Origin of the sequence: Haloglycomyces albus DSM 45210 (assembly GCF_000527155.1) — a bacterium.
Taxonomy (GTDB): Bacteria; Actinomycetota; Actinomycetes; order Mycobacteriales; family Micromonosporaceae; genus Haloglycomyces; species Haloglycomyces albus.
Genome location: NZ_AZUQ01000001.1, coordinates 571,761 through 629,431 on the forward strand (window position 1 = coordinate 571,761; position 57,671 = coordinate 629,431).

Annotated in this window: 48 protein-coding genes and 1 pseudogene (1 of these 49 only partly in view); 14 read left to right on the forward strand and 35 right to left on the reverse strand. The window is 61.5% G+C overall.

Going from position 1 to position 57,671, the window contains the following annotated elements:
- Nucleotides 1–59: 59 nt before the first annotated feature.
- Nucleotides 60–359, reverse strand: a complete 300-nt coding sequence (gene groES / locus HALAL_RS0102825) for a co-chaperone GroES (protein WP_029767274.1) — start codon at nt 357–359, stop codon at nt 60–62.
- A gap of 233 nt (nt 360–592) precedes the next feature.
- On the opposite strand from groES, the gene HALAL_RS0102830 reads away from it, so the two are divergent.
- The 6 genes from HALAL_RS0102830 to HALAL_RS0102865 all read left to right on the forward strand — a co-directional run bounded on the left by HALAL_RS0102830 (nt 593) and on the right by HALAL_RS0102865 (nt 7,378).
- The gene (locus tag HALAL_RS0102830; RefSeq protein WP_156937571.1) at nt 593–1,813 is read left to right on the forward strand and encodes a class I SAM-dependent methyltransferase; all 1,221 of its coding nucleotides are present in this window, start codon (nt 593–595) and stop codon (nt 1,811–1,813) included.
- Nucleotides 1,814–2,185: 372 nt separating this feature from the next.
- Nucleotides 2,186–2,725, forward strand: coding sequence for an RNA polymerase sigma factor (locus tag HALAL_RS0102840; protein ID WP_025272553.1), 540 nt, complete (start codon nt 2,186–2,188; stop codon nt 2,723–2,725).
- Complete coding sequence (locus tag HALAL_RS0102845; protein ID WP_025272554.1) at nt 2,722–3,546, forward strand: hypothetical protein; 825 nt, start codon at nt 2,722–2,724, stop codon at nt 3,544–3,546. The genes HALAL_RS0102840 and HALAL_RS0102845 overlap by 4 nt, the downstream gene beginning before the upstream one ends.
- A 253-nt stretch (nt 3,547–3,799) precedes the next feature.
- Nucleotides 3,800–5,656: a 2-oxoacid:acceptor oxidoreductase subunit alpha gene (locus tag HALAL_RS0102855; protein ID WP_035534325.1), complete on the forward strand. Its 1,857-nt coding sequence runs from the start codon at nt 3,800–3,802 to the stop codon at nt 5,654–5,656.
- Entirely contained in the window at nt 5,649–6,674 is a 1,026-nt protein-coding gene (locus HALAL_RS0102860; protein WP_025272556.1) for a 2-oxoacid:ferredoxin oxidoreductase subunit beta, read from the forward strand. Before HALAL_RS0102855 ends, HALAL_RS0102860 begins: the two co-directional genes overlap by 8 nt.
- A gap of 314 nt (nt 6,675–6,988) precedes the next feature.
- Complete coding sequence (locus tag HALAL_RS0102865; protein ID WP_025272557.1) at nt 6,989–7,378, forward strand: phage holin family protein; 390 nt, start codon at nt 6,989–6,991, stop codon at nt 7,376–7,378.
- A 123-nt stretch (nt 7,379–7,501) separates the two neighbouring features.
- Here the strand turns inward: HALAL_RS0102865 and HALAL_RS0102870 are convergent, their stop codons facing one another.
- Nucleotides 7,502–8,284, reverse strand: coding sequence for an IclR family transcriptional regulator (locus HALAL_RS0102870; protein WP_025272558.1), 783 nt, complete (start codon nt 8,282–8,284; stop codon nt 7,502–7,504).
- Between the two features lie 763 nt (nt 8,285–9,047).
- Between HALAL_RS0102870 and HALAL_RS0102875 the strand changes: the two genes are divergently transcribed.
- The 3 genes from HALAL_RS0102875 (at nt 9,048) to HALAL_RS0102885 (ending at nt 13,597) form a co-directional block, all read left to right on the forward strand.
- Nucleotides 9,048–10,043: a polyprenyl synthetase family protein gene (locus HALAL_RS0102875; protein ID WP_025272559.1), complete on the forward strand. Its 996-nt coding sequence runs from the start codon at nt 9,048–9,050 to the stop codon at nt 10,041–10,043.
- 102 nt (nt 10,044–10,145) lie between these two features.
- Complete coding sequence (locus HALAL_RS0102880) at nt 10,146–10,610, forward strand: hypothetical protein (RefSeq protein WP_025272560.1); 465 nt, start codon at nt 10,146–10,148, stop codon at nt 10,608–10,610.
- Nucleotides 10,611–10,657: 47 nt separating this feature from the next.
- Nucleotides 10,658–13,597, forward strand: coding sequence for a tetratricopeptide repeat protein (locus tag HALAL_RS0102885; RefSeq protein ID WP_025272561.1), 2,940 nt, complete (start codon nt 10,658–10,660; stop codon nt 13,595–13,597).
- A 50-nt stretch (nt 13,598–13,647) separates the two neighbouring features.
- Here the strand turns inward: HALAL_RS0102885 and nuoN are convergent, their stop codons facing one another.
- From nuoN to HALAL_RS0102960, 15 genes and pseudogenes are all read right to left on the reverse strand, one after another.
- Nucleotides 13,648–15,234 (reverse strand): NADH-quinone oxidoreductase subunit NuoN, encoded by a 1,587-nt coding sequence (gene nuoN, locus HALAL_RS0102890; RefSeq protein ID WP_025272562.1) that lies wholly within the window; start codon nt 15,232–15,234, stop codon nt 13,648–13,650.
- Nucleotides 15,235–15,246: 12 nt separating this feature from the next.
- Nucleotides 15,247–16,800: an NADH-quinone oxidoreductase subunit M gene (locus tag HALAL_RS0102895; protein ID WP_025272563.1), complete on the reverse strand. Its 1,554-nt coding sequence runs from the start codon at nt 16,798–16,800 to the stop codon at nt 15,247–15,249.
- Nucleotides 16,797–18,701: an NADH-quinone oxidoreductase subunit L gene (gene nuoL, locus HALAL_RS0102900; protein WP_025272564.1), complete on the reverse strand. Its 1,905-nt coding sequence runs from the start codon at nt 18,699–18,701 to the stop codon at nt 16,797–16,799. The genes HALAL_RS0102895 and nuoL overlap by 4 nt, the downstream gene beginning before the upstream one ends.
- A 14-nt stretch (nt 18,702–18,715) precedes the next feature.
- Nucleotides 18,716–19,015, reverse strand: a complete 300-nt coding sequence (gene nuoK / locus HALAL_RS0102905) for an NADH-quinone oxidoreductase subunit NuoK (protein ID WP_025272565.1) — start codon at nt 19,013–19,015, stop codon at nt 18,716–18,718.
- Nucleotides 19,012–19,797: an NADH-quinone oxidoreductase subunit J gene (locus tag HALAL_RS0102910; RefSeq protein WP_029767279.1), complete on the reverse strand. Its 786-nt coding sequence runs from the start codon at nt 19,795–19,797 to the stop codon at nt 19,012–19,014. Before HALAL_RS0102910 ends, nuoK begins: the two co-directional genes overlap by 4 nt.
- Entirely contained in the window at nt 19,790–20,404 is a 615-nt protein-coding gene (gene nuoI, locus HALAL_RS0102915) for an NADH-quinone oxidoreductase subunit NuoI (RefSeq protein ID WP_025272567.1), read from the reverse strand. Before nuoI ends, HALAL_RS0102910 begins: the two co-directional genes overlap by 8 nt.
- 1 nt (nt 20,405) lies before the next feature.
- Nucleotides 20,406–21,719, reverse strand: coding sequence for an NADH-quinone oxidoreductase subunit NuoH (nuoH, locus tag HALAL_RS0102920; protein WP_025272568.1), 1,314 nt, complete (start codon nt 21,717–21,719; stop codon nt 20,406–20,408).
- Nucleotides 21,716–24,163: an NADH-quinone oxidoreductase subunit G gene (locus tag HALAL_RS0102925; protein ID WP_025272569.1), complete on the reverse strand. Its 2,448-nt coding sequence runs from the start codon at nt 24,161–24,163 to the stop codon at nt 21,716–21,718. Before HALAL_RS0102925 ends, nuoH begins: the two co-directional genes overlap by 4 nt.
- Nucleotide 24,164: 1 nt before the next feature.
- Nucleotides 24,165–25,499, reverse strand: a complete 1,335-nt coding sequence (nuoF, locus tag HALAL_RS0102930; protein ID WP_245598017.1) for an NADH-quinone oxidoreductase subunit NuoF — start codon at nt 25,497–25,499, stop codon at nt 24,165–24,167.
- Nucleotides 25,500–25,509: 10 nt separating this feature from the next.
- Nucleotides 25,510–26,223: pseudogene (nuoE, locus tag HALAL_RS0102935) on the reverse strand (NADH-quinone oxidoreductase subunit NuoE); the annotation flags it as partial.
- The gene (locus HALAL_RS0102940; protein ID WP_025272572.1) at nt 26,223–27,542 is read right to left on the reverse strand and encodes an NADH-quinone oxidoreductase subunit D; all 1,320 of its coding nucleotides are present in this window, start codon (nt 27,540–27,542) and stop codon (nt 26,223–26,225) included. The pseudogene nuoE and the gene HALAL_RS0102940, both read right to left, overlap by 1 nt.
- The gene (locus HALAL_RS0102945; RefSeq protein ID WP_025272573.1) at nt 27,539–28,177 is read right to left on the reverse strand and encodes an NADH-quinone oxidoreductase subunit C; all 639 of its coding nucleotides are present in this window, start codon (nt 28,175–28,177) and stop codon (nt 27,539–27,541) included. The genes HALAL_RS0102940 and HALAL_RS0102945 overlap by 4 nt, the downstream gene beginning before the upstream one ends.
- Nucleotides 28,174–28,809 carry an NADH-quinone oxidoreductase subunit NuoB gene (locus HALAL_RS0102950; protein WP_025272574.1) on the reverse strand — a complete coding sequence of 212 codons (636 nt, stop codon included), beginning with the start codon at nt 28,807–28,809 and terminating at the stop codon, nt 28,174–28,176. Before HALAL_RS0102950 ends, HALAL_RS0102945 begins: the two co-directional genes overlap by 4 nt.
- A gap of 3 nt (nt 28,810–28,812) precedes the next feature.
- Nucleotides 28,813–29,178 carry an NADH-quinone oxidoreductase subunit A gene (locus HALAL_RS0102955; RefSeq protein WP_025272575.1) on the reverse strand — a complete coding sequence of 122 codons (366 nt, stop codon included), beginning with the start codon at nt 29,176–29,178 and terminating at the stop codon, nt 28,813–28,815.
- Nucleotides 29,179–30,465: a geranylgeranyl reductase family protein gene (locus tag HALAL_RS0102960; RefSeq protein ID WP_025272576.1), complete on the reverse strand. Its 1,287-nt coding sequence runs from the start codon at nt 30,463–30,465 to the stop codon at nt 29,179–29,181.
- Between the two features lie 343 nt (nt 30,466–30,808).
- Here HALAL_RS0102960 and HALAL_RS0102965 point away from each other — a divergent pair, with 343 nt between their 5' ends.
- The gene (locus HALAL_RS0102965) at nt 30,809–31,666 is read left to right on the forward strand and encodes a potassium channel family protein (RefSeq protein WP_025272577.1); all 858 of its coding nucleotides are present in this window, start codon (nt 30,809–30,811) and stop codon (nt 31,664–31,666) included.
- Between the two features lie 56 nt (nt 31,667–31,722).
- On the opposite strand, the gene HALAL_RS0102970 is transcribed toward HALAL_RS0102965, so the two are convergent.
- The 4 genes from HALAL_RS0102970 to HALAL_RS0102990 form a co-directional block, all read right to left on the reverse strand.
- Complete coding sequence (locus HALAL_RS0102970) at nt 31,723–32,700, reverse strand: ABC transporter permease (protein ID WP_245598019.1); 978 nt, start codon at nt 32,698–32,700, stop codon at nt 31,723–31,725.
- Entirely contained in the window at nt 32,687–33,739 is a 1,053-nt protein-coding gene (locus tag HALAL_RS0102975) for an iron-containing alcohol dehydrogenase family protein (RefSeq protein ID WP_025272579.1), read from the reverse strand. Before HALAL_RS0102975 ends, HALAL_RS0102970 begins: the two co-directional genes overlap by 14 nt.
- Entirely contained in the window at nt 33,727–34,458 is a 732-nt protein-coding gene (locus HALAL_RS0102980; RefSeq protein ID WP_025272580.1) for a phosphocholine cytidylyltransferase family protein, read from the reverse strand. Before HALAL_RS0102980 ends, HALAL_RS0102975 begins: the two co-directional genes overlap by 13 nt.
- A 498-nt stretch (nt 34,459–34,956) precedes the next feature.
- Complete coding sequence (locus HALAL_RS0102990; protein ID WP_025272581.1) at nt 34,957–36,180, reverse strand: NADP-dependent isocitrate dehydrogenase; 1,224 nt, start codon at nt 36,178–36,180, stop codon at nt 34,957–34,959.
- 196 nt (nt 36,181–36,376) lie between these two features.
- On the opposite strand from HALAL_RS0102990, the gene HALAL_RS0102995 reads away from it, so the two are divergent.
- Entirely contained in the window at nt 36,377–38,152 is a 1,776-nt protein-coding gene (locus HALAL_RS0102995) for an ABC transporter substrate-binding protein (protein ID WP_025272582.1), read from the forward strand.
- Between the two features lie 88 nt (nt 38,153–38,240).
- Here the strand turns inward: HALAL_RS0102995 and pruA are convergent, their stop codons facing one another.
- Complete coding sequence (pruA, locus tag HALAL_RS0103000) at nt 38,241–39,869, reverse strand: L-glutamate gamma-semialdehyde dehydrogenase (RefSeq protein ID WP_025272583.1); 1,629 nt, start codon at nt 39,867–39,869, stop codon at nt 38,241–38,243.
- A gap of 253 nt (nt 39,870–40,122) precedes the next feature.
- Here pruA and HALAL_RS0103005 point away from each other — a divergent pair, with 253 nt between their 5' ends.
- Nucleotides 40,123–41,025, forward strand: a complete 903-nt coding sequence (locus HALAL_RS0103005; RefSeq protein ID WP_025272584.1) for a hypothetical protein — start codon at nt 40,123–40,125, stop codon at nt 41,023–41,025.
- Here HALAL_RS0103005 and HALAL_RS0103010 read toward each other — a convergent pair.
- From HALAL_RS0103010 to HALAL_RS0103055, 9 genes are all read right to left on the reverse strand, one after another.
- Nucleotides 40,968–41,438, reverse strand: coding sequence for a DUF6912 family protein (locus HALAL_RS0103010; RefSeq protein WP_156937572.1), 471 nt, complete (start codon nt 41,436–41,438; stop codon nt 40,968–40,970). The genes HALAL_RS0103005 and HALAL_RS0103010 overlap by 58 nt on opposite strands.
- Nucleotides 41,439–41,519: 81 nt before the next feature.
- Entirely contained in the window at nt 41,520–42,899 is a 1,380-nt protein-coding gene (locus HALAL_RS0103015; RefSeq protein WP_035534327.1) for a solute carrier family 23 protein, read from the reverse strand.
- Nucleotides 42,900–43,406: 507 nt separating this feature from the next.
- The gene (locus tag HALAL_RS0103020; RefSeq protein ID WP_025272587.1) at nt 43,407–43,940 is read right to left on the reverse strand and encodes a hypothetical protein; all 534 of its coding nucleotides are present in this window, start codon (nt 43,938–43,940) and stop codon (nt 43,407–43,409) included.
- Between the two features lie 123 nt (nt 43,941–44,063).
- Nucleotides 44,064–44,516 (reverse strand): hypothetical protein, encoded by a 453-nt coding sequence (locus tag HALAL_RS0103025; RefSeq protein WP_025272588.1) that lies wholly within the window; start codon nt 44,514–44,516, stop codon nt 44,064–44,066.
- Nucleotides 44,517–44,541: 25 nt separating this feature from the next.
- Complete coding sequence (locus HALAL_RS0103030; protein WP_025272589.1) at nt 44,542–44,910, reverse strand: hypothetical protein; 369 nt, start codon at nt 44,908–44,910, stop codon at nt 44,542–44,544.
- 1,265 nt (nt 44,911–46,175) lie between these two features.
- Nucleotides 46,176–47,447 carry a trypsin-like serine peptidase gene (locus HALAL_RS0103040; RefSeq protein ID WP_169732396.1) on the reverse strand — a complete coding sequence of 424 codons (1,272 nt, stop codon included), beginning with the start codon at nt 47,445–47,447 and terminating at the stop codon, nt 46,176–46,178.
- A 168-nt stretch (nt 47,448–47,615) separates the two neighbouring features.
- Nucleotides 47,616–48,497: a sugar ABC transporter permease gene (locus HALAL_RS0103045; RefSeq protein ID WP_025272591.1), complete on the reverse strand. Its 882-nt coding sequence runs from the start codon at nt 48,495–48,497 to the stop codon at nt 47,616–47,618.
- Nucleotides 48,494–50,038 carry an ABC transporter permease subunit gene (locus HALAL_RS0103050; RefSeq protein ID WP_245598022.1) on the reverse strand — a complete coding sequence of 515 codons (1,545 nt, stop codon included), beginning with the start codon at nt 50,036–50,038 and terminating at the stop codon, nt 48,494–48,496. Before HALAL_RS0103050 ends, HALAL_RS0103045 begins: the two co-directional genes overlap by 4 nt.
- A gap of 44 nt (nt 50,039–50,082) precedes the next feature.
- Nucleotides 50,083–51,369: a sugar ABC transporter substrate-binding protein gene (locus HALAL_RS0103055; RefSeq protein WP_025272593.1), complete on the reverse strand. Its 1,287-nt coding sequence runs from the start codon at nt 51,367–51,369 to the stop codon at nt 50,083–50,085.
- A gap of 208 nt (nt 51,370–51,577) precedes the next feature.
- Between HALAL_RS0103055 and HALAL_RS0103060 the strand changes: the two genes are divergently transcribed.
- Entirely contained in the window at nt 51,578–52,573 is a 996-nt protein-coding gene (locus tag HALAL_RS0103060) for a LacI family DNA-binding transcriptional regulator (RefSeq protein ID WP_025272594.1), read from the forward strand.
- A 22-nt stretch (nt 52,574–52,595) separates the two neighbouring features.
- Nucleotides 52,596–54,161, forward strand: a complete 1,566-nt coding sequence (locus tag HALAL_RS0103065; protein ID WP_025272595.1) for a glycoside hydrolase family 13 protein — start codon at nt 52,596–52,598, stop codon at nt 54,159–54,161.
- Between the two features lie 61 nt (nt 54,162–54,222).
- Here HALAL_RS0103065 and HALAL_RS0103070 read toward each other — a convergent pair whose 3' ends face one another.
- The 4 genes from HALAL_RS0103070 to HALAL_RS0103085 all read right to left on the reverse strand — a co-directional run.
- A complete protein-coding gene (locus tag HALAL_RS0103070; RefSeq protein WP_025272596.1) occupies nt 54,223–54,774 on the reverse strand; it encodes a hypothetical protein in 552 nt (183 codons plus the stop codon).
- Nucleotides 54,775–54,907: 133 nt separating this feature from the next.
- Entirely contained in the window at nt 54,908–56,146 is a 1,239-nt protein-coding gene (locus tag HALAL_RS0103075) for a hypothetical protein (RefSeq protein WP_025272597.1), read from the reverse strand.
- Between the two features lie 75 nt (nt 56,147–56,221).
- On the reverse strand, nt 56,222–57,301 hold the full coding sequence (locus tag HALAL_RS0103080) for a coiled-coil domain-containing protein (RefSeq protein WP_025272598.1): 1,080 nt from the start codon (nt 57,299–57,301) through the stop codon (nt 56,222–56,224).
- 71 nt (nt 57,302–57,372) lie between these two features.
- A protein-coding gene (locus HALAL_RS0103085; protein WP_245598024.1) for a ubiquinone/menaquinone biosynthesis methyltransferase crosses the window boundary here: on the reverse strand, nt 57,373–57,671 show its 3' portion. 412 nt of this gene lie beyond the right edge of the window; 299 of the gene's 711 nt are visible here — the last part of the coding sequence; its start codon lies beyond the right edge, outside the window; the stop codon is at nt 57,373–57,375.

Below are 57,671 nucleotides of genomic sequence, written 5' to 3' on the forward strand. Positions count from 1 at the left end.
GAAACCTCAGCCGGTTCGGTTCCGTGCGGTGGTTTCGTTACACGGCCTTGTCCTTCGACTTACTTCTCGACGACGGCGAGAACGTCACGCGAGGAGAGGATCAGGTACTCGTCACCGGCGTACTTGACTTCGGTGCCTCCGTACTTGGAGTAGATGACGACGTCACCGACGTTGACGTCGACGGGGACGCGGTTGCCCTTTTCGTCGATGTTGCCGGGCCCCACGGCGAGGACGGTGCCCTCCTGCGGCTTCTCTTTGGCGGTGTCGGGGATGACGATGCCGGAAGCCGTCGTGGTTTCCGCTTCGTTGGTCTGGACGACAATGCGGTCACCCAGCGGCTTGATAGCAGCCTCACTCATTTGGATCTCCAAACTTGACAGGTCTATATTGTATGCCGCCACGTTCGCGGGTCTTGTCGTCGCGGGAGCAAGACCACGGTGGCAATGTAGAGGTGGATTTCCGTACCGGAAAACCTCTCTTAGCACTCTAACATCGAGAGTGCCAAACCGGAAAGTCCGGTTGGCAATCTCGTGGCACGAGTGCTAATCGTAAAATTATTATCGCAGTTCAATGCGCTTTGTTGCGAGTTTTTGTGGCGAAGAAATCATTTCTGGAGTGGGGCATGTCGGAGGCAGTGGAACGTTGGGAGGCCGTGGCGGCCGATTCACAACTGCAGGAGCGGGCGGAGCGCGCCTGGCGGGAGTTCGGTCATAACGCGACGGTGAAGTTGCGTCGCCACTACTCCGATCCCGGTGTGGTGGCCGCGGCCGTCGGGCTCGCACAGCTGCGCGAACGCGCCCGGTCGAAATTCGGAGCGGACGCCGCATCCATGTTCTTCACCCGTGCGACCTTGGAGCAGGCGACACGTCCCGCCGTCGCACGGCGACGAGCCGAACGACTGGCGGCCTACGGCGGTGACCGTTCGGCCGTCAGTGATCTGTGCGCGGGACTGGGCACGGAATCTCTCGCTCTGGCCCGAGCGGGACTGCGGGTGAGGGCCGTGGAGTGGGATCCGGAGACGGCGTGGTTGACGCGCGCCAATGCCGCCGCGCTGGGATGGAGTCACTCCATCTCGGTCGAGCGGGCCGATGCTTTGGAGGTGCCGCTCGACGACATCGCCGTCGCCGACCCGGCCCGCCGCGACGGGGTGGGCCGACGCTTCGACCCGGCTCACTATTCCCCCGCCTTGGACGAACTGTTGCGCCGTCTCACCCCGTTGCGCGCCTCCGCGGTCAAGGTCGGCCCGGGCATCGATCACGCCTGGATCGACTCGGTCCACGCCGAGGGGGAGTGGGTCTCGTACGACGGCACGGTGGTGGAGGCGTGTCTCTGGGTGGGGGACGCGGCCGCCGCACCGCGGAGGGCGTCGGTGTGGGACGGCACGTCCTGGCACGAGCTGTCCGGCACGGGAGGAGAAACCGCCCCCACGTCCACTCGCGCGGGAGACTTCCTGATCGAGCCCGACGGAGCGGTGATTCGTTCCGGTCTCGTGTCCGATCTGGCGCGTTCCTGCGACGCGTGGACCGGGCATCCTTCGATCGCCTACCTGTACGCCGACCGCCCCGCTGTGACTCCGCTGGCACGCTGTTGGAGGATCGCCGAGCGACTGCCCTTCAAAACCAAGTCTCTGGCACGGGCGCTGCGTGAACGCCGAATCGGCGCCTTGACGATCAAACAGCGGGGAACCGGAATCGACCCGCAGAAGTTGCGTCGCGAGCTACGCCTCCAGGGAGACCGGTCGGCAACCGTTGCCTTGACGCGAGTGGGCGACGAGCACGTAACGTGGCTTCTCGAATACCCGACGTCGGCCTAGTCACCCGACCGAGGGAGGCCGTCCGAATCGCCCGTTTCCCAGTGCAACCGAGCGTGTCGGTGAGGTGTTTAGCTAACGAAGGCAATGTTCGACTTCCACACTGCCGCGCCTGCGACGACCGAACTCCGAAAGCACCGTGTCATGTCCACGACCCTGATGGCCGACCCCGTTCGGCAGAACGATACGACGCGCTCGGCGCACCGCCGACGACACCGAGGAGGCCCGCTTGAACCGCATTTTCCACCGAGGCGGCAAGTGGGAGAGACCGCAATCGACACCCCAGATGTGAAGGACTTTTCAACACCAGTGACAATGGGGACTACGACTCAGCCGTCGATGTTCGTCGCGTCCCCAAGAGCCCGTGGAGTGTCCGTGCGCACCGAATCCGACTTTATTGACCTTTACGAGGATCACTATTCGGATCTGGCCGGTCAAGTATCCGCGTATTTGGGCGATGCCAGTGAAGCGCAGGACATGGTGCAGGAGGCGTTCCTCCGCGCGTGGCAGCGATGGGACCGGATCGGGGTTTACGACCAGCCCTTGGCGTGGGTTCGCCGCGTGGCCTGGAACCTCGCCACCAACCGCCACCGCCGCAATCAGGTGGCCCGTCGATTTCTCTTGAAACAACGTGATCCCGAAGGCGTTCCGGCCGTCAATCCCGATCACATCGCCCTTCACGAAGCTCTCCAGAAGGTCGGTGCCCGGCAACGGAAAGCCATCGTCATGCATTACATGGGCGACATGTCGGTCGCCGATATAGCCGAGGTGTGCGGCGTCAGAGCCGGAACGGTGAAGTCATGGCTGCATCGGGGACGAAAAGAACTGGCGGGACTCCTAGGCGACGATCCGAGACCACCGGCCGATAAAACACCGACAAGACAACGGACGTTTGAAGGGGGGAACCACTCATGAACGAAAATGAAGTCCACGACGACCGGATCCGTGAGGCGTTCCAGTCGTATCGTGACGAGACTGCGAGGTTCTTCCCCACCCCCGATGTCAACGACATCCTCTATGCCGCTCCCAATCAGCGCCGACGCCGCATCGTGTCCATCAGTGCCGCGCTCGGTACGGCCGGGTTGGTGACCGCGGGCAGTTTCGCCGTCGCCCAGACGGTGGGAGAACCGGAGGAGGTCGCCGACACCCCACCGGTGGTCGAAAACTCTGAAACCACCACTCCCAGCGAAGAGCCCCTGTGGCCGCCGGACAACGAAGAGCCCAACGCCGAGATGACCGAGGAGCCGGGCACCGAACCCACTACCGACGTCGATACCGACGTCCTCACTCTGAACGGCTGGCCGCAACCCGGATGCGAGGGCGGCGAACTGCCGTTCGACGCGGAGAACGGTGCCATCGCCGCCGAATCCGAGGCGAACTGGGCGGTACGGGAGTCCACCTACCTCGATGTCACCGGCGACGGCAACGCCGATCGCCTTATGACACTGTCGTGTAACGGGCAGCAGGCGGTCGGCCTGTTCAGCAACGGTTCCTCCCCCCAACAACGGGCGTGGGCGTGGCAGGGAGCCGAGGGAACCGCGGTCGAAGACGTCGCCGTCGACGACGCACACCTCACCATCGACGTCCGTAACGGTGATGATCTCCACACTGTGACTCTGGCGTGGGACGGTTCGGCCTTTCAACCGGTGGAACCCGGCGATGAAGAGGACGACGACCCCTCCACCGACGAACCGAGCGACGATCCGTCCTCCACACCCGACGAACCGGACGAGTAAGTTCCCTGATCACGCCAGAGATGCGGCCATGACCAGAGCATTCCCACGGAACGGAATTCAGCGTCCCACAATGAAGGAATGCCCTATGTGTTCACTGGGTCACACCTTCACGCCGGTTATTCTTGGTGAATTGCGTGCCAATCGCAACGCCGGTACTGGGCAGGACGTCCACGACGACGTAGCATCGCAATAACGTAATAATCATGTTGTAAAAATCGGCGTCACTGTGGCGCTTTACCCGCTTAAGGAGCCTTTGGTGAATACCGTCCGGCAGCTCGACCGGGTCGTCATCCGCTTTGCAGGGGACTCTGGTGACGGGATGCAGTTGACAGGCGATCGCTTCACTGCCGAAACCGCCAAACTAGGCAACGACCTTTCCACCCTCCCTAACTATCCTGCCGAAATCCGGGCTCCAGCCGGAACCCTTCCCGGCGTGTCGAGTTTCCAAATCCACTTCGCCGACACCGACATTCTCACGCCCGGCGACACCCCCGAAGTCCTCGTCGCCATGAACCCCGCGGCCCTCAAGGCCAACCTGGGCGACCTCAAACCCGGCGGCATCATCGTCGTCAATTCCGATGAGTTCGGACGCCGGAACCTCACCAAGGTCGGCTACGAATCCAACCCCCTCGAGGATGGCAGCCTCGAGTCCTATCAACTCCATGAGGTTCCCCTAACCTCACTCACCATCGCCGCGCTCGACGAATTCGAGATCGGTAAAAAGGACGCCGCTCGCTCCAAGAACATGTTCGCTCTCGGTCTGGTTTCGTGGATGTACTCCCGTTCCACCGAGGTGACGGAAGAATTCCTCCGTAAGAAGTTCTCCGCCAAGCCCGACATCGCCGAAGCCAACATCGCGGCCCTGCGGTCGGGATGGAATTACGGGGAGACGGCCGAAGCCTTCGCCGTACGCTACGAAGTGCCGCCGGCAACGCTGCGACCGGGGACCTACCGCAACATCACGGGTAACACCGCGTTGGCGTGGGGCGTCGTCGCCTCGGGCATAGCGACCGACCTACCGGTGTTCCTGGGGGCCTATCCCATCACTCCCGCTTCGGACGTGCTTCACGAGCTGTCCAAGCACAAACGCTTCGGGGTCACCACCGCGCAGATGGAAGACGAGATCGCCGCCGCCGGAGCCGCACTGGGCGCTTCCTGGGGCGGGGCGCTCGGAATGACGACCTCCTCGGGCCCCGGGGTGGCGTTGAAATCCGAGACGGTCTCGCTGGCGGTGTCATTGGAGCTGCCCTTGGTGGTCATCGACGTGCAGCGCGCCGGCCCCAGCACGGGAATGCCGACCAAGACCGAACAGGCCGACCTGCTGATGGCCTTCAACGGCCGCCACGGCGAGGCCCCGGTCGCCATCGTCGCTCCGCAATCGCCCTCGGACTGCTACAACGCGGCCTTGGAGGCGACTCGGATCGCCGTCACCTACCGCACTCCGGTCATGCTTCTGTCGGACGGCTACCTGGCCAACGGTTCCGAACCGTGGAACCTCCCCGACCTGAACGACCTCCCCGACCTCACCGTCGCCTTCGCCGACGAGCCCAACGCCGTCGACGACAAGGGCGAACCGGTCTTCCTTCCCTTCCAACGGGACCCCGAGACCCTCGCCCGCCCCTGGGCCATTCCGGGTACCAAGGGTCTGGAACACCGCGTCGGGGGAATCGAAAAGGCCGACGGCACCGGAAACATATCCTACGACCCGGCCAACCACGACCACATGGTCCGCACCCGGGCGGCCAAGATCGCCGGAATCGACGTCCCCGACCTCGAGGTCGACGATCCCGACAACGCCGACGTTCTCGTGCTCGGGTGGGGATCGACCTGGGGACCGATCGGAGCGGCCGTACGCAGCCTGCGCAATGACGGTCTCCCGATCGCTCGCGCCCACCTGAGGTACCTCAATCCCATGCCCGCCAATACCGAGAAGGTCCTCCGCGGTTACCGCAAGGTCATCGTTCCCGAAATGAACCTCGGTCAGCTGTCGTTCCTCCTGCGGGGAATGTTCAGCGATGTGGACGTTGTCGGATACAACCAGGTGCGCGGACTTCCGTTCACCTCGACCGAACTGGTAGATGCGTTTAAAGAGGTAATCAGCAATGACTGAACCGGTAAGCCTGACGACCAAACCTCAATTGAAGGCCAAAGACTTCAAATCCGATCAGGAAGTCCGTTGGTGCCCCGGTTGTGGTGACTACGCCATCCTCGCCGCCATGCAGTCGTTCCTTCCCGAACTGGGCATCCCGCGAGAGGACATCGCCTTCATCTCGGGTATCGGCTGCTCGTCGCGGTTCCCCTACTACCTCAACACGTATGGGATGCACTCCATCCACGGGCGAGCGCCGTCGATCGCGACGGGCTTGGCCGCCAGCCGACCCGACCTCTCCACCTGGGTGATCACCGGAGACGGTGACGCGCTGTCGATCGGTGGCAATCACCTGATTCACGCCCTGCGGCGCAATGTGAACTTCAAGATCCTGCTGTTCAACAACCGCATCTACGGTTTGACGAAGGGCCAGTACTCCCCGACGTCGGAATCGGGCAAGCTCACCAAGTCGTCTCCCGTCGGTTCCGTGGACGCGCCGTTCAACCCGCTCTCACTGGCGCTGGGGGCGGAAGCCACGTTTGTGGCCCGGACCTTGGATTCCGACCGGGCACACATGAAGTCGGTACTGAAAGCGGCGGCAGAGCACGAAGGCAGCGCTTTCGTCGAGATCTATCAGAACTGCCCGATCTTCAACGACGGCGCCTTCGAGACTCTCAAAAACCCGCAGACGCGCGACGAGTCGCTGATCCGCCTCGACGACGGCAAGCCGATTGTTTTCGGCGACAAGGCCGTAGCGCGGGCAGGATACGGTCTCGAGGTCGTGAACTATTCCGACGTCTCCGAGGACGACATCGTAGTCCACCGCGAAGACATTCCCGACTCCGCCTATGCCTATTCGCTGTCGCGGCTGTCGGGGTCCTCGCTCGACCACACGCCCATCGGGGTATTCCGCAGTGTGGAGCGCCCCACTTACGATCAGCTGGTGCGTCAGCAGGTCGATGAGGCCTCGGCGGACGTCGATAAGCGTGCCGCTCTCGACCAGCTGATGCATTCGGGCGACACCTGGACGGTTCTTTAAGCGGTCCGACCGTTGCCGTCGTTTTCCCGGGCACGGCGACACTACGATCCGGCATCGTCGAGTGGGAACCACGGTCAACGACCGCCCACCCGGCGATGCCGGAGTCATTGACGTTCACCTGCGCCGAGTTACGGGGCTCCGCGAACTTCGCCTGCCGTCACGGAGATGGAGTGGGCGCCGGAAGGTCCGGAGAACGTGGCACGGGAAGCCGTTCAGCGCGTTTTCGCGATGATTATCGGCCGCCATCGCGCAATGGAAGCTTACGACGTGTCCCGGTTTCATTTACGCAGCCTTGCTTTGGCACTATTACAGTCATGAAGATTCTCTCCAAAATAGCGGTCACCGCCATCGCGGTCGCCATTGTGGCCTGGTTGTTGCCGGGAATCGATCTGGAACTCACCGACGCCTCGCTCGTGGAAAAGATCCTCACCGTCGCCGTCATCGGTGCGATATTCGGGGTCGTCAACTCGGTTCTGAAGCCGCTGATCAAAATCGTGGGCTGTGGTTTCTACGTGTTGACCCTCGGGTTGATCTCGCTTCTGGTCAACGGTCTTCTCCTCATGTTGACCGCCTGGATAGCGGGCGAACTGAATCTGCCCTTCGAGGTGGACGGTATCGGGTCGGGGATCCTCGGCGCTCTCCTGATCGGCGTCATCTCCTGGGTCATCAACCTTCTGCTCCCCGACTCCGTCTCCGGAGATTAACGAGGCTTGCGAAGGCGAGTGGAGGTGCGGCCGGGCACCTACGTTCCGGGGCATCAGGTCGTTCTCCGCGGCTCTCGTGCCGTCCGGTCACCGGACTGGGGCGCGGGGGCCGCGGTCGATCGGTCAGCGGCCCACGAAAACCGACATTTCCCGTGCCGCTCGCGTCAGTCGCTTGGTGATCAGCGGTTTCCATCGGCTCATGTGTTCGGTGGGGACGGCGGTCGCGATCGAAATCGGGTTGCGCTGCTGATACAGCGAGGGAACCAAGACCGCCGCACAGGAGATATCGGGCCGGTACTGTTCCATTTCGAGGTACACGCCGCGATTGCTCGACACCCGTAGGTCGTAGTCAAGATGCGGGTAATCGGTCACGGTGTTTCGGGTGAACGGACGCATGCCGTATTCGCCGACGTAGTTGAGTCGTTTTTCCTCCGGCAAGGTGGCCAGTAGGGCTTTGCCGAATGCGGTCGCGTGTGCGCCCTCGTCAAAGCCGACCACCAAATCCTCCACATGTGGACTGCGTTTACCTTCGATGACGTCAACCAGCGTGACCTTTTCATCGATCATCGAAGCGAGGAAGACCGAGTATCCGGTTTCCGAGACCAAGCGATTGACCAGGCCGTTAATGTCACCCGGCCCCGACAGCGATCGGGTCAAATCGGAATACCGCTGAGTCACTTGGGTGCCCAGCATGAAACGACCGTCTTCGCCGTGCATGACGTATCGTTCCTTCACCATCGTGCGGAGCAGGTTGTAGGCGGTGGCTCTCCCCAGCTTGAACTCATGCGCCACTCGTTGTGCTGAAACTCCGTTCGGGTGGCGTCCGATGAATTCCATGATGCGCAGAGCGCGCTGTACGCTTTGAATGGTTCCGCCGGCACCACCTGGTTTCTTACTGTCCCCCATGTAAGTACACGTCCTTTTAGCCTTATAGGTTGCGCGCCGTTGGCAATGGTCGGCTGCCCCACCGCAGCTGGAAACTCGTTCTACGGCGTCTAACTATATAAACAACTCCGGTTTGTGTTGTCCGTGAGACGGGTGCACCATAGATATCAGTGAACGCGTGACTGCAATTCAATCACGTTCACACCGATCAACTCAACTCACATGGTTCGACCTCCCACCTGGTCGTTCCTCCAAGGGAGTTGGTTTCCGTTTCTGCGAGTGTCGGTTCAGCAGAGGCGGAAACCAACTTTTCCCATAGAGCTGTGGTGGTGGCTCCGAGTCCCCACCCATATCGCATTCCACCACCACAGCTCATCTCCCGCATTCGCGGGATCTCTCCCTTTGCCGGGGAAAGTCCAATTTCAGCCGCGGTCGTCCACGGTACGGGTCGAAGGGGCACGTTCCCCAATCACCGGTCACTACACGACAACAGTCAATGTGGTTAAGAGGACACTATACAGGAACGAATCCCCGTAAACCAGCCCTGAGCGGCCTCCTCCCCCCATGTCCACAGACATTGGTCCACGGTGCCCGGCTCCCGACCGACCTTGATCCGGCCGCTTGCGGATAACGGGAGTTTCCACAGCGCTCGGGCACCTCGCACCCACCGGTACATGTCTTGATGCGAATTTCCCTCTGTTGGCTGAACCGGGGCCTTATCACCGACCTCCCTGAATCGCTGATGCGTTACGACATGCGCGCGAACACAGGTTAAGGTAGGGGGGTGGCAACCACGGAGCAAGCCCAGAACACACCCATGTTCACCGACCCCGAGTTCGCGCAATCGGTGAGCGCCGCGCTGAGCGACATCGAAGACGGCCTTCTACGCGCGGTGGACACCGAACATCCGCTACTCCGCGAGACCGGTGCGCACCTCATCAACGCGGGTGGTAAGCGATTCCGCCCCCTTCTGACCCTGACCGCCGCGCAGCTGGGAGACCCGGAGGCCCCCGGCGTTCACGACGCCGCCGTCGCCCTCGAACTCACTCACCTCGCCACGCTTTACCACGATGACGTCATGGACGAGGCCAGCAAACGACGCGGGGGTCCAAGCGCCAATCAACGTTGGACGAATTCCGTGGCGATCCTGACCGGCGACCACCTGTTCAGCTTGGCCGCACAGATCATGGCCACGTTGGGGCCACGCGCGGTGCGCTACCAAGCCGAAACCTTTGCCCGACTGGTTCGTGGCCAGATCAATGAGACGATCCCGCAGCCGGACGCCACCAACCCCATCGACTGGCACCTGGATATTCTGGCCGAAAAGACCGGTTCGCTCATCGCCTGCTGTGCGCATTTCGGGGCCTGGCTGTCGGGAGCCCCCGAGTCGCAGGTCAAAACGGTCGGATCCTTCGGCGAAACGGTCGGAGTGGCCTTTCAGATCGCCGACGACATCATCGACGTCTCCTCCGACAACTCCGGTAAGACTCCGGGAACCGACCTTATGGAAGGGATACCGACCCTGCCGGTGCTGTACGCCCTGCAAGGCACCGACCCGCACGAGGCCCGCCTGCGCGAACTGGTGTCCAAACCCGTCGCCGCACAGGACTTGGACGAGGCGCTGTCGTTGCTTCGCCGTTCGGAAGGTCTGCGACAGGCCCGCAAGACCCTGGACGGATATCTGAACCGAGCACGGGAGCTGGCCGATTCGCTTCCGAAGGGGCACACGCAACGTGCATTCTGGGACATCTGCGATTACATGGCCGACCGCCAGACGTGATCGATTACCGTTCCCGACCTCCGGCCATCTCGGTACCACCCGGGGATGTCCGGCCTCATTACACTGAATTGGAAACAATTCGCAGTGAGAAAGGGCGTTGACGTGCGCGTACGATACCGCCGTTCCTGGGCATGGCTCTTCATCGGGCTCGGTGTCTTCTCCGCAGTATGGGTGACGTGGCTGATGTTTACGACGCTGGAAAACATTCTTGTCGTACAGTTGTTCGTTTCCGTCATACCCGTCGTGGTCGGCATACTCATGCTGAACCGCCCGTACTTTTATTACCATCCGCACGACAACCAGATCATCATGGCCGGTCTCGGGTTCGTAGCGTATAAATACCCGCAGTTGACCTGTCGATGTCAGCGCCTCGACATCGTCAACGGACGCATCGTGTTGGTATACCTCGACGGTGAGGTTGAGAAGACACCGATTGCGAGTACCATGGCCAATCCGGAGGACTTCAAGCGATTTACCGATCAACTGGGCCGCAAACAAAACGCGGAGAACGCCGACTACCGGTCCCACGACCGGTGGATAGAGCGGGTTGTCGGCAACGATGGCTGAATTCCGGCCCCCAATCGCCGCTACCCCAGCCGTTTTGAGGAAACAGCATGATTTTCAACAGTGACGATGAGATTTGGAATCTGATCTGGACGGTCGACGAACACCCTGACGGCGAGGATAAAATCGCAGTCCTCGGGGACGCGCTGGAGTCGGCCGAGCGTTCCCACAACGACGAGCTGATCAATTACTGTCTCGTCGACCTGATGGTGGCCTATGTCTGCTCACCGGACGCGACCCGATTGGTGGACACCTTTCGCCGCCTTCAGCAACGCTGGACCGAGCAGCCCTCCTCCTTCGACAGCTACCTCACACATCGCTACCTCTGGGGACACAAGTGGGTCCTCAACGCCCTGCGCGACAATCCGGACGTCCCTTGGCCGGAAGTGGAAGAGGCCTGGCACGATCTCAAGGAGGCCTATAAGGCCAACGGCCACTCACTGAACGCCGTTTACCTGGAGGAAGCCAAGATCGCCCATCACATCGGTGACGGCGACCGCGTCAACGCGGCGCTGGAGCAGGCCGACCTCCACGAGCCGGACGAACTCAGCGATTGCCACGCGTGCCGCATGAAACAGCTCGCCGATCTTCTGTGGGATTCCGACGCGCCCGCCGACACCATCACCCCGCATCTACGCTCGGCCCTGGAAGGTTCCGACGCCTGCAGTTCACAGCCACAGGGCGCACTGGCGGCTGCGATGTTCGCCCATGCCCTGACCGAGGAACCGGACCAGGCCCGCAACGCGCATCTGGAAGGCTACGCCCTCACTCGAGGTCGCGGCGACCTGCTGGACTACGTTATCGAGCACCTCCAATTCTGCGTGGTGTCGGGCAATGAGTCCCGCGCCGTCGACATTCTTACCGAACACGCCCGACTGCTCTTCGGTCCCCTGAATCCGGCCGTGGAACTGAGCCTGTACAACGTCCTGTCTCTCCTCTGCCGCCGGCTCATTGAACTCGGGCACAAGGAATACCGGATACCCGGTCCGTACGAGAAATCCTGGAGCGCCCTCGATCTGCTCCCCTTCGCCGACGAACGGCGCTACGAACTGTCGCACCGCTTCGACCGCCGCAATGGAAACGCGCACCGTACCGTGGCGTCGGACGACGTGGCGAACTTCGGCCGCCTTCCCATCGCCGTCCCACTCGGATTCAAAAACGTGCGGCCCACCTCCGACAGCGCGGTGAAAACCGAGACGTCTCCACCCGAATACTCCGAAGACGACCTCGACGAGGCGATACTCGAAGCGCAACAACGCACCGACCAGTTTCTGCCCCGACAGACCGTCGCCTGGGAAAAGGTCGGCGAAATCTCCCATCGGCTGGGCGTCGAACTGCACGGATCCCTGGAAGCACAGGTGGCCTACGCCAAAACCCACACTCTCTACGAACCGCACGAGACCCTACCGGAGCTGGAGCGGATCTTCGAGCTTTTCACCGAGGCCGACCTACCCGGACGAGCGCTCGCTCTGCAGGTGGAGATTCTCTCCGAATCGTTCCATCAATCGCCCCATCAGGTCTTGGAGGCGCTGGAACTGGTTCGCAAGCGGGCCGAGGAACTGTACAGTGACGGACGCATCGACGAGCGCGATTACTACTCGGTGCGTGCGACGACGTTGCGGGTCGAAGCGGGGCGGATTCATCAACTGGTGATGTCCGAGGAAGAGGAACCGGCGCGGCTGCTGGCTCTCTACGATCGAGCCACGGAACTCGATTCGATTCTGGAGACCTTCGCACACCGGTGGGCCTACTTCCGTCGCTGCGACGTCCTTGACCTCGCGGCAGGGTTGACCGAAGACCACGACCGGCGAGTGGAGATTCTGCGAAAGGCCTATGACCTTGCCCTGCTGTCGGAGAACCCGGGTGTGCTGAACCGTATTTGCATGAACCTCTCCACCACGTACATGGGGTTGGAACAACCGGTCAACGCCGTTGCCATCGCCGAAAAGGGCGTCGAGGAGATCGGCCCGTACATCCACCCCGGTATCGTGATCACCCTCTACAACGTTCTGGCCGAGGCGCACGGATGGCTGGACGACGAGGACGAGTGCCAGCGCGCCTGCCTGAAGATGGCCGAATGGGGCGACGAGCACGACATTCCCAGCGGCGGCCTGGTCGCTCGCCACATGATGGCGTTGTCTCTCCGGCGTCAAGGTCGGCACCGCGAGGCGATCGACTATTTCGAAGCCGTTCTACCCGAGGTCGATGAGGAAGACGTGGGGCATCTGATCAATCTCAACGCCCACTTGGCCGAGATCTACGAGGAGATCGGCCAGGCCGAATCGGGGCTGTACCACGCGAACCGAGCGTTGGCGATTATGGAGGAGAACCCCGAGCTGCAGGTCGAAACGCTGTGGGCCAATAGCCTGTGGACGGCAGCGCAGCTGTTGCAGTCGGCGCAGCGCTACGACGAGGCACTGGAGATGTTTCCTCGCGCCGCTCAAGCCTTTGAGCGCGACGGGGCCTTTCAACTGTGGGCTCGGGCGTCCCGTTCGGTGGCGTGGCTGTTGGTAGAGCCGCCCGGACTCCCGATCGAGGCGATGCCCACCGCGTCCGAGGACGAATTCACCAAGGCGCTGTCCACCATGGCCTACATCGCCGAACGTCTGTTGGAGGAGGCTCGCGACGAATCGGCCGCGGAGGCCTATCGGATTCAATGCCGCGTCGAGTTGGGCCACACCTATCGGCAGCACGCACAGTTGCTGTATCGCTCGTTGACCAAGCAATTGGGGCGCACCCCCGCCGATCGAGAGGAGATCGCTCCTCTCTTGGAATTGGAGCTCAAGGCCCGGGACGCCTATTTGGAGGATCCGGCGTTTCCCACTCAGGCGGTTGAAGCGGTGGAGAACGCCATGATCCTCCTGTACTCGGCCGGTTCGACGTCGGAGGCCGACAATCTCGGTAAACAGATGTTGAGTCGACTGTCGGGGGAACACGCGGCGGCCGGATCGGCCATCGAAGAGTGGTTGACTCAGGGTTTCGACAGTTGACGGTCATGCGGACCGCATCGCGGCGGCCCGCATGACCGTCTCACGGTGAACTATTGGGCCCTGGCGAGTTCGATGAACTGCCCCGCGCCATCGGCAAGGTCGATGAGCAGGCCCGGAGCCACTCCGAGCAGGAGGGTCGCCATGACGCCCATGGCCACCACGGAACCGGCCATCGGACTGGGCATACTGATGTGCGGGGCGTCGGGTGCGGGCTCGTTGAGCCAAATCAACACGACGATTCGCAGATACGGGAACGCCAGTATCGCCGAGGACACGATTCCCACGATCACCAGGGTCATCTCCCCCGCCGACACGCCGGCGGCGAACAGCCCGAATTTGGCGGTGAATCCACTGGTGAAGGGTATGCCCGCCAGGGCCAGCATGAGGACGGTGACCACCAGTGCCAGCAAGGGATTGTGTTTACCCAAACCGGCCCAGCGGGACAGGTCGGTCGCTTCGTTGTCTCCGTCGCGCACCAGCGAGATGACGGCGAAGGCGGCGATCACCGTGAATCCGTAGGCGACCAGGTAGAACATGGTCGCTCCAACGGCGTCTCCGAGGGCGATGACTCCAATGAGGAGGTAGCCCGCGTTGGCGATCGACGAGTAGGCCAGCAGCCGTTTGATATTGCGTTGCGTGACCGCCCACAGCGCGCCACCCAGCATCGTCGCCACGGCGACGACGGTGAGAATGAAGTGCCAACTGGCCACCGAATCGGCAAAGGCCATATTGAAGACGCGCAACAGGCCTCCGATGGCGGCGACCTTCACGCAGGAGGCCATGAGCGCCGTAATGGCACTCGGCGCCCCGGTGTAGACGTCGGGCGTCCACATGTGGAACGGCACTGCGGCGGCCTTGAACAACAGGGCCACCGCCAGCATCGCGACACCGATGTAGAGGATCGCGCTGGGCTGTTCGCTCACTTCGGCCGCACCCGCGATTCCGGGCAGGGCCACGTTGCCGGCGAATCCGTAGACCATGGCCATGCCGTAGACGAAGAACGCCGAGGCGAAAGCTCCCAGAAGGAAGTACTTGAAGGCCGCCTCTTGACTGATGAGCCGCCGCCGTTTCGACAGGCCGCACAAGAGGTAAAGCGGAATGGACATGATTTCCAGGCCCACGAACATGGTCAGGAGGTCTCCGGCGACGACGAAGATCATCATTCCGGACAGCGCGAACAGCGTCAGCGGGTAAATCTCGGTCGCCCCCACCAGACGACGTTGCTCGATGTCGGCGGGTGAATCGGCCACCACCGCGGCCTGGGCGACGAAGTCCCCGCCTTTCACCGTGCGTTGTTCGGCGATGAACAGGGTGGCCACCGCCGCCAATACGACCAGGGTGGCCTGCAAGAACAGCCCGGGCCCATCGATGAGGATGGGAGCCAGGAACTCCTCCTGACCCGTGGGACCCCATACGGTGAAGGCCGCGCCTTCCGTTCCCCACAGTCGCACGATGGAGAACAGTGACAGGGCCATGGCCGCCAAGCTCAGAGCCAGATGCAGTCGCGAACGCAGTTCGGCGGTGGGTTCGGGATGTGTGTTGCTGCGTATGAAGGTTTCAACGAGCAAGCCGATGAACGCCGCCGCGAAGATGATGGCGATGGGCGCGAGCCCATTCCAGTGGATTATTGTCTCCATGAGGCACTTGTCCTAATCTTGGTTCGATTCGGCTTGGGCCGTGTCGGTGTCGGCCGTGTCCACGTCGACGTAGGTCAGGGTGTGGTTCACTGCCGGTTCAACCATGTTGACCAAGGGTTGTGGAAAGAATCCAAAACCGAGTATTGCCACGACCAGGGGCGTGACCAGAGCTTTTTCCCGGATCGTGAGGTCCCGGCGCATGGCGGGGATGTCGTCGAGCGCGATGTTGCGCTCCCCCTGCATGGTCCGCTGATACATCCACAGCACATAGGCCGCGGCGAGGATGATGCCGAGGGTGGATATGACCGCCACCGGTTTACTGGCGGTGAAGGCTCCCAGCAGCACCATGAATTCGCTGATGAACGGTGCCGTTCCGGGAAGGGACAGGGACGCCAGTCCGGCGAATAGGAAGATCCCCGCCAAGAGCGGCAGTGTCTTGGCGGCGCCTCCGTAGTCGCCGATGCTCGCCGACTTGCGGCGCAGCGTCAACATACCGACCACGATGAACAGCAGTCCGGTGGCGAGGCCGTGGTTGAACATGTAGAGGACCGCGCCGGTGGCCGCCGAGGTGGTGAATACGAAGATTCCCACGCCGATGAATCCGAAGTGGGCTATCGACGTGTAGGCGACGAGGCGCTTCAGGTCGCGTTGTCCGATGGCGACGAAGGCCGCGTATACGATACCGATGACGCTCATGGCGATGACCCACGGCGCGAAGGTTTCCACCGCATCGGGGAACATCGGGAGCGCGTAACGCAGAATGGCGAAGGTGCCGATCTTGTCCATGACTCCCACCAGGAGTGCGGCAATCGCGGCCGGGGCGGCACCGCCGGCGTCGGGAAGCCACGTGTGGAAGGGGAAGAAGGGCGCCTTGATCGCGAAGGCGAGGAAGAAGCCGAGGAACAGCCAGTTCTGCAGGCTTCCGGCACCGAGCTGTAGGGCGGCGTCGTTACCGTCGGCTCCGACCAGGGCGGCCCACTCGAAGACGCCTCCGGACTGTACCCATACTCCGATCACGGCGACGAGCATGAACAGCCCGCCGATGAAGGAGTAGAGAAAGAACTTGACCGCGGCGTATTGCCGACGGGGTCCACTGCCGTAGGAGCCGATGAGGAAGTACATCGGGACCAGCATGACTTCGAAGAAGATGTAGAACAGTAGGACGTTGGCGGCCAGGAAGGTCGCCAGCATGCTCGCTTCCAGCGCCAGTATGAGCCCGAAGAACGCCGGTACGGATCGGTGCACGGCGTTGAGATCGCGCCAGGCGGCCAGGACGGCGATCGGAGTGAGCCCGGCCGTCAGGAGTACGAGCATGAGTGCGATGCCGTCTATGCCCCAGGAGAAGTTCAAATCCCAGGCCGGTATCCACGCGTACGATTCGGTCAGCTGCAGCCAGGCGGCGTTGCCGCCGTAGTCGAATTGGAATGCCGCGATCGCGGCGAGCGCGGCGGTGGCCATCGCCACCGCAAGCGCGGTCCATTTGGCGACGTCGGCTTTGGCACGTGGCACGAGGGCCACGGCGAGCGCCCCCAAGGCGGGGAGCGCGACGATGCTAGTGAGTATCATTGGAACACCACCACGAAGATGCTGGCGAGGAGAATGACCGCACCAGACAGGACGGACAGGGCATAGGATCGGACGTAGCCGGTCTGGAGGTTCAAGGCACGACGTGAGAGTCCTCCGACGGTGGCGGACAGTCCATTGACGACTCCGTCGACTCCGCGTGCGTCGAAGGCGACGGAGGCTCGGGCGGCGAAGACGCTGGGGCGTTCGAAGACCGCCTTGTTGACGAGTTCTCCCCCGAGGTCGGCGCGTGCGGCGCGGACGGGGAAGGCGGCCGCCTGTGGTGCTTCATCGGTTCCGCTGCGGAAGAACCACCAGGCGAGTGCGGTGGAGGCGACGACGGCGACCAGCGTCATCACGGTGACCTCCATATGGCTGAGCGACCCGTGGATGGCTTTCGGATCGGCGGTGACGACCGGCTCCAGCCAGCCGGGCAGGCGAGTGTAGAGGAGGTAGCCGCCGGCAAGTGATCCGATGGCCAGGAGGACGAGGGGGCCGACCATGATCGGTCCGCTCTCATGTGGTTTGACGTCGTCGTCCCAGCGTTTGGGCCCGTGGAAGGTGAGGATGAACAGGCGGGTCATGTAGAAGGCGGTGAGGGCGGCCCCGAGAAGTGCCGCCGACCCGAGTATCCAGCCTTGGGCTCCTTCTTTGGCGAAGGCGGCGTGGATGATCGGGTCCTTCGAGAAGAAACCGGACGCGGGCCACATTCCGATGATGGCCAGCCATCCTGTTGCGAAGGTGCCGTAGGTCCAGGGCATGACCTTCCAGAGTCCTCCGAAGCGCCGGATGTCGGTCTGGTTGTTCATGGCGTGCATGATCGACCCGGAGCCGAGGAACAGGTTGGCTTTGAAGAAACCGTGGGCGAACAGGTGTATGAGGCCGAGGATGATCGCTCCGCCGCCGAGTCCGACGGCGAGGAACATGTATCCGATCTGGCTGACGGTCGACCAGGCCAGAATGCGTTTGATGTCGTCCTTGGCGCAACCGATGATCGCCCCGAACAGCAGCGTGAAGGCGCCGATGGCGACGACGGCGGTCTGCACGGTGTCGTTGAGGCTGAACAGCACATGGCTGCGGGCGATGAGGTAAACCCCGGCCGTCACCATGGTGGCGGCGTGGATCAGAGCCGATACCGGAGTGGGGCCTTCCATGGCGTCGGGCAACCACGATTGGAACGGGAATTGGCCGCTCTTACCGCAGGCGGCCGCCAGGAGGCACAATCCGATGAGAACGGTCATGCCGGTGCTGAGTCCGTCGGCGTTGGCCGTGACGGTGGCGAAGTCCAAGGAGCCGATCGTGGCGATGAGCGCGAAGATGGCGATGAGAAAGCCGACGTCGGCCACTCGATTCACCAGGAAGGCCTTTTTACCGGCGGTGGCGGCCGACGGTTTCAACTGCCAGAAGGAGATCAGCAGGTAGGAGGCAAGTCCGACGCCTTCCCAGCCGATGAACGTCATCATGTAGTTCCCGCCGAGCACGAGAATCAACATGGCGGCGACGAACAGGTTGAAGTAGGCGAAGAACTTGCGGCGGTCCGGATCGTGGGCCATGTATCCCACCGCGTAGATGTGGATGAGCGATCCGACTCCGGTAATGAGCAGGACGAATGCCGCACTGAGCGGGTCGAGTAGAAGACTCGCCTGAATGTCGACGTCGCCGACGGTCAGGAACGTGTAGAGCTCGCTGAACACCGCCGTCTCGCTGAGACCGGCGAGGGCAATGGTCTGGGCCAATCCCAGTCCGAACGCCGCCGCCACGGTGGCGACTCCGAGCCAGTGGCCCCATTTATCGGCGGCCTTTCCGGCCAACAGCAGCGCGATCGCCCCTGCGGCCGGTAGAGCGATGAGCAGCCAGGTGAGGGACAGTATCCCGGTCGGGCTGGCATAGATTACGTCGTCCACGGTCTATCCTCGCATTAAGCTTTCAGTAGATTGGCGTCGTCAATGGAGGCGGATCGGCGGGAACGATAGATCGCCATGATGATCGCGAGTCCGACGACGACTTCGGCTGCGGCGACGGCCATGACGAAGAACGCCATGACCTGTCCGTCGATGGTTCCGGTGGTGCGGGAGAAGGTGACCAAGCTCAGGTTGGCGGCGTTGAGCATGAGCTCCACACACATGAACACCACGATGGCGTTGCGCCGCACCAGAACTCCCACAGCTCCAATGGAGAACAGTGCGGCGGACAGGATCAGGTAGTACTCGGGATTCACTTGGAACTTCCTTGCGTATTCTTCGGGGCCGCTTCGGTGTCGCTCAGTTGCCGTTGAGGCACGTGTTCCGATATCGAGGAACCGGCAACGGAGCCGTCCGGCAGGAGCGCCGGCGTGGCCGTCGAGGACGAGGTGGCGAACACCCCGGGACCCGACTGTGGCCCGGGATAATTGCCTTCGGCGAAGCGCTCGCGACTGTTCTCTTTTTGAGTCTTGGCCGGCCCGTACTTCGTGACATGGGCGAACATCAAGGCGCCCATGGCGGCCACTGTGAGCAGACCGGCGATGATTTCGAAGGCGAACACGTAGGTGCCGAAGAGACTGTGCGCGATGGCGGCGATGTTGGACGGGTTCCCGGCCGACGTCACGACTTCCGGTGGACCGGTGGGTGAGACGACCAAGCCGGACACCGCGTGTGCGATACCTCCCGACAGGAGGAACGACAGTCCGATGCCGAGGCTGACGGCGGCGAGACGCTGTCCCCGCAACGTCTCCATAACCGAATCACGACTACCGCGACCGAAGAGCATGAGCACGAACAAAAACAGCATCATGATCGCGCCGGTGTACACCATGATCTGGGTAAATCCCAGGAACGGGGCCGACTGCATTATGTAGAACACGCCCATGCACAACATGGTGCTGACCAGCATGAGGGCGGCATGGATGGCCGAGCGGGCGAGGACAAGGCCAATGGCTCCGCCGAGGGCGATCGGCGCGAGAATCCAAAACGCCACGGCTTCCCCGCCGGACGCGGCCATCAAGCTTGCGGTGTCATACATTTTCGGCGCTCCGTTCGCCGTCGGTGTGCTGGTCGTCGGCGGAACTCTTCCGTTGCCGCAGCATTTCGCTGAGCTCGACGGGCGAGTACTCGGCCCCCTGGGAGGCTCCCGGATTGTCGGTCCCGGTCCCGTAATACGCCTTTTCACTGTCGCCCAAACGCATCGGGTGAGGCGGCTCCTCCATCGATTCGGACAGCGGAGCAAGCAGTTGCTCTTTGGTGTAAATCAGTTCACGCCGGTCGTCGGAAGCCAGCTCGTACTCGTTGCTCATGGTGAGCGAGCGGGTCGGGCAGGCTTCGACGCAGAGTCCGCAGAAAATGCAGCGGGCGTAGTTGATCTGATAGTCCTTGGCGTAACGTTCTCCGGGCGAATACCGTTCGGCCTCGGTGTTGTCCGCACCTTCGACGTAAATCGCGTCGGCCGGGCAGGCCCAGGCGCACAATTCACATCCGATGCACTTCTCGAGCCCGTCGGGATGCCGGTTGAGGACGTGACGTCCGTGGTAGCGAGCCGCCACCTTCGGAGGCCGGTCGGGATAATCCTCCGTCACCTGCTTTTTGAACATGTGTTTAAAGGTGACGGTGAAACTCTTCAGTGAACCCCACATGTCAGTTGTCCTTCCTATCGGAGGATTCCTCCAGCTCGGCGGAGTCTTTCTCGCGGAGTTCGGTCATGCCGCGGGGCGTGGGCGGTACCGCGAGATCGACGGGTGGGACGGGATAGCCGCCCACGCCGGTATCGGGTTCCTCTGGCGGCGTGTACGGCTTACGGCTGGGCCAGAACATGATCAGCAGAGCGACTCCGAGAGACGCCACTCCCACGAAGGCGACGCGGGTCGCCTGCGTCTGTTCGGCTCCGCCACCGATGTTGATCGCCGCCAAGGCCATCAACCAGACCAGCGAGACCGGAACCAGAACCTTCCAGCCCAGGCGCATGAACTGGTCGTAGCGTAGACGCGGCAGGGTACCGCGCAGCCATACGTAGACGAACAGCATGAGGAGTACTTTTCCGAAGAACCACACCAGCGGTAGGTATCCCTCCGACGCCGCCGGCCACCACGATTCGGGGAAGGGAGGCCGCCAACCGCCCAGGAAAAGGGTGGTGGCCAGGGCCGACATGGTGACCATATTGACGTATTCGGCGAGGAAGAAAGAGGCGTACTTGAGGCTGGAGTACTCGGTGGCGAACCCCGACACCAACTCCGATTCCGCCTCCGGAAGGTCGAACGGCGCGCGGTTGGTCTCCCCGACCATGCTGATCAAGAAGATCACGAACGACGGTGCCAGGATCAGGAAGTACCAGCCGGGTAGATTGACGTTCGCTCCGAAGATATTGAGCTGCAACGGCTCTGATTGACTGTTGACGATCGCCGACATGGACGTCAGCTGGGACTGGAAGAACACCGTCAACACCGCCAGCCCCAAGGCGATCTCGTACGAAATCACCTGTGCGGCGGCGCGCAGAGAACCCAGTACCGAATACGCCGACCCCGACGACCAACCGGCCAGCACGAGACCGTACACCCCAACGGCCGACGTGGCCAGAATCAACAGCACCGACACCTCGAAGTCGGTCAGCTGCAAGGGCGTGGCATGGCCCAGCATGTTCACCTCGGGCCCCATCGGTATCACCGCAAAGGCGGTGAACGCACAGGTGACCGCAATGAGCGGAGCGAGCAGGAAGGTCCATTTGTCGGCGGTACGCGGAGTGATGTCCTCCTTGAACGCCAGCTTCAAGCCGTCGGCCAGTGACTGGAGAAGCCCGAAGGGCCCGTTGCGGTTCGGCCCCGGCCGCACCTGCATGAAGGCGACCACACGGCGTTCGAACCAGATGGTGAACAGAACCAACACCACCAGCACCACAAAGGTGCCCAGAGCCTTCAGCGCAGTAAGCCAGAACGGAATCTCGGGGAAGGTGCTCATAGGGTCCTCTCCTTCACGTCGACGCGTTGCGCGGGAGTGGAGTGGTTATAGCTGGATATCGATACCACTTGGCCGTTTCCGGCCCCCAGATGACGGAAGATGCCCCGCCCGGGCGCGTTCGTCGGGAGCCACACCACGTCGTCGGGCATGGCGGTGACGCGCAGCGGCAGCGTGATCGAACCGATCGTGGTGCCCACGGTGACGCCGCTACCCTCCTCGGCTCCAATGGAAGCGGCGGTATGGCGCGACAACCGCACCACCGGATCGGGAGCACACTCGGCCAGGTGCCGATTGTTCTCCTGCAGGCTACCGCCGTCCAACAGCTGCCGCCACGTGCCCAGAACGGCCTTGCCGGCACCCGGACTCGGCAGCGAGGCCGGCTCCACTTCGGGAGCGGGTTGCCGTGTCATGGGATCGGGCAACCCGGCGACCTCGGCACGAACCTCATGCACATCGGCCAGACCGAGCTTGTAGCCCATGGTCTCGGCCAGAGCATCGAGAATCTCGTGATCCGATTTGTACTCGGTGTCGAAGGTGGCTTCAAAACCGCGCAGGCGCCCTTCCCAGTTGAAGAACGCACCGGCCTTGTCGCTCACCGGGGCGACCGGTAGCACGACATTGGCCACCCGAGTCACCGCGGAGTGACGGATTTCGAGGCTCACAATGAATCGTGTAGCGTACAGAGCCGCCTCGATGGCCGGAGCGTCCACGAAGTCGTAGGGATCCACCCCGCCCAACAGCAAACCTCCCAGATCCGCCTCGGCAGCGGTGGCCAGGAGATCGAAGGCATTGCGTCCGTTCTTTTCCGGTAGAGAATCGACGTCCCAATAACGGGCCAACAGGTCACGGTCGGCGGGATATTCGCTCAGTCCGCCACCGGGCAACATGCCGGGAAGGCAACCGGCCTCCACGGCACCGCGGTCGCCGGCCCGTCGCGGGACCCAGGCCAGGGTCGCGCCCGTCTCGCGGGCCAAACGCACGGCAGAGCTCAAGGCGCCTTCCACCGTCGCCAACCTCTCCCCGAGGAGAATCACGGCCCCTTCTTCAGACAAGGCCTCGCGGACGGGGCCTTCCCGCGTCCATTCGGCCAAGAGTTGCGCTTCTCCGCCCGGGGCGCAGTCGACCAGTTCGGCGCCCATCTTGCGGGTTCCGTTCGTCGCGTAGGGTGCCACCACCTTGACGTTAAGGCCGTGCTTTTCCGCGGCTTTACGCAGCCGCAGGAACAGGATGGGACATTCCTCCTCGGCCTCCAGACCGACGGAGACGACCGTACCGGCGCTTTCCAAGGCCTCATAGGTCACCGCCCCATTCGCCGGGAAGCGCCCGGCCACCGCATTGGCCAAGAATTCCGCCTCCTCCGAGGAGTGCGGCCGCGAACGAAAGTCGATGTCGTTGGTGTTCAACGCGATACGGGCGAACTTCGAGTAAGCGTAGGAATCCTCCACGGTGAGACGACCACCGGGAAGTACTCCGACTCCGGCCTCGTCACGGGCCTGCCGCAAACCGTCGGCCGCCGCCCGCAACGCCTCCGGCCACGAGGTCGGCTGCAGGCGGCCGTTCTCGTCACGCACCAAGGGTTCGGTAATACGGTCGGTGGCCTCGATGTAATCGCTGGCCCAACGCCCCTTGTCACAGTTCCATTCCTCATTGACCGCCGGGTCCTCACCCGCCAGGCGACGCAGAGTCTTACCCCGACGATGGTCGGTTCGTTGCGCGCAACCCGCGGAGCAGTGCTCACAGATGGAATCCGACGACACCAGGTCGAACGGGCGCGCTTGAAAGCGGTACTGCGTACTGGTCAACGCTCCGACCGGACAGATCTGAACGGTGTTTCCGCTGAAATAGGAATCGAACGGTTCGTCCTCATAGATCCCCACCTGCTCCAGCGCGCTTCGCTCCATGAGCTCGATGAACGGGTCACCGGCGATCTCATCGGAAAAACGCGTACAGCGAGCGCACAACACACAGCGTTCCCTATCCAACAGCACCTGCGGGGAAATCGGCAGGGCCTTCTTGTAGGTGCGCTTGTCGCTCGCCTCCATCCGGGTTTCGGTTCGCCCGGCGGACATGGCCTGGTTCTGCAGCGGGCATTCGCCGCCCTTGTCGCAGACCGGGCAGTCCAAGGGGTGGTTGATGAGAAGGAATTCCATGATTCCCTCTTGAGCATCGCGCGCCGTCTCACTGGTGTGCTGGGTTTTCACCACCATGCCGGGCATGGCGGTGGTCGTGCAGGAGGCGGCGGGCTTGGGCATGCCGCGCCCGTTCCCCATGTCGGGGACGTCCACGAGACACTGCCGACAGGCACCGGCCGGCTTCAGCAGAGGATGGTCGCAGAAACGCGGGATCTCGATGCCAAGTTGTTCGGCGGCACGGATCAACAGGGTCCCTTGAGGGACGGTGATCTCGTGACCGTCAATGGTGAAGGTGACTGTCTCTTCCACCATGTCAGTGGGCTCCAATCATGTCAGCGTGGAACAACGGCTGTTTATTACCTTCGATGTAATCCACGTAGTCTTGGCGGAAGTATTTGAGAGAGGACGTCACGCACGAGGTGGCTCCGTCTCCGAGTCCGCAGAAGGACCGTCCCAGCAGGTTCTTACACGCGTCGGTGAGCAGTTTCAAATCGTCCATCGAGCCTTGTCCCGACAGGATGCGCTCATAGACGTGGATCATCCAGAAATTGCCCTCGCGACACGGGGTGCACTTTCCGCAGGACTCGTGGTGATAGAACTTGATCCACCTCCAGGAGGCCACCACGGGACAATCCTGATCGGAGTAGATCATGATCGCCGTCGTACCCAGAATCGAACCCGCCTGCGCCACATTGTCGAAGTCCAGAGGCGTATCGAGATGTTCGGCGGTCAGCAGGGGCGTGGACGAGCCTCCGGGAGTGAAGAACTTGACCTCGTGGCCTTCCTCCATGCCTCCCGCCAGTTCGATCAACTCGCGGAGCGTGGTTCCCAGTGCGCATTCGTACTGCCCCGGTCGGCGAACCCTGCCCGACAGGGAGTAGATCATGGTCCCGGCGGCGTTCTCACTGCCGAGGCTCTTCCACCATTCGGCCCCGCCCAGCACGATGTGCGGGACGCACGCGATCGAACCGACGTTGTTGATGCACGACGGTTTCTGGTAGAGCCCGTGGGTGGCGGGGAAGGGCGGACGCAGACGCGGCTGACCGCGATATCCCTCCAGGGAGTCCAAGAGCGCGGTCTCTTCACCACAGATGTAGGCACCGGCTCCCGAATGCACATGGATCTGTAGATCGAATCCGCTGCCCAGGATGTCGTCTCCCAAGTATCCCGCCGCGCGCGCTTCCGCGGCCGCACGACGCAGGCGACGTGCGGCGTGAACGGCTTCCCCACGAATGTAGATATAGGCGCGGGAGGCGCGAATGGCGTAGGAGGCGATGATGACGCCTTCGATGACCGAATGCGGGTCGTTCATCATCAGCGGCAGGTCTTTGCAGGTTCCCGGTTCGCCTTCATCGGCATTGACGACCATGTAGTGCTCTTGGTCGTCGTTGGGAACGAACTGCCATTTCATTCCGACTGGAAAGCCCGCTCCCCCACGTCCGCGGTGGCCGGACTCCTTCATGAACTCCACCAACTGATCGGGGGTGTACCGCAGAGCTTTACGGAGGGCCTTGTAGCCGTCCAACTCCTCGTACACGTCGATCTTCCATGCCGATGGGGACAGCCACCGTTTGGTCAGGACGGGTTTCAGTTTCGCTAGGACGTTATCGCTAGGCTGACGTGGACTGGGCACTACGGTTCTACTCACTTACGGCCTCTTCGGTTTCGGAAAGGAGAGGAGAGTCGGGGTCGCCATACGACACCGACTGACCGGCCTCGGCGGCAAGGCGAGCCCCGGCCAACGTGGCATCTCCCTGCGCATTCGCCTCGATCGCCGGGGTGCGATCATCATCGAACCCCGCCAGAATCAATTGAGTCTCCTTAAGCGTGCAGAGGGGCGCACCCCGACTGGGGAAGGGACGGTTGCCTTCTCGCAATTCCCGCACCAGGTCGACGGCGGACTCTTCGTCCATGTCATCGAAGAATTCGTAGTTGACCGTCACCACCGGCGCGTAATCGCATGCGGCCAGGCATTCGGCGTGTTCGAGGGTGAACTTGCCGTCGGCGGTGGATTCGTCGTGCCCTACTCCCAGCTCGGTAGACAGACGGTCGTAGATCGACTGCCCGCCTTTGGAACGGCAGAGGGTATTGGTACAGACGCTGACCAGCCAGTCGCCAGTCGGTTGACGCTTGTACATGGTGTAAAACGTCGATACCGCCATGACCTGAGCCTTGGTAATGCCGAGTTGTTCGGCGCAGAATGAGATTCCGTCGTCGGATACGTACCCTTCGACCGACTGCACCAAATGCAACAGCGGCAGGAGCGCCGAGCGCTCGCGGCCCGGTGGATAGCGGTCGATGATCTCCGCCGCCTGCTCCCGCAGTTTTTCGGAACGAACTATGTCCGACACGGCCTTGTCCGACTGTGGCATTACCGGTCACACCCTCCCATGACTGGATCGAGCGAGGCGCCCCCGGCGATCACGTCGGCCAAGAGTCCTCCCTCCGCAAGCGCAGGTATCGCCTGCAGGTTGATAAACGACGGGTCCCGCATGTGGATGCGGAACGGTCTGGTTCCTCCATCGGAGACAGCGTGTACGCCGAATTCACCGCGCGGGGCCTCCACGTTGCAGTACACCTGTCCGGGAGGTACCCGGAATCCTTCGGTCACCAATTTAAAGTGGTGAATGAGAGCTTCCATCGACTGGCTCATGATATGGCGAATGTGGTTGAGGCTGTTGCCCATTCCGTCCGCACCGACGGCCAACTGAGCCGGCCAGGCGATCTTCTTGTCCTCCACCATCACCGGTCCGGGCTCGAGCTTGTCAAGCGCCTGGCGCACGATCGACAGTGACTCGCGGATTTCATCGATGCGCACCAGGTAGCGCGCCCAGGCGTCGGCTCCGGTGTGGACGGGCACCTCGAAGTCGTAATCCTCGTAGCCGCAGTACGGCTGCGTCTTACGCAGGTCCCACGGCAATCCGGCGGCACGCAGGACCGGACCGGTCACTCCCATGGCGAGGCAGCCGGAAACGTCGAGGTACCCCACGCCCTGCGTGCGTTCCTGCCAGATGGAGTTGCCCGTGAGGAGGTCGTCGTAATCGTCGAGCGCCTTGGGCATGTACTCCAGGAAGTCCTTGATCAGACTGATGGCTTCGTCGTTGATGTCCTGGGCCAGACCGCCGGGGCGAATGTAGGCCATGTTCATCCGCAGTCCGCTCGCGGCTTCGAAGATGTCGAGAACCTTCTCGCGATCACGGAATCCGTAGATCATCATCGACAGCGCCCCGAGCTCCATACCCATGGTGGCCAAAGCGACCAGGTGGCTGGCGATGCGGTTGAGCTCCATCATGAGAACTCGAATGGTCTGCGCCCGTTGCGGGACGGTGATGTCAAGCAGCTTCTCCACGGCCATGCAGTAGCCGGTCTCGTTGAAGATCGGGGCGAGATAGTCGGCCCGGGTCACGAAAGTGGTTCCCTGCGTCCAGTTACGGTACTCCAGGTTCTTTTCGATACCGGTGTGGAGATAGCCGATCACGGGTCGGATCGAGCGAACGATCTCGCCTTCCAGCTCGACGACGAGTCGCAATACTCCGTGTGTCGAGGGGTGCTGCGGCCCCATGTTGACAATCAGGCGGTCCTCACCGACCGGGTCCACCTCGGTGACCAGGTCGTCCCAATCTCCACCGGTGACGGTGAAAACCTTCCCTTCGGTGGTGTGACGCTCGGAGGCGTACGATTCGGCAGTCACTTATAAGACCTCCGTTGATCAGGTGGGGCAATGTGCGCGTCTTTGTATTCCACATCGATGCCGCCGAGGGGATAGTCCTTCCTTTGCGGATATCCCTCCCAGTCGTCGGGCATGAGAATTCTGGTGAGAGCGGGGTGTCCGTCGAAGATGACGCCGAACATGTCGTAGGTTTCGCGTTCCTGCCAGTCCGCGGTGGGATACACGCCGGTGACCGACGCGACCACCGGATTGTCGGCCCCCACCGAGGTCTCCACTCGAATCCGGCGCCGATAGGTCATCGACGTCAGGTGGTAGGCGACGTGCAGGTGGTGTTGTTGGTCGGGATAGTCCACTCCCGACAGGGAGTTGCAGAACTCGAACTTGAGATTCTCATCGTCCCGCAGCACCTTACAGAATTCGGCGGTACGGTCGGGAGCGATGTGCACGGTGAGTTCGCCGTGCTCCACCACCACCGCGCGAAGGGACTCCCCACCGAGTCGTTCGCGTAGTACGTCGACGACCTCGTCGAAGTATTCCCCGTACGGCGCCGGGCTCGATATGATCTCGTCGGGGTGGGCCGGTTGCCGCACCAGGCCCGAAAAGCCCGAGGTGTCACCCGAGCCGGATACCCCGAAAAGTCCCTTTTGCTCACTCATTTCCGGACCACCGCCTTCTTGATGCGCAGTTGCTCCTGCTCACCCTTTTCCGCCGCTTCCGTCCATTCCTTCTTGCGCTGCTTGTTAAAGCGATAGGACGAGGGCATTTCCCCAGGACGCACGGTCGGCTGCTCTTCTTCCTTCTGCTCCAGACGGCGCTTTTCTCCCAGCGGCTCGTGCTGGATCTTGTCGTGCAGCTTCAAAATGGCGTCGAGCAGCATCTCCGGCCGAGGTGGGCAACCAGGTAGATACATATCCACCGGGACAACATGATCGACGCCCTGAACGATCGCGTAATTGTTGAACATGCCGCCCGAAGAGGCACAGACGCCCATGGACAGCACCCATTTGGGGTCGGCCATTTGGTCATAGATCTGTCGGACCACGGGAGCCATCTTCTGACTTACCCGGCCCGCCACGATCATGAGATCGGCCTGACGCGGCGAAGCGCGGAACACCTCCATGCCGAAACGACCGGTGTCGTAACGGGCCGCGCCGGTCGCCATCATCTCGATGGCACAACAGGCCAGCCCGAACGTGGCCGGCCACAGCGAAGCGCGACGTGTCCAGTTGACGATGCCTTCAACGCTGGTCAAAATAATTCCGGAGGGCAGTTTTTCTTCAACACCCATTGCTTAATCCCATTCCAATCCGCCACGACGCCATTCGTAGGCGTAGGCGATGAAGAGCGCGGAAATGAACATTGCGACGGCCCAGAAGCCGAAGAGCCCCAAAACATCGTGATACACAGCCCACGGAATGAGGAACATGATCTCTATGTCGAAGACGATAAAGAGCATTGCGGTCAGATAGAACTTAATCGGAAACCGTTTCGGTGCGGACCCTTCCGGTGGCGGCTCGATACCGCACTCATAGGGATCGATTTTGGCCCTGTTCACGCGGCGCGGGCCGATGATGCGCGAACCTATCAGGCTCACCACACCGAATCCCAGGCCAATGGCGAACATAAGCACCAGCGGCACATACACTTCCGTCCCCATTCAGGCTCTCCTCGACAGGCGCGGGGTCAGTACTTCCAGGGTGTTGACTATGTAGTCAGAGGTGTTCTTCGCCGGCCAATCGGCCAGATTCGCCAGCAATTTCAACACCAGACGCATCAGACGCGGGTGGCGCAAGCCTCGCTCGGTACACAGCCTCATGATTTCGGGGCGGCCGATCAGATCCACGAATATTCCGCCCATCCGGTAATACGACCCGAGTCGGGTACTCATGACGTCCGGATAGGTCCGCAGGATCGCTTCTCTCGCGGGGACGGAACGTGCGCGTAGCGCTTGCGCGCTAATGCGAGCCGCCACCTCCCCGGCTTCCATGGCGTAGGCGATGCCTTCTCCGTTGAACGGATTGACCATCCCTCCAGAGTCCCCAACGAGCATCACCCCTCGGGAGTAATGGGGTTGTCGGCTGAATCCCATCGGCAGCGCCGCGCCGCCGATACCGCCTTCGGCGTTGGACTCGTCGTTCAAGCCCCAGTGAGGATCGGTCGTCTCCAGCCAATCGTTCAGCAGGCGACGGTAATTGGTCTTTCCGTACGCGGTGGAGGAGTTCAATACCCCCAGACCCACGTTCACCCGTCCGTCTCCCAATCCGAAGATCCAGCCGTAGCCGGGTTGCAGTACATCGGGGTTCTGAGCCGAACGCAACTCCAACCACGACTCCAGGTAATCGTCGTGGGTGCGCTCGGGAGCGTGGTAGTAACGACGTACCGCGACTCCCATGGGACGTTTCTCGTCACGCTTCAAGCCGAGCGACAGCGCAAACCGTCCGGCGACGCCGTCGGCGGCGATCACGACGGGCGCCCGGTACGACACCGGCTTACCGTCCCGTTTGGCGTTCACGCCGATAACCCGGCCGGCCAAGTCGAACTGCGGGCCGGTGACGTTGACACCGCATTCCATCCGGGCTCCATGGTGCTGTGCCTGCCGGGCGAGCATTTCATCGAAGTCCAGCCGAGTACGCGTCAGGCCGTAGTTGGGAAAGTGACGCAGATCGGGCCAGTCGAGCTCCAATTTGTAGTCGGTAGTCATAACGCGCAGCCCGCGATTGCGAATCCAACCGGCTTCGGGGGTGGTATCGATCCCCATGCGCAGCAAAGCCGCCACCGAACGGGGGGTGAGGCCGTCTCCGCAGACCTTTTCGCGCGGAAATCGGGTTTTCTCCAGTAGCAACACGTCAAGTCCGCGTCGGGCGAGGTGGTAGGCACTAGCCGCACCACCAGGACCGGCACCGACGACAATGACATCCGCGTCTGAGGCACCGTGAGTGGTCACCAATGATCCTCTCAACTGTTAAGACGGTGAGACGTTGTTAACTCATCACCTGCTTGTGAAGATATTCACAAGACCTACCCGCAGGGTAAACCTTCTCTCATAACAGCCTTCACTTAGGTCCACCTAAGTATTTATAGATGCTGGTTAAGCGCCTCTTACTGGGAAGTAACCATAGATTCGCCCGTATTGGTCACCGCTCTACGTCCCCAATACGATGACGTAACGCCGATGTGCCAACAGAACACCAACGTGAGACAGCCTATAAATCTCTCGGGTCGGCAACGGCACTGCCCACTCGGCATCTAGAGAAAAGCGAGCTCAGCGATTCGTTAGAATATGCGTCATGGCCCCGGAAGATGCAAGAACCAAACGATCCCGCGCCCCTTGGCCCGATCGCCTCCGTCAGTGGGAGCACAACACCACCGCGATCCTCATGGTCCTTGCCGTGTTGTTTCTACTGGCCTACGCCACCCGCGTCCTGGCGCCCGGCCTGCCCGACACCGTCCGCCAGTCCCTCATCGCCGTCGACATCCTTATCTGGACGTTCTTCGCACTGGAATACCTCTGGAGGCTCCGTCTGGCCGGACGGGGACGACGTATCGAGTACATGGTCGCCACCCCGCTTGAGGCGGTCACCGTATTGTTGCCGCCGGCGCGACCGTTGCGACTCCTGCGCGCCACCATTCTGATCCTCGAACTCATCGCGCGACATACGCAACTGCTGGTGCGCACCCGGATGTCGTTTCTGGTCATCGGATCCATCGGCATGATGCTTTTTCTCTCGTCCCTGGCCGTTCTGGACGCCGAGCGTGACGCCAACAGCAATATCAACACTTGGACGGATGCCATGTGGTGGTCGTTCGTCACCGTCACCACCGTGGGATACGGAGACTACACTCCGGTGACTCTCATGGGACGGATCATCGCCGTGGTCCTCATGGTGGTGGGAATCGGCCTCTTCGGTTTCGTCGCCGCCACTCTGGCGTCCTGGATCACCGACAAAATGAAGACTCTTGAGGCGCGGAATCACTCGGAGGACGAAGCGGGTCCGGGCGAACTGGAAGACGAAGTTCACGCCCTCCGTAAAGAAATCGCGGAGCTACGAAAGGTCCTTTCCCAACAACAGCACAATTCTGCGGTACCCGACCAGAATCCGGGAACAAACCCAACGACGACAGAAATCAGACGAACACAAGAATGAGAGCTGACGGGAAAACCCCGTCAGCTCTCATTTATTGACAATTCCAATCCCTGCTTCTACAGAGCCTTGAGAACCTGTGGTTCCAGTTTGTAGAAAATCCACCGCCCCAGGAACATGACGATGATCGCGAAGAACGTCACCGACAGGATCGCGTACTGGTTGGGAGCCAAGCCGGGAATCCAGACCGCACGGTGCATCTGGAAGAGGACGACCAGAGGGTTGTATTCATACAGAAACCACAGGGTCGGATGGTTCTGCAGTGCGTTCTGCACTCGGCTCAAGGGAAACAGAATCGCAGAGGCGTAAAAGAGGATTCGCATGAACAGCGGAAGGAATCGCTGAACATCACGATATAGAACGTTCCCAGCAGCCAACATGAAGGCGAATCCGGTCAGTATCATCGCCTGCAGCAGGATGGCCGGAAAGATCCACAAGAGATTCCAGCCGAAGACTCCGTCCCCGAGTACGGCGGCAACGATAATGATGGGGAATCCCGCCAAGTACTCGGCAAACCGTGCCAATACCTTAGACAGTGGAAACACTTCTCTCGGTACCTTCATCACCGTGATCAACGCGCTTTGCCCGTTCAGAGATCCGGCTCCCTGCGAGACCGCGGAGCTGAACCATTGCCACACGAAAATACCCGAAATGATGTATACCACAAGATGGACGTCATTGGGAAGCTGTGTACCGCGCCCGAACACCAAGGCAAAGACGAAGTAGTACACCACCGCCATACCAAGAGGCTCCACCAGCGACCAAAAATAGCCCATAACCGTGGACTGGTATTTGACCGCCAGGTCCCTACGCACAAGCGTGCTAAGGGCGTGACGGTGGCGAAAGACGGCGGTCAGACCGGTGGTCAGGGGGAACTGTCGTTGCATGCCGACCTGGGACGTGGTACCCGGGCCGCTTGGCTCATCTACATTGGATGAATCCAGGAAACGTGGCAGCTCGCCGGTCTCGTCCAAGGAAGGGCGGCGCTGCGGCGCTCCCGAGGCGTTCGAGGTCGGTGTCGGGTTATCCGAGCTCATCAATCATCCCGTCCAAGTGGTGACGTATCTCGTGGGTATCCATATCACGGTGCTCAAGAATGGTATAACGCCCAGGGCGTGTCGCCGGTGCGTACGCGATGGCTTTTGTGAGGCGGTCCGGGGTGAGACCCAGTTCCGTAGGCGTCGTCGGCAGTCCATGACGACGATACGCGACGACGAGGTCATCCCACAATTGCCTGTCATCCCGTATCCAGGTGCAGTAAAGCGCTCCCAGAGCACCTTGCTGGCCGTGACTGCCGGAACCAGGATACAGGTGTTCAATCGCGTGTGCGATCTCATGGCATCCTCCCGAACACGGTCGCGACGATCCGGCCATCCCCATGGCCAAACCTCCCTGAACCAAGGCGCTCGCCAAGGTGTAGAGGAAATCCGGGTCGTCGATTCCCTTGGGATGCCGTAGCACCGCTTCGGCGCCGCTGTAGGCGAGCGCCGCTGCCAGGCCGTCGTATCGTTCCGCGGTGTGCCGGTGGGACAGCTGCCAATCCGCCACGGCCGAAAGGTTCGTCAGCACGTCGCCGATACCGCTGAAACGCTGCACAGCAGGTGCGCGTAGGACACGATCCAGATCGACTGCGATCGCCAAGGGCGTATGGACGCCGTAGGACGTGGAGACGCCGTTTTCATTGCGAAGACTTGCCACTGGGGAGGCGATTCCGTCGTGGGCCAGGGAGGTGGCGACGGCGACCAATGGGGTCCCCAGTTCTGTGGCGGCGTATTTCGCGGTGTCGATCACTCGGCCTCCACCAAGGGCGACCAGTGCGTCGATGTCGCTGGTCTTCAACAGTCGGGCGAGATCGCGAGCATGTGACAGATCGCCCGCCTCGATGACGTGTGTCGTGGCCTGCGGCAAATTTAGATCCGCGACCAGGTCGTGGCCTATACCGGTTCCGGCTACGACCGCGACCCGCCCGGTCGGGGCGATGTTCGTTTCCCGCAGGAGTGTGGGCAGGTGATCTATGGCATCGGATCGGATTTCCACTGCCAGTGGGGCGAGGACGGTCCGAGCTAGGAGCGGCATGCGAGTTCCTTTGCGCGGTTCCAGTCGTCGTGATCGTCGACCTCGGTCCACTCGACGGCCCCAATGGGAACCTCGGCCACCAGGTGTTTTTCCGCCAGAATCTGGTAGGCGTCCTCGTAGTACAGGTCGGGGTTATTACGGAAGGTGGTTTCCAATGCGCTGGTCAGATCGTCCGCGCGAGCGGCGGGAATGAGACTGACGCCGATGTATTCGCCGACCGCGTTGTCGCGAGGCTGCTGCTTATGTATCAGGTCGACCGTGCCGTCGGTGCCGAGCCGCACTTTCATCGCCTCGTCGGTCAGGTCGTGGTAGTCGTCCACCGCCAGAAGCAGCTGACGACCTTCGTCCACGTCCATGAGACGTTCTTCCACGCTGTGTGGATGGAACGTGTCCCCGTTGACCAAGACGGCTCCGTCGCGATAGTGCGCACGGGCGGTCCACAGCGAATAGGCGTTGTTCCATTCGGGATGGTCGTTGTCGACCAAAGTCAGTTTGACGTCGTGCCGTTCTTCCAAGATGTGTTGCCGTCGGCGGATCTCTTCGGCGGCATGGCCGACGGTGACGGCGATATCGGTGATTCCCACGGCGACGAGTCCGGACAGGATCGTATCCAGGATGGTTTCGCCCTGGTCGTTGAGAGGCAGAAGGGTCTTGGGGATGTCATCGGTGTCCGGACGGAGTCGTTGCCCTTGGCCCGCAGCTAGGATTATGCCTCTCACAATGCGCCTTTCTGATGGGTCGATTTCGTATCAAGAGTACCGCGTGACTCAATACTCAGCGGATTCACCGGTCCAATCAAAAAATTCCCGGCAATTCAACTCCAGAGCAAGCGAATCGAAATCCTCAGCGGCGACGAACCGGACCACCAGAGCACGGCGGAACGATGCTGCGGTAGAACACCCAATGCGTTCGACCAGGGCTCTGACCACCACACTCTCCCCAAGGAGGCGCCGACTCTCGAACCGCAACCACAGAAAAACTGCGACGCGGCGGTAGAGCTAACCGTGCGTTCGAAAGAGCGCTGCCATCACTCCATCCCCGGGGACGAGCCAACTGGCGAGCCGCAAGCACTGAAAGTGCGACGCGGCGGTAGAGCTGGAGAGGAGCTGAGATTGTTCCAGGTGCTTCAGATTTGCGCGCGGAGGACTCGTAGCGGCCTTATGGCCGCAAGAGGCCCCCACAGCGCAAATATGGAGTGCCTGGGGCAATCTCAGCGGTCAGCTCTCAACCCGCTTTTTGGCGAGGTTGTCCGCCAGCGCGTCGAGGAACTCGTCGGTGGTCAGCCAGTCTTGCTCGCCGCCGACCAGCAGGGCGAGGTCCTTGGTCATCTTGCCGCTTTCGACCGTTTCGATGACGGTTTTCTCGAGGTCGTCGGCGAACTGAGTGACCTCCGGGGTCTCGTCCAGCTTGCCACGGTGTGCCAGTCCCCGCGTCCAGGCGAAGATGGAGGCCACCGGGTTGGTGGAGGTTTGTTTACCGGCCTGCCATTGGCGGTAGTGCCGGGTGACCGTACCGTGCGCGGCTTCGGCCTCCATGGTCTTGCCGTCCGGGGTCATCAGCACCGACGTCATGAGTCCCAGCGATCCGAAACCCTGGGCGACGGTGTCGGACTGGACGTCGCCGTCGTAGTTCTTGCAGGCCCATACGTACCCGCCTTCCCACTTCAGGGCGGCGGCGACCATGTCGTCGATCAGGCGGTGCTCGTAGGTGAGGCCGCGTTCGTCGAACTCTGCCTTGAATTCGTTGTCGAAGACCTCTTGGAAGACGTCTTTGAACATGCCGTCGTAGGCTTTGAGGATGGTGTTCTTGGTGGACATGTACACCGGGTAGTTGCGAGCCAGGCCGTAGCGGAAGGAGGCCCGGGCGAAGTCCTCGATCGACTTGCGGAAGTTGTACATGCTCATGGCCACGCCGCCGCCTTCGGGGTAACGTGCCACTTCGAATTCAACCGGCTCGGAGTCGTCGTCGGGGGTGAAGGTGACCGTCAGCGTGCCGGGTCCGTCGACTTTGAAGTCCGTCGCCTTGTATTGGTCACCGTGGGCGTGACGTCCGATGATGATGGGCTGCGTCCAGCCCGGGACCAGGCGGGGGACATTGCTCATGATGATCGGCTCGCGGAATACGACGCCGCCGAGGATGTTCCGGATGGTTCCGTTGGGCGAGCGCCACATTTTCTTGAGGCCGAATTCTTCGACGCGTGCCTCGTCAGGGGTGATGGTCGCGCACTTGACGCCGACGTTGTGCTCGGCGATCGCGTTGGCGGCGTCGACGGTGACCTGGTCGTCGGTGGCGTCGCGGTTCTGCACTGAGAGGTCGTAGTAACGCAGGTCCACGTCCAGATAGGGGTGGATGAGTTCGTCTTTGATCTTTTGCCAGATGATGCGGGTCATTTCGTCGCCGTCGAGCTCGACGACGGGACCGTTGACTTTGATCTTAGCCATCGTGGTGCCTCCTTATAGCTTTATAACAGTACAAGCGTACTGGATTTATTCCAGTGATGATCAATAGGCCGTTCGAGATGCCTGTCACGTCAAGTAGGCTGTAGGCCTATAATCTTTCAAGAAAGCTTATAGATCGCTTATGCCCCATATCGCCATGTGACGATATATGGCGTCTCCCCAGGGAAGGAAGCTGCCCATGCCTCAAGAAAGCCGTTCCTTGACCCGCCGCGGCATACTGCGGGCGGTCGGGATAACGACCGTCGGCGGTACCGCGCTCGCGGCGTGCGGCTCGGAGGACGACTCCCCGACCGAATCGCTGTTCTCATTCGCCTATGGCTACGACTTGGATTCCTTTAATTTCAATACCTTGTTGGGTAGTCAGAGCCTGTTGGAACAAGCGGCGATCGTCGAGTTGTTCCGTCCCTCAATAGCCATGTTGAACTGGGACAACTACCAATGGATTCCCCTAACCGCCGAAGAGGTTTCCTGGGAGTCGGATGACCTGATCATCAAGCTCCCGTCCGGCATGCAATGGTCGAACGGTGATCCGTTCACCGCCAAAGACATCGCCGGAAGTCTCAATGTCGAGCGGGTGATGAATTCCGACAGTGCGGTGGGATGGTCCGACATCACCGAGGTTCGTGTCGCCTCGGACCGCGAGCTCGTCATCTCGTTCACCCGCCGTTACCAGGGCATTGAAGTCGATGTGCTCCGCACCCGGATCAGTCCCTATTCCCTGTACCACGAGTGGATGGATCGAGCCGAAGCTCTCCTCGCAGAGGACAGGGGGTACGGCTCAAACGAGCAGAAGAAACTCGACGAGGAGCTCGGCGCCCACCGCCCCGGACAGGCGGACTTCCTCACCTACGGTCCTTATCGGCTCGAATCCACCGGCAACGACGTCATCAGGTTCGAACGCCACCCTGAGGGACGATTCGGTTCCCAGGTCACCTTCGCCAAGTGCGAAGTGCGCAACGCCGACAACAAGGAGGCCACACGTCTCCTGCTCAAGCAGGAAATCGACTACTCCACCCACGTTCTCAGCGCCGACAGTCGCGACATTCTCCATGACGTGGAGGGGATCGTGGAGCTCAATACCGAAGACCTCGTGGGTGTGGGACTCATGCTGAATCTCGAACGTCGTGAGGAATACCAAGACCGTCGTTTCCGACAGGCGCTTCTCCATATTTTGGACCGGGAATTCATCGCCGAAGCGGCGCTGGGAATCAACGGCTACTACCTGCCCACCGCCGACTGTGGTCTACCCAATCGGCACATCGAACAGATCTATGACCCCGACGAGGTCGATTCGCTCATCCGCTACGACACCGATCACGAAGCCGCCAAACGACTCTTGCGCGAGCTCGACTGGAGCGAAACCGAGGACGGCTGGATCGACGAGAACGGTAAGTTGGTCTCGGTGTCCGTCAGCGCCCCGGACGGATGGCAGGACTTCGAAGTCATCGCCAGGGAAGTCGCCGATCAACTCCGCTCGTTCGGGATAGACGCCGAGGACACGCGCATGGACGGAACCGATCCCTGGACGCAATGGAACAAAGGTGATTTCGAAATATCCGTACGCCACTGGGGAAACCCGACCGTCCCCTATCACTACGGATCGTGGACGATGGCATGGTTTACCGACAACAACCGCACCGATGCGGAACCCGGCATGTCGTTCCCCACCGATGAGGTCGACACCAGCGAATTCGGGCAGGTCGATTTGAATGAGCTCTATCGTCAAGCACGGGAAGGCGACACGGAGACGCAAGCGGAAGCCAATCGAAAGCTCGGCATCGTGTTCAACGAGACCCTGCCGCGAATCCCCATCGCGCTCAACGCGCGCATCACCTACGGCATCGAAGGTGTCCGAGCCAAGGAAATCGATCCGGGCGAGTTCACCAACAACAACGTTTACGAGGACAACCCGATCATGTTGCGTCTCATGCGTGGAGAACTGGAGCTCGCCTGAGACGACGACTCTCACGAATCCGACTCCGGACACGACTCGGCGGGGCGGCCTCACTGGAAACCGCCCCCGCCGATATCGTGACTCTTATTTAACCCTGGTGCGGGTAGCTCCATTCGCGCGGAGGAACGAAGTTCTCCTTGATCGAGCGCGGGCTGACCCAACGCACGAGGTTCTGCCAGGAACCGGCCTTGTCGTTGGTACCGGAACCACGGCCACCGCCGAAGGGCTGCTGGCCCACCACGGCACCGGTCGGCTTGTCGTTGATGTAGAAGTTGCCCGCCGACCAACGCAGTTCGTCCATGGCGCCGGCGATCGCCTCGCGGTCGTTGGCGAAGACGCCACCGGTGAGCGCGTACGGCGCTACATCGGCCGCCTGCCGAACCACGGAGTCGAAGTCCTTGTCGTCGTATACGTAGACGCTGGTGATCGGACCGAAGTACTCCTCGCGGAAGACCTCGTGTTCCGGATTGGTCGCCTCGATGACCGTCGGCTGAACGAAGTAGCCCTCCGAGTCGTCCGCCGTACCACCGGCGATGACGTTGGCTTCGCTGTCGTCGGCCAGACGCTTGAACAGAGCGGTGTGCTTGTTGTAGGCGCGCTCGTCGATGACGGCACCACCGAAGTTGCTGAAGTCGCTGACGTCGCCGTACTTGATCTGCGAAGTGATTTCCAGCAGACGGTCGCGCAGGCCGTTTTCCCACAGGCTGCGCGGCATGTAGGTACGCGACACCGCCGAGCATTTCTGCCCCTGGTATTCGAAGGCACCGCGTGCGGTCGCCACGGCCAACTGCTCCAGGTCGGCGCTCGGGTGAGCGACGATGAAGTCCTTGCCACCGGTCTCCCCGACCAGACGCGGGTAGGCACGGTACGAGGAGATGTTTTCGCCGACGGTCTTCCACAGGTGCTGGAAGACGCGGGTGGAACCGGTGAAGTGAATACCACCCAGGTCGGGATCGGCCAGGACGACGTCCGAAATATCGGGCCCGGGGCCGGTCACCATGTTGATGACACCGTCGGGCAGCCCGGCCTCGGCCAGGATCTCCATCAAGAAGCTCGCGGCGAACTGCTGTGTCGTGGCGGGCTTCCACACCACGGTGTTACCCATCAGTGCCGGGGAGGTCGGTAGGTTCCCGGCGATGGCGGTGAAGTTGAACGGAGTAACCGCGTAGACGAATCCGTCGATCGGACGGTGGTCGGTACGGTTCCACATTCCACGGGACGATTCGGCCTGCTGACGGTAGATCCGCTCGGCGAACGCGACGTTGAAACGCAGGAAGTCGATCAGCTCACAGGCCGAGTCGATTTCAGCCTGGGCGGCGGACTTCGACTGTCCCAGCATCGTTGCGGCGTTCAGCGCGTCACGGTAGGGCCCCGCGATCAGCTCGGCCGCGCGTAGGAAGATCGACGCCCGGTCGGCAAAGTCCATCGTCGCCCAGGTGCGTTTGGCACCCTTGGCGGCGGCAACGGCCTGTGCGGCCTGGGAGCTGGTAGCCGCATGGGTCACACCGAGCACGTGGGAGTGTTTGTGAGGTTGGACGACCTTAATGGCCTCCCCCTCGCCCCGACGCCAATCGCCTGCGATAAACATGTCAAGGTCATGTTCTTTGGAAGCAAGCTCACTGAGTTTGGCCTGCAGACTGGCGCGCTCCGGAGTCCCCGGGGCATAGGTATTAACTGGTTCGTTCTTCGGAGTAGGGACGGTAAACAAAGCGTCCATCGGATTCTCCCATCGATTTGAAAGCATTTACTCGGGTTCGACCTGTGAATCGCAGGATAACGTATCCCGATAACACTAACGTAACGGACCTGATTCCCACTGTTCAGCACCCTCAATTCTGAATTTAGCGCGACTTCGCCCCGCGGCGCTACCACCTGAGACGAAAGAATCCCCTTCCGCCGCCGATAGACATAGGCAACACGTCGACCCGGCGTTGATGTACTTCTAATCTGCCTCTCCGTATGGTGAGGGAGTGACGGACTTGATTACCCCTGATAAAGGGGATACGACGACCGAACCCGGTTCAAAGGTACAGGTGGCCATCAGCGCCCTGATCGCCATGTGCTCCTGGTCCTGGCTGATCTGGACCCTGATCTCGCTGGGCAACGTCCTGTCCATGGGCGGTCGTCTGGATCAGACCGGCATTGTCCTTGTCGCCTCCACTCTGACTCCACCCACCCTGGCCGCCACGTGGGCGGGAGCCGCCACCGGCCTACTCCTCCGCGCGTGGAAGGGGCCGCGCCCGCTGTCCATCCCCATAGGTGGCCTCAGCGTGGGAATTCTCTCCTGGGTCGGTATCTTCGCCTACTTCGCCGCCGACCCCATTATTGCGACCATCATCGGGGCTCTGCTCCTCACCTGCGCTCTCATCGGATCTCTCTTCGCCGTTCCGCACCATCAGGAAAAGATTCGGGCAGCGCTCCTCGCCACCGCCGTCTTGATGGTGTTCATGATCCTGCGCGGTTGGCTGAGGCCGAAGACCGAGCAGTTCTTCAGCGAAGCCCTGGACAATTACCAGGCCTGGGCGACCTATCTACCTCTGGTCGCGGGCCTCGTCATCGGGATCGCCACGTTCGTCTACCTTCGACTACGGCAACGCCAGACGACTCTGTACGGTTACGTCTTCGCCGCCGCCACCCCTGGGCTGATCTGGTTGATCGCCGCCATCGCCACACAGGTAGGAGCGGAGTTGCTGGTCCACCAGCTCGCCGACGGCCTCAACCCGCTCGACCAAGCGTCACTCCATACCTCGGGGCGTTATGAGTACAACGGGGCGATGACCGTACTGTTCACTGGAACCGTCACGGCGATTCTGGCCTACGGGCTCTTGATTCCGAAAAGCTCGTCCAAGACGACGGCCAACTCCGACGGGTGATACCAGTCCAGAATCCGCTCTTCCAGCGCTTCCGCATCGACCGATCCTTCGGTTAGTTCGGCGCGAATCGTCGCCGCGACCTCGGCGTCGTCGACATGGATGGCCGCCACCTTGGGAAGTTTCACCGAACCCGAGGCTTCGGCGGCCGCCGTTTCCGGAATTTCACGGAGAAACCTGTCGGGGAGATCGGCGCTGACAACCACCCGCCGCGGATGATCTCGGCTCACCAGGTCGATGGACGCCTGAGCGGCCTCGGCGAACGCCGTGTACTCCAAGTCCTCGCGCGCTGCCTTGGGAAACGCCTGTGTGAGTGCCGAGGTCACCAGATATACGGGTGCGTCGAGTTGAACCTGCCCTCGATCCAGCAGTTCCCGCAACATTTCTCCATTGGCCGGCACATGTATTCGCGACATGCTTGAATTGTCGCCCATTGCCGCCGATGACATACGTCGCCCCGGTGGATTGCGAGGCCGTCAACCCACCGGGGACATCGTTTAATGCAGAAACGCGAAATACCCGAGGAATACCAGCATCAGTACATAGGTCACCGGGTGGACGTCTCTCCAGCGGCCTCGCGCGACCATGACGAGCGGGTAGAAGAGCAGCCCCAAGGCGATTCCATTAGAGATGGAGTAGGTCAAGGGCATGGCGATGACGGTCAAGAAGGCCGGGATGGCGTACTCCAGGCGACTCCATTCAATGTTTCCCAGCGATTTGGCCATCAGAATGCCGACCACGATCAAAGCGGGAGCGGTGACCTGCTCGGTACCGGCGATGACGGCGAATACCGGGAAGAAGAAGGCGGACAATCCGAACCATGCCGCCACCACGACCGAGGTCAGGCCGGTACGTCCCCCGGCCGCGACTCCTGCGGTGGACTCGACGTAGGCGGTGGTGGTGGACGTACCGATGACCGCTCCCGACATGGTGGCGATGGAGTCGGCACCCAATGCTCGCCCGGCGCGCGGAAGTCGGCCCTGTTTGTCCAAGAGTTCTGCCTGGTTGGCCACCGCGATGAGGGTCCCGGAGGTATCGAAGAAGTCGACGAACAACATGGTCAGCACCACAATGATCATCTGCGAGGTAAAGGCCTCCGGGAAATGTTCGATCGCCTGGCCGAATGTTTGGTCCAGGCCACCGGGCAGCGCCACGACCCCCGACGGCGCGTCGACCACTCCCGCGATCACTCCGACTAGAGCGGTCACGGCGATCCCGTAGAGAACCGCTCCCCTCCAGCCGATAACCAGAAAGATCACGGTGACGATCAGGCCGAACAGGGCCAATAGGGTCGCCGGCTCCCGGAGGTCGCCCAGAGCCACAAGGGTGTCGGGGTTCCCGACCACGATACCGGCGTTCTTCATCCCGATGAACGCGATGAACAGTCCGATACCGGCTCCTACGGCCAGTTTCATCTGCATGGGAATGGCATTGATGACGTATTCGCGAATTCCGGTGATCGCCAGAAGGAAAAACACGATTCCGGAAATCAGCGTTCCCGTCAGAGCCACCTGCCATGGAATACCCATCCCGAGTACCACGCTGTAGGCGAAGAAGGCATTGAGTCCCATCCCGGGAGCCAAGGCGATCGGGTATTTGGCCCACAGTCCCATCACCAAGGTTCCCACCACCGCCGACACCGCGGTAGCGGTAAAGACCGCCTGCATGGGCATACCCGCGGCCCCCAGATCCCCTTCGTCTCCCAGAACGAGGGGATTGACCGCCAATATATAGGCCATCGCCAAGAAGGTGACCGTACCGGCGAGGACCTCCCTGCCCATATTACTGTGGTGCAGACTCAAACCGAAATAGCGATCAATAACGTTGGTGGGCTTTGTATGCTGTTCCGGTGCGGTGGACGCGGCGTCTTCAGCCATATCCGGCAACTCCATATCGTTGTGCGGCGCCCCGGGCAGTAGGCGCATAAGGACAGATTAGGGCGTATATTGACACGTCGCTGAACCACACCCAATTTAACCGTTGCCCGGGAAGGGATGGTCAGCCCCTCTGCGAAGCGTCACTCAATTCGCTGGACCCACACTCGTGTGCGGAAGACCTCTGGCCCGAGCGGCTTGTCTGTCCCGGTGGATCTCCAGACCGTCGCAACGGCCACCGCCCGAACGCGCCGACCTTGTTCCCGCGCCCGTCCGATTCGACGGTCACGAGCCCATGCCACGGTCGACGGCGACTCCTCACGCAAGTATGGCCGGGCTGATGGGACAGCCCGGCCAATGGGTATGAAGAGAAGACACCATCGTCTCATTTGTGGAGACGCTTTTCAGCCGAATTCGACAAGTGCGCCAAGAACTTTGATTCCAATGATGTTGGGATTGATCCGGGGGCGAACATCATGGGCACCTATCAGTCGGATCGGCTACGACACTCTATTGAGCGCAGTCGGTCGGTTCACTTCCCAACACCGACACGCCGCACACGTTGATTTTGCCCGCGCCACGGAGGTCGATGGTGGCCAGTGCGATACCACTGTCGCCGCCAACCGGTTCCTCGGAAGCGGGAATCGAGTTGTCACAGTTCTGGTTGTCCACCGGTTTGTCGGTGGCGATGTTGATTCCGCATACCTGTATCTGACCGGCGTTACGGGCATCGACGTTGACCAGCGAGAGGGCTCCACTCGCCGGTGTCTCCGCTTCCGCGGACTGACGCCGCTCGGCCAATTCGTCACCGAGATAACGCTGGTCGTCACAGGCCGGATCGGCGGGGGCACCGTAATTCTGCAGTCCGCAGAACGTCGGCATGTCGAACTTGTCCTGTTCGATTTTGACGAGGCGGAAACCGCCCGATTCCTCCGCTCCCTCGGGAGCGGCCATTGCTGTACCCGCTGTCATGGCCAAGGTTCCCGCGGTCGCAACCGTCAGGGAGGCCACTATCGTCGAGGCAGCTGTGAGATTCTTCTGCATAATCATCCTCTTTGCCGGGCAAGTTCGTTGCGTTCGGCTGGCATCGTTCGATTTCCGCTGTAACGACGAAGGTGCTTACCGCAATGGGTAAGCACCTTCCAGTCACAGCGAACAAGTGCCTCTTTAGAGGTCACCCATGTCGTTCATGAGCATGTTCTTGTCGCCACCGTTGTCACCGTCACCGTTGCCGTCGTCCGGAAGTCCGGGGCCCTCGGTGATGTGGTCGGTGTTGTCGCAGTTCTGGTCGACCGACGTGGTGAGCGCGTTGCCACCACAGATCTGCCAGTGAGCGAAGTCCGAGATGTCGGCGTTGACGACCGACACGTCGCCGGCGTCCACACCGGACTGAGGCCCCTCGCCGATGTGGTCACGGTTGTCACAGTTCTGGCCGTACGAAGTGGTCAGAACATTGATGCCACAGATCTGCCAGTGCAGAGCGCTGGAGGCATCGATGTTGGCCAGGCTGACCGAACCGGCGTCGACGCCGGAGTTCTCGGCGGCCATGGCCGGAGTTGCGGCACCCGCGACGGCCAGTCCAGCGGCCGCTACCGCTGCGGTGGAAAGCGTTTTACGCATTGTCAATCCTTTCGCGAGTAACTTTTTACTCGGTGATGTGGTCGCGGTTGTCACAGTTCTGGTCGAGCGACGGGCTCACGGCCACGTTGCCGCCACAGATCTGCCAGTGAGCGGCGCTCGAGATGTCCAGGTTGCCCACTGAGACTTCACCGGCGTCTACACCGGACTGAGGTCCTTCACCGATGTGGTCACGGTTGTCACAGTTCTGCCCGTAGGACTGGGCGAAGGCGTTGATGCCACAGATCTGCCAGTGAGCGGCGCTCGAGGCGTCGACGTTCAGCAGGCTGACGTTACCGGCGTCGACGCCGGAGTTCTCGCCCGCCATGGCCGGAGCGGCAATACCGAGAGCGGCTACACCAGCAGCGGCGGCAGCGGAAGTAACAATCTTGCGCATGTTGTCTGTTTCCTTCGTTTTAGGATCAGTGGGCGGAGGCCCACGCGATTTTTCTGACAATGTCGGCACTTGACCGTGCGCGACGTACTGCTCTGTCGATGACGGATGGAATGAACACGAGTGTCTTCACATCAATCAGCGATGCCACAGTCATATCCGAATAGGACTGAACTCGTTTTGACATGACTCGTGCGCGGCTGGGAGTCCGACTGTTCACACCCGCCCGTGCGACTGTTGTGAGCGTTGCGTCCTCAGAGGTCGTCAAGTGGGTACGTGAGTCCCTCGGCGGTGCGACTCTCCTCCGAGTCCGCGTTCCCGATATAAGCCACTCAGCGACCCATGCCATGGGTCGAGCGTGACCGTGGGAATCACTGTCTGCGACAGTGGAGACGACAATGGCGATCGCGGGTTCCAGGTTCCTGGAGGACCCTGTATACACATTGCCGTCCAAGTCAATGTTCAATGACGTTGTCAGTACCGTGTCGACGCTGGGTTCGCGTCGCAGGTACGGTCGTAGAGAAAATCCGCCGTGTGCGTCAGAGGCGACCGGTTCAGAAACCGACGACGAGAATCGCGCCCGACCGTGGCCAGACACCCAGTGAACAGACCGAATTCCATGCGCCTCAAGCTTGTGGCTGCACCGGTGTCGCACAGCCGCCATTTCGGCCAGAATATGGTTGGCAAGCCCAGAGTGGAACTCACTTGACCGTTCACTGATCGCACGGGACATGGCGATCGATTTCGTTTCGGCACCGATTTCACCGACTGCGTTGGCGTCACACTCAAGGCGATCGGTACGGAACGAAGTCGAAACGATACTCCTCGGTCGGTACGCGACGCTGTGCCGCCTCGCGCCACATTCAACGCGCCATTGACCGTGGTGAACCATTCCGCCTCCTTTCCTTTGATCGCAGTGACATTCCGACGAATTCACTCGGTCCTCATCGAACCGCTTAGGGCGTTGTGCCCCTTGCACTAAATAGAACGAACCACGGGAAAAGGGGGATACGGCTGAAATAGGATTTTTTGGCGCATAATAGGTGAAATCTCCTCTTGTCGTTTAAACATCGCCCACCACCTGGGGTTTCGCCGGCGATCCTCGTGCCCGAGGGTGGCGATGCGATTACAGAATATGTTGTATTCCACAACCACACGTGTCGGGCGTATAACACGACAAAGGCGGTCGTGAGCCCAGAAATTCGACTCACGACCGCCCTAAAGGGACTGTATTGGATCAGTAAACGGACGTTACCTGATTTTGCCGCCTAGATATGATCCTTGATCTCCGGATAGATCAGGTGCGAGCTGACACCCGAATTGGGGCATCCCCCGAAATGATGTAGCGCGACGACCTTATGCGATTGACTCGACAGCACCGGCGACCCGGAGGAGCCGAACTCGGTGTCGCAGTAATAGGCCACGTCCGTGCCCTCGATGTAGCCGTCATACCCGACCCCCGAGACAACGCAGTTACCGCCGTCAGAGGACGATTCCACCGCGATTTCCGTCGGTCGCCCACCCGGATGCTGCGGGATGTAGATCTCCTCTCCACGTCGCGTCCTGTCCTTCTCCAATTCGAGATGGCCGAGGTCGTCGACGGCGGAGAAGTCGCTGACCGAGAACAGGGTGTAGTCCAGGTTCCGATTGGTCTTGATGACCGACTGACCTCGCACCTTTGTCGGAGTCCGAGGAGTCGTATTGGTACACGAACGACAGTCGTAGTCGAACCACACCTCGGTCCGTTTGGCCTCCCAATCCTGACTGAAACAGTGATTGTTGGTCAGCAGGCGATTGCGCTCGCTGACCTTGAAGGCGGTGCAGAGGACGGTACCGTCGACCAACAGTCTGGCGACGGGATCGGTCTGTCGCACCATGGTGGGATGGCTGTCCTCATAGCACGGTGCGGGACGTCGATCGACCGTGCCGCAGTTGCTTTCCGGGCTACGGGTGGAAGCGGCGTGATCGAGCATGATGTCGTCGATCGCTTTCCGGCCGTATCCGTAGGCGACCTCGTCGATTGAGACGCCCAGATCCTTCGGAGTCACCGACGGCTCGTGGACCGACAACTCCACCAGGGCCCGATCGCCCGTCACCGACATCGCCCAATCGTCGACGACCGTTTCGGTATAGGTGTGCACCTCCGAACGGTCCGGATTGTAGACGGTCAGCGAATCGCCGTCCATGAGCGCCAATTTTTCGAAATGCACCTTGACGTAGGAGGCGCCTTCCTCAACGAATTCCAGTACCCGGTTTCCATCGGAGTACTCGTCATAGTCCAGAGACTTATCGACCGAAATCCTTTCTCCGACCTGGATGACGGAGGAGAGGGCGTCGTCGACCTCCACCGAGTCCACCGAATCGGTGATCCGCTCTCCCACAGCCACATCGAATCCGAGACGAAGGGCCACAGCGTTCGGAGTCACCGTCACTGCCACGATCAGAGCCACGACCGCCGCAAGCGAAGAGACAACTATCTTTCTCCTCCGACGGCGCGACGAGCTCGGCGTGGACCCGGTTCCAGGTATCTGTGAAGGCACAATCTCCCCCTTGACACGATGATGATTCATCGGTTCAACGATTCACTGAGGCCTGGGTTACTTGACGCGACGACTTTTCACCCATACGAAAACGGGTGCGACGACTGGGAGGAGTCGCCGCACCCGTTACGGTCCCGCCCGAGCCGAACTGGACGGTCTGTGCCGGTGCTAGCCCTTCACGGCTCCGCCGGTCAATCCGGAGACGATATAGCGCTGCAGGCTGAGGAAGATGGTGACGGTCAATACCGAGGCCAATAGCGTTCCCACGGCGAACATGCCGCGATAACTCTGATCGGCGTGCTCCCCCACCATTGTTTTCAGTCCCAAAGCCAGCGTCCATTCGCTGCGGTCGGTCAAGAAGACCGACGCCAACACGAAGTCGTTCATGGTGCCCACAAAGGCGAGGATGCCGGAAATGGCGATGATCGGCGCCGCCAGAGGCAGGATCACCCGGAAAAAGATCTGGGCGTGGCTGGCACCGTCGATACGCGCCGCTTCGTCCAACTCCTTGGGAATCGTGTCGAAGAATCCCTTCATCAGCCAGGTGGAAACGCCGAGAGCACCACCCATGTACACCATCAGAAGGCCCAGCCGGGTATTGAGGCCCATGGCCGGGTAGTAATCGCCGATATTGCTGAACAGAATGTACAACGCCACCATGGCAAGGAAGGCGGGGAACATCTGAATCAGCAAGAGAAACAGCAGATACGGGCGGCGCCCACGAAATCGGAAACGACTGAACGCGTATGCCGCCAGCGAGGACACCAGAATCGAGAGAAACGCCGCCGTACAGGCGATGACGATTGTGTTTCCATACCATTCCAGGAAGGGCGTCTGCGGATCGCTGAACAGCCGCTTGAAACTGATGAGGCTGAACCCGTTGGGCATCAGGCTTTCCGACGGCAGGGTGCCCTTGGGATTGAACGCTCCCACCACAATGTAGAGAATCGGAATCAGGGCGTACAGACACACCACTACGGCCACGGCATGGCGCCAACCGTTGGTTTTGAGCCATTTGCGGAACGGCGGCTTGTTAGTCGTACGGCTCACTGGAACACCTCTTCTTGCTTAGCGGTGAAGCGGAACATCGCCGCCGACATCGTCGCCACGATGAGGAAGATAAAGATACTGATGGCTGCGGCGAAACCGTAATCCGGATTCACACCTTCGAACGCCATACGGTACGTATAGCTGATCAACAGGTCGGTGCCACCGACCTCGTCGCCCACCCGCAAGGGATGACCACCGGTGGTCAGGATGATGGCGTTGATGTTGTTGAAGTTGAAGGCGAACGCCGAGATCAACAGAGGAGTCAGCGATACCAGCAGCAGTGGCAGGGTGATCGAACGGAACGCCCGGAAGCCGCTCGCTCCGTCGATACGGGCCGCCTCCAGAGTGTCGCTGGGGAGAGCTTGCAAGGCCCCCAACGAAATCAAGAACATGTACGGGAATCCGAGCCATAGATTGATGAACAGCACCATGAAACGCGCCGTCCACACTCCGGACAGCCAGTTGACGTCCCACCCCAAGGCGTTGTTGATCAGGCCGTATTCATTGTTGAACATCTGCTCCCACACCATGAACATCCCAAACGCCGGCATCGCGTACGGCAGGATCATGATCGTGCGATAGAGCTTGGTGCCCTTCATGTCCGGTTTGTTCAACGCCATGGCACAGGCCAGGCCCAACATGAACGTCAGCAGTACCGAACCGGCGGCGAAACCGACGTTCCAGAGGAATACCCGAGCGAAGGGATTACGGATGTCGGGATCGGTAAAGACCTTGGTGAAGTTGTCCAGGCCCACATTGACCTTCCAACCCGCCAAGGCGCGTTGCCCGTCCTCGTTGTAGAAGGCACCGCGATCGTTGTTCGCCGTCCACACTTCCCCGGTGGCGGAGTCGGTGATGCAATCGCATTCGGCATCGTAGCTTCGACTGGAGGTGCCTTCAAAGGCGGTGAAGCCCTGCACGTTGATGCCGCCACCGTCATCGGTGGGCACGGCGATGGCCTCCACTTCGTCGATTCGCTCGTTGACCTCGGTCTTCGGCCAGATCCGATAGCCTTCGGCATCGGTGATGCGCCCCTCCGCGTCCACGTCCGTTTCCGAATCGGGGAGAGAGTCGAGGCCCTCGTTGTCCCCCACCCACCGACTGTCGTCGGCGGTATTGGTGAGCAACAAGGCGAGGTCGCCCTCACTGGACTCCCCCACGGCGTACAGATACGTCGGTGAATCAGGGTCGCGTTGGAGCCCGGCGGCGATGGTGGCGTCGATGGCTCCGTCTTTATCGAGTCGGTGACCGTCACCGTAATTGGTGACGGCGGTCGTGGCGGTCATGATGACCGGGACGATCTGGAAGAACAGAAGCAGAAGCGTTCCCGGAACCAGGTATTTGAGGGGTATGAAGCGACGTTGCAGGTAAACGTAGTAGACAATAGCTACTACGGCCGCTTCGACGATCAGCCAACCCCAGGCCTGTTTGCTGATCAATGGCAGTGCGGCCCAGACAGCCAGGGCCGTTGCCAGACCAAGTGCGGCGATTTTGAGAAGGGCTCCGCTGACGGTCGTGCTGGCGCGGGCTGTCTGAGCCACAGCCGAAGTCTCAGTGCGCTTGGTCATCGTCTCACTTTCGGGGGTTACTCGGCTTTTTGAGATTCGACTTGTTCACGTACCACCTGAGCAGCGGTCTCGGCTGCTTCTTCACCGGTAGACGCTCCGTCGACCGCGTCGGCGATGGCACGCCCCAGCGGCTCCCAAACGGCTCCCATGGCGGGAATGTTCGGCATGGGGATGGCGTCCTCACCGGCGGCGGCAAAGCCGGCGGCCACATCGTTGCCGTCCGTGTAGCTCTCGGCGGCCTCCAAGTGGGCGGGGACGCGGTTACCGTCCACGGCCAGGATGTCGATGAATTCCTCGTCCATCAATGCGGTGGTGACGAAGTCAAGCGCGGTGGCCTTGTTGTCGCCCTCCGGGTTGACATAGAAGCCTTGAGCCCCGAGGAAGGGAGCGGCGGGCTCCTGACCGTCGAAACCGGGGATGGCGCCGACCTCGAAGTCGACTCCGGCATCACGAACGGTGTTGATGGCCCAGGGCCCGGAGATCAGGTAAGGCGCATCGCCTTCGGTGAACAGTTCGAAGGCGTTCTCGTGGTTCACCGAGGTGGAGAGAACGTCGTCCGCCCCCAGTTCAGCGAACTTCTCCAAGGCGTCGATGCCGCCCTGGGAGTCGATACCGATGTCATCGGCGTCGAACCCTTCACTGGGGTCGTATCCGAACAGGTAGCCGCCCATGGACGAGTACAGCGGATACGCGTGGTAGGGATCGCCGTCCTTGCCTTGCGGCACGATCAAACTGCGATCGGTACCGGCGGCCTCGGCGTCGGCCAGAAGGTCGTCGAAGGTCTCGGGCTGCTCGGGCGCCAGTTCGGTGTTGCGGATGAGCCCCAGATTCTCTACGGCATATGGGAAACCGTAAACCTGCCCGTCCACCGTATAGGCGCTGACGGCCGTGGAGTTGATCGCGTCGCGCTGCTTGTCGTCGAGGAAGATCGGTTCGGCCCCTCCGGCGGAGACGAGCGCACCGGCCCAGTCGGGAGCCCCTACGACGATATCGGGGCCCTCGTCCTGTTCGATGGCGGCAAGGTAGGACTCTTGCAGTTCTTCGGCGTATTCCTTGACTTCGACGTCGATATTGTAATCGGCCTGCACGGCCTCAATGGCGTCGTTGATGATCGGCCCTTGAGTTTCGTCGGCCCAGATGACGAGTTCCTGACCGTCGAAGTCGGTCCCCTCGTCACTTGAGTTGGAGTCGTCGTCGCCTCCTCCGCACGCCGAAGTGGCGAGCAGGGCGGAGGCGGCGATCCCCGCGCCCCAGGCACGCGGATGGAACAGAAGTGGGGTGCTTGTGGTTTGCTTTCGCTGCATGGGTTCAGTCTCTCCTCATTGAGATCATCCTTGCGGCCGCTTCAAGGAACACCGCAAGGTGTATCTTCGCAGGCTAATTAAGATATCCACACCACATGCGTGAATGTCTCGTGTAATTGACATTACCCACACCATCAAAATGTTGCAAGTACTGGAAATCTTTGCAACCAAATTGTTAACAACTTTCAGATACGCTACTCTGGAAACCATGCGCCTACGACTCACCGATGTTGCTGAACAGGCCGGCGTCAGCGAAGCGACCGTCTCCCGGGTCCTCAACAACAAACCCGGAGTTGGCACTCGCACCCGGAACAACGTGCTGACCGCCCTCGACGTTCTGGGTTACGAACGTCCGCCCACTCTCCGGCGGCATGCCGTCGGCCTCATCGGACTGATCGTCCCCGAACTCGACAACCCCATCTTTCCCCTCTACGCCCAGACGATCACCACGGTCCTCTCCGGCTCCGGCTACACGCCGGTACTCTGCACCCAATCCCCCAGCGGGGTCAGCGAGGACGAATACATCGACATGCTGACCGAGCGCGGAGTCGCCGGAATCATGTTCGTCTCCGGGCTCAATTCCGATACCCACGCCGAGGTGGATCGCTATCACGAACTCATCGACAAGAATCTCCCCTTGGCCTTCATCACCGGACAGCCCAAGGGCATCGACGCCCCGACCTTCAGCGCCGACGACACGCACGCGGCCCGCACTGCCGTGGAACATCTCGTCAGCCTGGGGCACAGCGATATCGGGCTCATCTCCGGACCGGAAAAATTCTGGCCGGTCAAACGCAAGATCGAAGGCTACCAACAGGGCATGCGCGACATCGGCCCCGAGCGGATCGAGTTGACCCTCTTCAGCGAGCAGGGTGGCTACGCCGCCGCCGAACGGCTACTGGACAAGGGAGTGACCGGCATACTCTGCGGCTCGGACATGATGGCCCTGGGTGCCGTCCGCGCGGCCCAAAACCGGGGCCTGTCGGTCCCCGGGGACGTATCGATTGTCGGCTACGACGACTCACCCCTCATCTCCCACACCTCTCCGTCACTGACGACTCTGCGGCAACCGGTGCGTGACATTGCCACCGCCGCCACCCGCGCGCTCCTCGAAGCCATCGACGGAGCCTCCACTCCGACAGCGGAGTACCTCTTTCGCACCGAACTCATCGTTCGTTCCTCAACCGGCGCACCGCGCACGTAACCTCCAGAAAGGACACTCCGGTATGGATCTCAAATGGTGGCAGGACACCGTCATCTATCAGGTGTACCCCCGCTCGTTCAAGGACGGCAACGACGACGGCATGGGCGATCTGCCGGGCGTCACCGAACGCATGCCCTACCTCGCCGCTCTCGGGGTCAATGCGATCTGGCTGTCCCCCTTCTACACCTCGCCGCAGAACGACGCGGGCTACGACGTCGCCGACTACCGCGACATCGACCCGCGGTTCGGTACCCTCGCGGACTTCGACCACATGCTCAAAACCGCCCACGACAACGACATTCGCATCATCGTGGACGTGGTTCCCAACCACACCTCCAGCGACCACGCCTGGTTCCAAGCGGCTCTACAGGCGTCGCCGGGGAGCCGGGAACGGGAGCGCTACCACTTCCACGACGTCGACCCGAGCGACCCCGACACCCCGCCCAACAATTGGCAGTCCATTTTCGGCGGGCGTGCCTGGTCGAAGACCGACGACGGAAAACAGTGGTACCTCCATCTGTTCGACTCCAGTCAACCCGACCTCAACTGGGACAACCCGGAGGTGAAAGCGGAGTTCGAATCCATCTTGCGTTTCTGGCTCGATCGCGGTGTGGACGGCTTCCGTATCGACGTCGCCCACGGAATGGTGAAGGCCCCCGGGCTTCCGGACACCGGCGGCGACGGCTCGATCGAAATGATCGGCACGACGCAGGCACCCTTCTTCGACCAAGACGGCGTCCACGACATCTACCGTTCATGGCGTCCCATCATCGACGAGTACGACGGGGACCGGATCTTCGTCGCCGAAGCGTGGACCGACTCCGCCGAACGGCGAGCGCTGTACCTACGCCCCGACGAACTGCACCAGGCGTTCAACTTCGACCTGGTGTTGGCCGATTTCCAGGCCGAGGCGTTCCAGACGGCCGTGGACACCGAAATCGCCAACAACTCCGGAGTGGGCGCTCCCTGCACCTGGGTGCTGTCCAATCATGACGTGCAGCGTCATGTGACCCGCTACGGCGACGGTGAGGTCGGTCTGGCGCGGGCCCACGCGGCCACGGCGTTCCTGCTGGGGCTGCCGGGCGTGGTGTACGTCTACCAGGGCGAGGAATTGGGACTCAACGAGGTCCTCGACCTGCCCGCCGACGTACGTCAGGACCCCACGTTCCACCGCACCGGCGGCGAACAGATCGGACGCGACGGTTGTCGTGTTCCCTTGCCTTGGGAGAACAGTGGACCGTCGCTCGGCTTCGGCGACGCCTCCGGGTGGCTGCCCCAGCCGGAGGGATGGGGCGAGAAGTCCGTTGCCGCGCAAGAGGACGACCCGAACTCCACGCTCAACTTCTACCGTCGGGCGATCGCACTACGGCACGAGACCCGCGCGGAGCGTTCCGGGACGGTGTCCTGGCTCCCACATTCGAAGTCGGACGTACTGGCCTTTGACAACGGAGCCCTGGTCTCAGTGACCAACTTCGGTTCCGAGGCCGTCTCCATCGCCGACCTCATGGAAGGCCGCGAAATCGCCCTGTCCACCCAGGCGGTGGAGAACGGGAATCTCCCCGGCAATGCCGCCGTGTGGCTGAAGTAGCCTCGTCGTTTGCATTGAGCCGCGCAGCCCTACTGTGCGGCTCAATGTGTTTCCCTCGAATTTAAACGCCCGGCCCCCGACGACGCAGTTCGTCGACACTGGTCATAGCGTCACGCAATTCCGCGAACCAGTCCTCGGCATGTTGTTCCACCAGCCGCACGCACCAGGCGAGCGCGTCCGACCGCGAGGACGCCACACCCGAACCGACGAGGGTGTCGAGGACGAGTCGTTCGGGCTGTCGCAGACGAGCGGTGACGGGAACCGACTGGTGCGTGAAGACCATGGTGGTTCCCCCACAGCGCGCGCCCCAGGAGGCTTGCCGTTGATAGCGGTATTGAACTTGCTGGGCCACTTGAACGCGAAGGTCGCGGGTCGCTTCACGAAAGCGGGAGATACGGCCCTCTTCGGTCGCGGCGCGGTCGGAGTCGGTGGCGTCGCCGGGATGTTCGGGAGCCGGCAGGGGGCACACGATGATCATTTCGTCGCGGTCCACGGTGAGCTCGGGTAGCCCGGCTATCCAACCGTCCGGGATGATGCCGTAGATCCAGGCGGCGGCGTCATCGGTGGCGGGTAGCGGCCCGTAATGCCATGAGGCCGTGTTCTCGTGTGCCATGCGAAGGTCTCCTCGATGGTGCTGTGCGGTGGTGGTCGATCCGCTGGATATGGAACAACCAGGTCCTTCGAGGATTACAGGTGTGTGCCACCCTCGCAAATATCCAGTTGAAGCGGTGGTTCAAAACTCCTTGTCAAGCGAGGCACGGGCAATAGTAGATCGCTACGGCGTGACGGTCGACGACCTCACCACTGTGTGCCCAGCGTTCGTATACGCCGCGTTCGACCGCATTCACGTTCAGCTGCGCGAAATCGTTCATATTGGGCTGTACGAGACGCAATCGCAGCCATTCGTCGCGATTGTCCACCACCACGCAGTCCACCCCCTTCCACGTGGCCTTGACGTAGAAACGCTGCGGCGCCGCGACGGTCGTAGGCGTGGTGTTGCCGGGAAGGAAAGTAACGAAGACGTCGTTGTCGAACCGGTTGCGCCCGAACCCCAGATCCGCGATCGCCGCTACCTGCCGCCCTTCGTGAACGGCCACCAGTCCGCTCCACGGGTTCGGTTCCACGAAGAACCGAGTGCGGTTACCGGTGTTGCCGGGTATTCCGCCGAGCAGGCGACGCCATTGGGAACCCGCCATGCGTTCCCAAGTACCTGAGGTCGCTTGGTACTGGAAAAGCGGTACTTCCTCCCCTTGACCGGTATAGGCGACGATCTCGGCCCCACTGGTCAGCGGGATCTCGGCGAAATCGGCGGTGGCGAACTCGGGAACCAGTTCGGTCGGCGACGGGAGGAATCCGGTTCCCACGATGAGCGCGCCCCGGCGCTCGCGGCTGCGGAGTCCGGGCAGTCCGGGGAAGGTGGTGACGTCGGTGGGCACGTAGTCGGTCTCGGATACGGCGTTCCATCTCAGGGCGTAGGAGATCGTCGCTCCGATGTCGGGGTCTCCGGCGAGCGCCTGGCGTTGCTCCGGAAGGCGCAGATGTGCGGTGTCGAACTCGCGGAAGCAGATTCCCGACACCGTGGCGGCGGAGTTGAGTTGCCGCGAGACTTGGGCGGCGCTCATCGGTTTCATCATGCGCGTGCCGCGTCGGACGCGGGCGGTGCTGCGTACGTTCCGCACGAGGTCGCGTTCCGGGGCGGTCAGATTGACCTTCTGAGTGAGGTTCTGGAGCGTCACGCTGTCGGTATGGGAATGGATGGGAAGTGACAGCGGTACGTCGGGATAGGCCACGTAGGGCTCGTCGGGCTGAATGACTTCGGTTCCGTGCACGTAGCGGTGGAAGCAGCGCTCGTACGGTGTGAAACCTTCGGCGGGATAGGGTGTGAACAGTTCATAGGCGGCACCGTCGGCCAACAGGCGGGCGTCGTATTCATGGCCCTGCCAGGAAGCGACGGTGTCACTCGGTATCGTTGCTGTTGTAACCACGGTTACCGATGTTACGAACCGTGCATGAACATGTAATGAATTATGTTTGACGCGAAGGCAACACATGGCTGATGGTTAGTTCTCTTTTGGTGTCGATTCCATTTCGGAGATACGGGAGGTCAATTCCCTCAGTTCCGCTTCGATCTCGGAGTTCCGCGTTGACAAAGCCACGCCTTCCTCGCGGGCCATATCCAGCTTGACGTCCAAACGGGTCTTCGCTTCCGCAAGTTCGTCACCGCGAGTGCGCGCCTGCTGGAGTTCCTCCCGCAATTGGGCATCGTTGTGCCGAGCCACCGCCAACTGCCCGATCAGCTCTTCGATGCGCTCATCGCGCTCCGAAATCGTCGACTTGGCCTGTCCGGTTTCGTCTTCGGCAACCCGCATGCGTTCTTGAGCTCGCTGTACTTCGGCGTCGGCGCGCGTCACGGTTTCATGCGCCTCAGCGCGAGCCTGCTCAGCTGCGGCGCGGTGTCGCTCCGCTTCCGCCTGTGCCGATTGAGTCGCCTGGCGGGCTACGTCTTCCGACTCCTCGGCGGACCGCATACGTTCTTCCGCTTGACGGGCGGCCGTTCGCGACGCCTCGGCCTCACTCCGGGCCCGGTCGCGTTCCGCTTCAGCCTCGGTCACCTGTTCCTCGGCCTGTGCGACCGTCTCCTCGGCGGCGTGAATCCGTTCCTCGGTCTCACGTTTCAACGCCACACCGGCGTCGACGGCTTCCTTGGCCCGCTTTTCCGCCTCCTCGGTGACCTCCTGGGCGGCTTTAAGATCGTGGCGGAGCTGTTCGTTCTCCGCCTGGGCGTCGGTCAACCGCGAGGTGAGTTCATCGCGTTCGGCGCGAGCGGCGGTGACGGCATCGGCCGCTTCGGCGCGCACGCGCGCCAGCCGGGCCTCCACTTCGGCGGGGTCCGTTTCCGCCTGGAGGGCTTCCGCCAAGGGGGCCAACGCCGACGTCAAGGATTGTTCGACGTGTTCGTACAGCTCTTCGGCGCGGGCCAGCGCGCCTTCCAGGCCGGGGGTGGCACGCCGAAGTTCGCGTTGGCGCTTGGCCTGTCCCGCGCAATCGCCTTCGGGGCAATAGATCCGAGGCCGTCCCCTGCCTCGTTGTTGCGGGATCGGCTTTCCACATCGCTTACAGAGAGTGACTTCCTGTGCCATCGCCTCAGTCTAGTCGTCGCTCATTGTTCGGAATACGGGCGCGGGTCCATTTGAGATCCAATACGGACAGACTATTTAAAGCCACGGTGCATGGCGATCGAACCACCGGCCAGGTTCCGCCAGGCGACCTTACGGTATCCGGCGGCGATGATCCACTGGGCGAAGGAATTCTGGTCGGGCCATTCCAATGTCGTTTCCGCCAGGTACTTATACGCCTCCGGGTCGGAGGAGACGATTTTGCTGGCCCAAGGAAGAAGGTGCTTGACGAACACGCGGTGGCCCAGTTTGGTCACCTTGTTCACGGGAGTCGACGTTTCCAGAAACACCAGTCGCCCACCGGGTTTGAGGACACGATAAGCTTCGCGAAGTA

Bases quoted from the DNA above. Each gene is read 5' to 3' on its own strand.
- HALAL_RS0102990 (WP_025272581.1), bottom strand. From the start codon at position 36,180: ATGGCTAAGATCAAAGTCAACGGTCCCGTCGTCGAGCTCGACGGCGAC.
- HALAL_RS0102965 (WP_025272577.1), top strand. From the start codon at position 30,809: ATGGCCCCGGAAGATGCAAGAACCAAACGATCCCGCGCCCCTTGGCCC.
- HALAL_RS0102870 (WP_025272558.1), bottom strand. From the start codon at position 8,284: ATGGGGGACAGTAAGAAACCAGGTGGTGCCGGCGGAACCATTCAAAGC.
- HALAL_RS0103060 (WP_025272594.1), top strand. From the start codon at position 51,578: ATGCGCCTACGACTCACCGATGTTGCTGAACAGGCCGGCGTCAGCGAA.
- HALAL_RS0102845 (WP_025272554.1), top strand. From the start codon at position 2,722: ATGAACGAAAATGAAGTCCACGACGACCGGATCCGTGAGGCGTTCCAG.
- HALAL_RS0103015 (WP_035534327.1), bottom strand. From the start codon at position 42,899: ATGGCTGAAGACGCCGCGTCCACCGCACCGGAACAGCATACAAAGCCC.
- groES (WP_029767274.1), bottom strand. From the start codon at position 359: ATGAGTGAGGCTGCTATCAAGCCGCTGGGTGACCGCATTGTCGTCCAG.
- HALAL_RS0103025 (WP_025272588.1), bottom strand. From the start codon at position 44,516: ATGCGTAAAACGCTTTCCACCGCAGCGGTAGCGGCCGCTGGACTGGCC.
- nuoN (WP_025272562.1), bottom strand. From the start codon at position 15,234: ATGGAGACAATAATCCACTGGAATGGGCTCGCGCCCATCGCCATCATC.
- HALAL_RS0103055 (WP_025272593.1), bottom strand. From the start codon at position 51,369: ATGCAGCGAAAGCAAACCACAAGCACCCCACTTCTGTTCCATCCGCGT.
- HALAL_RS0102995 (WP_025272582.1), top strand. From the start codon at position 36,377: ATGCCTCAAGAAAGCCGTTCCTTGACCCGCCGCGGCATACTGCGGGCG.
- HALAL_RS0103030 (WP_025272589.1), bottom strand. From the start codon at position 44,910: ATGCGCAAGATTGTTACTTCCGCTGCCGCCGCTGCTGGTGTAGCCGCT.
- HALAL_RS0102895 (WP_025272563.1), bottom strand. From the start codon at position 16,800: ATGATACTCACTAGCATCGTCGCGCTCCCCGCCTTGGGGGCGCTCGCC.
- HALAL_RS0103020 (WP_025272587.1), bottom strand. From the start codon at position 43,940: ATGCAGAAGAATCTCACAGCTGCCTCGACGATAGTGGCCTCCCTGACG.
- HALAL_RS0102945 (WP_025272573.1), bottom strand. From the start codon at position 28,177: ATGAGTGAGCAAAAGGGACTTTTCGGGGTATCCGGCTCGGGTGACACC.
- HALAL_RS0102865 (WP_025272557.1), top strand. From the start codon at position 6,989: ATGAAGATTCTCTCCAAAATAGCGGTCACCGCCATCGCGGTCGCCATT.
- HALAL_RS0103080 (WP_025272598.1), bottom strand. From the start codon at position 57,301: ATGGCACAGGAAGTCACTCTCTGTAAGCGATGTGGAAAGCCGATCCCG.
- nuoI (WP_025272567.1), bottom strand. From the start codon at position 20,404: ATGTGGGGTTCACTGAAGAGTTTCACCGTCACCTTTAAACACATGTTC.
- HALAL_RS0102975 (WP_025272579.1), bottom strand. From the start codon at position 33,739: ATGCCGCTCCTAGCTCGGACCGTCCTCGCCCCACTGGCAGTGGAAATC.
- HALAL_RS0102955 (WP_025272575.1), bottom strand. From the start codon at position 29,178: ATGGGGACGGAAGTGTATGTGCCGCTGGTGCTTATGTTCGCCATTGGC.
- HALAL_RS0103065 (WP_025272595.1), top strand. From the start codon at position 52,596: ATGGATCTCAAATGGTGGCAGGACACCGTCATCTATCAGGTGTACCCC.
- HALAL_RS0102925 (WP_025272569.1), bottom strand. From the start codon at position 24,163: ATGGTGGAAGAGACAGTCACCTTCACCATTGACGGTCACGAGATCACC.
- HALAL_RS0102860 (WP_025272556.1), top strand. From the start codon at position 5,649: ATGACTGAACCGGTAAGCCTGACGACCAAACCTCAATTGAAGGCCAAA.
- pruA (WP_025272583.1), bottom strand. From the start codon at position 39,869: ATGGACGCTTTGTTTACCGTCCCTACTCCGAAGAACGAACCAGTTAAT.
- HALAL_RS0103010 (WP_156937572.1), bottom strand. From the start codon at position 41,438: ATGTCGCGAATACATGTGCCGGCCAATGGAGAAATGTTGCGGGAACTG.
- nuoH (WP_025272568.1), bottom strand. From the start codon at position 21,719: ATGAGCACCTTCCCCGAGATTCCGTTCTGGCTTACTGCGCTGAAGGCT.
- HALAL_RS0102950 (WP_025272574.1), bottom strand. From the start codon at position 28,809: ATGGGTGTTGAAGAAAAACTGCCCTCCGGAATTATTTTGACCAGCGTT.
- HALAL_RS0102885 (WP_025272561.1), top strand. From the start codon at position 10,658: ATGATTTTCAACAGTGACGATGAGATTTGGAATCTGATCTGGACGGTC.
- HALAL_RS0103070 (WP_025272596.1), bottom strand. From the start codon at position 54,774: ATGGCACACGAGAACACGGCCTCATGGCATTACGGGCCGCTACCCGCC.
- HALAL_RS0102970 (WP_245598019.1), bottom strand. From the start codon at position 32,700: ATGAGCTCGGATAACCCGACACCGACCTCGAACGCCTCGGGAGCGCCG.
- HALAL_RS0102910 (WP_029767279.1), bottom strand. From the start codon at position 19,797: ATGTATGACACCGCAAGCTTGATGGCCGCGTCCGGCGGGGAAGCCGTG.